Annotated in this window: 43 protein-coding genes and 2 pseudogenes; 20 read left to right on the plus strand and 25 right to left on the minus strand. The window is 70.7% G+C overall.

Annotated features, from left to right (window positions below; translation table 11 throughout):
• Nucleotides 1–159: 159 nt before the first annotated feature.
• Nucleotides 160–600 carry a methylmalonyl-CoA epimerase gene (mce, locus tag G3I77_RS17790; protein ID WP_142159402.1) on the minus strand — a complete coding sequence of 147 codons (441 nt, stop codon included), beginning with the start codon at nt 598–600 and terminating at the stop codon, nt 160–162.
• Between the two features lie 148 nt (nt 601–748).
• On the opposite strand from mce, the gene G3I77_RS17795 reads away from it, so the two are divergent.
• Both G3I77_RS17795 and meaB read left to right on the plus strand, forming a co-directional pair.
• Nucleotides 749–1,948, plus strand: a complete 1,200-nt coding sequence (locus G3I77_RS17795) for an acetyl-CoA C-acetyltransferase (protein ID WP_248504861.1) — start codon at nt 749–751, stop codon at nt 1,946–1,948.
• Nucleotides 1,949–1,982: 34 nt separating this feature from the next.
• On the plus strand, nt 1,983–2,939 hold the full coding sequence (gene meaB, locus G3I77_RS17800; RefSeq protein ID WP_248504863.1) for a methylmalonyl Co-A mutase-associated GTPase MeaB: 957 nt from the start codon (nt 1,983–1,985) through the stop codon (nt 2,937–2,939).
• A gap of 335 nt (nt 2,940–3,274) precedes the next feature.
• Here meaB and G3I77_RS17805 read toward each other — a convergent pair whose 3' ends face one another.
• The gene (locus tag G3I77_RS17805) at nt 3,275–3,937 is read right to left on the minus strand and encodes a PepSY domain-containing protein (protein ID WP_248504865.1); all 663 of its coding nucleotides are present in this window, start codon (nt 3,935–3,937) and stop codon (nt 3,275–3,277) included.
• Nucleotides 3,938–4,053: 116 nt separating this feature from the next.
• On the opposite strand from G3I77_RS17805, the gene G3I77_RS17810 reads away from it, so the two are divergent.
• Both G3I77_RS17810 and G3I77_RS17815 read left to right on the plus strand, forming a co-directional pair.
• Entirely contained in the window at nt 4,054–4,722 is a 669-nt protein-coding gene (locus tag G3I77_RS17810) for a response regulator transcription factor (RefSeq protein ID WP_248504868.1), read from the plus strand.
• Nucleotides 4,719–6,128, plus strand: a complete 1,410-nt coding sequence (locus G3I77_RS17815) for an ATP-binding protein (RefSeq protein ID WP_248504869.1) — start codon at nt 4,719–4,721, stop codon at nt 6,126–6,128. Before G3I77_RS17810 ends, G3I77_RS17815 begins: the two co-directional genes overlap by 4 nt.
• Nucleotides 6,129–6,137: 9 nt before the next feature.
• Here the strand turns inward: G3I77_RS17815 and G3I77_RS17820 are convergent, their stop codons facing one another.
• From G3I77_RS17820 to G3I77_RS17835, 4 genes are all read right to left on the minus strand, one after another.
• On the minus strand, nt 6,138–6,614 hold the full coding sequence (locus G3I77_RS17820; protein ID WP_184590382.1) for a MarR family winged helix-turn-helix transcriptional regulator: 477 nt from the start codon (nt 6,612–6,614) through the stop codon (nt 6,138–6,140).
• A gap of 116 nt (nt 6,615–6,730) precedes the next feature.
• Nucleotides 6,731–7,531: an AIM24 family protein gene (locus G3I77_RS17825; protein ID WP_248504871.1), complete on the minus strand. Its 801-nt coding sequence runs from the start codon at nt 7,529–7,531 to the stop codon at nt 6,731–6,733.
• Nucleotides 7,528–8,178, minus strand: a complete 651-nt coding sequence (locus tag G3I77_RS17830; protein WP_248504873.1) for an AIM24 family protein — start codon at nt 8,176–8,178, stop codon at nt 7,528–7,530. Before G3I77_RS17830 ends, G3I77_RS17825 begins: the two co-directional genes overlap by 4 nt.
• 1 nt (nt 8,179) lies before the next feature.
• On the minus strand, nt 8,180–8,812 hold the full coding sequence (locus G3I77_RS17835; RefSeq protein WP_102911820.1) for an AIM24 family protein: 633 nt from the start codon (nt 8,810–8,812) through the stop codon (nt 8,180–8,182).
• Nucleotides 8,813–9,040: 228 nt separating this feature from the next.
• Here G3I77_RS17835 and G3I77_RS17840 point away from each other — a divergent pair, with 228 nt between their 5' ends.
• The 5 genes from G3I77_RS17840 (at nt 9,041) to G3I77_RS17860 (ending at nt 12,508) form a co-directional block, all read left to right on the plus strand.
• The gene (locus tag G3I77_RS17840) at nt 9,041–9,385 is read left to right on the plus strand and encodes a DUF3817 domain-containing protein (protein WP_248504875.1); all 345 of its coding nucleotides are present in this window, start codon (nt 9,041–9,043) and stop codon (nt 9,383–9,385) included.
• Complete coding sequence (locus G3I77_RS17845) at nt 9,382–9,675, plus strand: MTH1187 family thiamine-binding protein (RefSeq protein ID WP_030854324.1); 294 nt, start codon at nt 9,382–9,384, stop codon at nt 9,673–9,675. The genes G3I77_RS17840 and G3I77_RS17845 overlap by 4 nt, the downstream gene beginning before the upstream one ends.
• A 122-nt stretch (nt 9,676–9,797) precedes the next feature.
• On the plus strand, nt 9,798–10,307 hold the full coding sequence (locus G3I77_RS17850; protein WP_248504876.1) for a MarR family transcriptional regulator: 510 nt from the start codon (nt 9,798–9,800) through the stop codon (nt 10,305–10,307).
• Between the two features lie 43 nt (nt 10,308–10,350).
• Entirely contained in the window at nt 10,351–10,689 is a 339-nt protein-coding gene (locus G3I77_RS17855) for a DUF3817 domain-containing protein (protein WP_248504878.1), read from the plus strand.
• Between the two features lie 118 nt (nt 10,690–10,807).
• On the plus strand, nt 10,808–12,508 hold the full coding sequence (locus tag G3I77_RS17860; protein WP_248504880.1) for a methylmalonyl-CoA mutase: 1,701 nt from the start codon (nt 10,808–10,810) through the stop codon (nt 12,506–12,508).
• A gap of 30 nt (nt 12,509–12,538) precedes the next feature.
• On the opposite strand, the gene G3I77_RS17865 is transcribed toward G3I77_RS17860, so the two are convergent.
• Nucleotides 12,539–13,150: a TetR/AcrR family transcriptional regulator gene (locus tag G3I77_RS17865; protein WP_248504881.1), complete on the minus strand. Its 612-nt coding sequence runs from the start codon at nt 13,148–13,150 to the stop codon at nt 12,539–12,541.
• A gap of 235 nt (nt 13,151–13,385) precedes the next feature.
• Between G3I77_RS17865 and G3I77_RS17870 the strand changes: the two genes are divergently transcribed.
• The 4 genes from G3I77_RS17870 to G3I77_RS17885 all read left to right on the plus strand — a co-directional run bounded on the left by G3I77_RS17870 (nt 13,386) and on the right by G3I77_RS17885 (nt 17,665).
• Nucleotides 13,386–14,360: a tetratricopeptide repeat protein gene (locus G3I77_RS17870; RefSeq protein WP_248504882.1), complete on the plus strand. Its 975-nt coding sequence runs from the start codon at nt 13,386–13,388 to the stop codon at nt 14,358–14,360.
• Between the two features lie 621 nt (nt 14,361–14,981).
• The gene (locus G3I77_RS17875) at nt 14,982–15,614 is read left to right on the plus strand and encodes a DUF6230 family protein (RefSeq protein WP_248504883.1); all 633 of its coding nucleotides are present in this window, start codon (nt 14,982–14,984) and stop codon (nt 15,612–15,614) included.
• Between the two features lie 118 nt (nt 15,615–15,732).
• The gene (locus tag G3I77_RS17880; protein WP_248504884.1) at nt 15,733–16,296 is read left to right on the plus strand and encodes a DUF6114 domain-containing protein; all 564 of its coding nucleotides are present in this window, start codon (nt 15,733–15,735) and stop codon (nt 16,294–16,296) included.
• Nucleotides 16,286–17,665: a hypothetical protein gene (locus G3I77_RS17885; RefSeq protein ID WP_248504885.1), complete on the plus strand. Its 1,380-nt coding sequence runs from the start codon at nt 16,286–16,288 to the stop codon at nt 17,663–17,665. The genes G3I77_RS17880 and G3I77_RS17885 overlap by 11 nt, the downstream gene beginning before the upstream one ends.
• Nucleotides 17,666–17,781: 116 nt before the next feature.
• Here G3I77_RS17885 and pyk read toward each other — a convergent pair whose 3' ends face one another.
• From pyk to pta, 3 genes are all read right to left on the minus strand, one after another.
• A complete protein-coding gene (gene pyk / locus G3I77_RS17890; protein ID WP_248504887.1) occupies nt 17,782–19,209 on the minus strand; it encodes a pyruvate kinase in 1,428 nt (475 codons plus the stop codon).
• A 74-nt stretch (nt 19,210–19,283) separates the two neighbouring features.
• Nucleotides 19,284–20,498, minus strand: coding sequence for an acetate kinase (locus tag G3I77_RS17895; protein ID WP_248504889.1), 1,215 nt, complete (start codon nt 20,496–20,498; stop codon nt 19,284–19,286).
• A complete protein-coding gene (gene pta, locus G3I77_RS17900) occupies nt 20,495–22,597 on the minus strand; it encodes a phosphate acetyltransferase (protein ID WP_248504891.1) in 2,103 nt (700 codons plus the stop codon). Before pta ends, G3I77_RS17895 begins: the two co-directional genes overlap by 4 nt.
• A 227-nt stretch (nt 22,598–22,824) precedes the next feature.
• Between pta and G3I77_RS17905 the strand changes: the two genes are divergently transcribed.
• Complete coding sequence (locus tag G3I77_RS17905) at nt 22,825–23,850, plus strand: ATP-dependent 6-phosphofructokinase (protein ID WP_248504893.1); 1,026 nt, start codon at nt 22,825–22,827, stop codon at nt 23,848–23,850.
• Here G3I77_RS17905 and G3I77_RS17910 read toward each other — a convergent pair.
• On the minus strand, nt 23,847–24,611 hold the full coding sequence (locus tag G3I77_RS17910; protein ID WP_374385532.1) for an XRE family transcriptional regulator: 765 nt from the start codon (nt 24,609–24,611) through the stop codon (nt 23,847–23,849). The two genes, G3I77_RS17905 and G3I77_RS17910, sit on opposite strands and share 4 nt — an antisense overlap.
• Before the next feature lie 177 nt (nt 24,612–24,788).
• Between G3I77_RS17910 and G3I77_RS17915 the strand changes: the two genes are divergently transcribed.
• Nucleotides 24,789–25,238, plus strand: a complete 450-nt coding sequence (locus G3I77_RS17915; protein ID WP_248504897.1) for a PPOX class F420-dependent oxidoreductase — start codon at nt 24,789–24,791, stop codon at nt 25,236–25,238.
• An 87-nt stretch (nt 25,239–25,325) separates the two neighbouring features.
• On the opposite strand, the gene G3I77_RS17920 is transcribed toward G3I77_RS17915, so the two are convergent.
• The 5 genes from G3I77_RS17920 to G3I77_RS17940 all read right to left on the minus strand — a co-directional run bounded on the left by G3I77_RS17920 (nt 25,326) and on the right by G3I77_RS17940 (nt 30,952).
• The gene (locus G3I77_RS17920; RefSeq protein ID WP_248504899.1) at nt 25,326–26,165 is read right to left on the minus strand and encodes a carbohydrate ABC transporter permease; all 840 of its coding nucleotides are present in this window, start codon (nt 26,163–26,165) and stop codon (nt 25,326–25,328) included.
• A gap of 5 nt (nt 26,166–26,170) precedes the next feature.
• Nucleotides 26,171–27,091 carry a carbohydrate ABC transporter permease gene (locus G3I77_RS17925; RefSeq protein ID WP_248504901.1) on the minus strand — a complete coding sequence of 307 codons (921 nt, stop codon included), beginning with the start codon at nt 27,089–27,091 and terminating at the stop codon, nt 26,171–26,173.
• Nucleotides 27,092–27,107: 16 nt separating this feature from the next.
• Complete coding sequence (locus G3I77_RS17930; RefSeq protein WP_248504911.1) at nt 27,108–28,475, minus strand: extracellular solute-binding protein; 1,368 nt, start codon at nt 28,473–28,475, stop codon at nt 27,108–27,110.
• Between the two features lie 120 nt (nt 28,476–28,595).
• Nucleotides 28,596–29,285 carry a response regulator gene (locus G3I77_RS17935; protein ID WP_248504913.1) on the minus strand — a complete coding sequence of 230 codons (690 nt, stop codon included), beginning with the start codon at nt 29,283–29,285 and terminating at the stop codon, nt 28,596–28,598.
• Nucleotides 29,282–30,952 carry a sensor histidine kinase gene (locus G3I77_RS17940; RefSeq protein WP_248504915.1) on the minus strand — a complete coding sequence of 557 codons (1,671 nt, stop codon included), beginning with the start codon at nt 30,950–30,952 and terminating at the stop codon, nt 29,282–29,284. Before G3I77_RS17940 ends, G3I77_RS17935 begins: the two co-directional genes overlap by 4 nt.
• 177 nt (nt 30,953–31,129) lie before the next feature.
• Between G3I77_RS17940 and G3I77_RS17945 the strand changes: the two genes are divergently transcribed.
• On the plus strand, nt 31,130–32,521 hold the full coding sequence (locus tag G3I77_RS17945; RefSeq protein WP_248504918.1) for a cation:dicarboxylate symporter family transporter: 1,392 nt from the start codon (nt 31,130–31,132) through the stop codon (nt 32,519–32,521).
• Between the two features lie 81 nt (nt 32,522–32,602).
• Here the strand turns inward: G3I77_RS17945 and G3I77_RS17950 are convergent, their stop codons facing one another.
• Nucleotides 32,603–33,217 (minus strand): TetR/AcrR family transcriptional regulator, encoded by a 615-nt coding sequence (locus G3I77_RS17950; protein ID WP_248504919.1) that lies wholly within the window; start codon nt 33,215–33,217, stop codon nt 32,603–32,605.
• 110 nt (nt 33,218–33,327) lie between these two features.
• On the opposite strand from G3I77_RS17950, the gene G3I77_RS17955 reads away from it, so the two are divergent.
• The gene (locus G3I77_RS17955; protein WP_248504921.1) at nt 33,328–35,001 is read left to right on the plus strand and encodes a DHA2 family efflux MFS transporter permease subunit; all 1,674 of its coding nucleotides are present in this window, start codon (nt 33,328–33,330) and stop codon (nt 34,999–35,001) included.
• 153 nt (nt 35,002–35,154) lie between these two features.
• On the opposite strand, the gene G3I77_RS17960 is transcribed toward G3I77_RS17955, so the two are convergent.
• Together G3I77_RS17960 and G3I77_RS17965 are read right to left on the minus strand one after the other, a co-directional pair.
• Entirely contained in the window at nt 35,155–36,054 is a 900-nt protein-coding gene (locus tag G3I77_RS17960; protein ID WP_248504923.1) for an aldo/keto reductase, read from the minus strand.
• 1 nt (nt 36,055) lies between these two features.
• Nucleotides 36,056–36,970: an NAD-dependent epimerase/dehydratase family protein gene (locus tag G3I77_RS17965; RefSeq protein ID WP_374385542.1), complete on the minus strand. Its 915-nt coding sequence runs from the start codon at nt 36,968–36,970 to the stop codon at nt 36,056–36,058.
• A 45-nt stretch (nt 36,971–37,015) separates the two neighbouring features.
• On the opposite strand from G3I77_RS17965, the gene G3I77_RS17970 reads away from it, so the two are divergent.
• From G3I77_RS17970 to G3I77_RS17980, 3 genes and pseudogenes are all read left to right on the plus strand, one after another.
• Nucleotides 37,016–37,525: an Lrp/AsnC family transcriptional regulator gene (locus tag G3I77_RS17970; protein ID WP_248504926.1), complete on the plus strand. Its 510-nt coding sequence runs from the start codon at nt 37,016–37,018 to the stop codon at nt 37,523–37,525.
• Between the two features lie 66 nt (nt 37,526–37,591).
• Nucleotides 37,592–37,744 (plus strand): annotated as a pseudogene (locus tag G3I77_RS17975) (thioredoxin family protein); the annotation flags it as partial.
• Between the two features lie 178 nt (nt 37,745–37,922).
• Nucleotides 37,923–40,154: an AAA family ATPase gene (locus G3I77_RS17980; protein WP_248504927.1), complete on the plus strand. Its 2,232-nt coding sequence runs from the start codon at nt 37,923–37,925 to the stop codon at nt 40,152–40,154.
• 45 nt (nt 40,155–40,199) lie between these two features.
• On the opposite strand, the gene G3I77_RS17985 is transcribed toward G3I77_RS17980, so the two are convergent.
• The 6 genes and pseudogenes from G3I77_RS17985 to G3I77_RS18010 all read right to left on the minus strand — a co-directional run.
• Nucleotides 40,200–40,610, minus strand: coding sequence for a hypothetical protein (locus tag G3I77_RS17985; protein WP_248504928.1), 411 nt, complete (start codon nt 40,608–40,610; stop codon nt 40,200–40,202).
• Nucleotides 40,607–41,071 (minus strand): hypothetical protein, encoded by a 465-nt coding sequence (locus G3I77_RS17990; RefSeq protein WP_248504981.1) that lies wholly within the window; start codon nt 41,069–41,071, stop codon nt 40,607–40,609. The genes G3I77_RS17985 and G3I77_RS17990 overlap by 4 nt, the downstream gene beginning before the upstream one ends.
• 128 nt (nt 41,072–41,199) lie before the next feature.
• On the minus strand, nt 41,200–44,115 hold the full coding sequence (gene glgB / locus G3I77_RS17995) for a 1,4-alpha-glucan branching enzyme (protein WP_248504929.1): 2,916 nt from the start codon (nt 44,113–44,115) through the stop codon (nt 41,200–41,202).
• 32 nt (nt 44,116–44,147) lie between these two features.
• Entirely contained in the window at nt 44,148–45,590 is a 1,443-nt protein-coding gene (locus tag G3I77_RS18000) for a maltokinase (protein WP_248504930.1), read from the minus strand.
• A 191-nt stretch (nt 45,591–45,781) separates the two neighbouring features.
• Nucleotides 45,782–47,500, minus strand: coding sequence for a maltose alpha-D-glucosyltransferase (gene treS, locus G3I77_RS18005; RefSeq protein ID WP_248504931.1), 1,719 nt, complete (start codon nt 47,498–47,500; stop codon nt 45,782–45,784).
• A pseudogene (locus G3I77_RS18010) lies at nt 47,497–48,011 on the minus strand (DUF3459 domain-containing protein); the annotation flags it as partial. The pseudogene G3I77_RS18010 and the gene treS, both read right to left, overlap by 4 nt.

Genomic DNA, 48,011 nt, shown 5'->3' on the forward strand with positions numbered 1-48,011 from the left:
GGGAATGGTGTCAGATCATCGGCGGAGCAGAGGCTGCTGCCCCGACGCTCGTCCCCCGAAACCCGGACCCCGGTGGTCCTGCCGTCGCACGGCGGGACCGCGGTCACCCTGGACTGAGCGGCGACCGCCCCCAACCCTACCGGCCCCTGTGTACGAGGGTCAGTGCTCAGGTGACTCAACAGGCGCCGAAGTGACCAGTTCTGTCAGTACGCCATGACAGTCCTTGGGGTGCAGGAAGGTGATCCGTGACCCCATGGAACCGCGTCGCGGCTCTTCGTACAGCACGCGTACGCCCTTGCCCTTGATCTCCTCGGCGTCACCGTCGACATCTGCCGTACCGAAAGCGATGTGATGGACGCCCTCCCCGTTCTTCGCGAGCCACTTCGCGACGGTGGAGTCCTCGCGGGTGGGCTCCAGGAGCTGTAGGTAGGAGGCGCCGCCGTCGGACGTATCGTTGATCTTGAGCATGGCCTCGCGCACGCCCTGCTCCTCGTTGACCTCGGAGTGGAACACCTCGAAGCCGTAGGTGGCACGGTAGAACTCGACGGTCTTGTCGAGATCGAAACAGGCGATTCCGATGTGGTCGATTCGCGTCAGCATGGATTCAGTGCAGCGCCCCGGAGGTGGTTACGCAACGTGCGCGCGATCACACCGACAGCCCGATGACGGGGTGGAGTACCGGTCAGTACATTCGAAGTAAACCCTCGTTCACTCCTCGGCTGTGCAGCCGGTAAGGGGATCGCAGCTCATGTCTTCTGCTACGACCAGCTCGGTGATCGTCTCGGGGGCGCGTACGCCCATGGGGCGGTTGCTCGGTTCACTGAAGTCCTTCTCCGGAGCCGACCTCGGCGGCTTCGCGATCAAGGCCGCCCTCGACCGTGCGGGGATCGGCGGCGACCAGGTGCAGTACGTGATCATGGGGCAGGTGCTCCAGGCCGGGGCGGGGCAGATCCCGGCCCGCCAGGCCGCGGTCAAGGCCGGCATCCCGATGAACGTGCCGGCGCTGACCGTCAACAAGGTGTGTCTGTCCGGCCTCGACGCCATCGCGCTCGCGGACCAGCTCATCCGCGCGGGTGAGTTCGACGTGGTCGTCGCCGGTGGCCAGGAGTCCATGACCAACGCCCCGCACCTGCTGCCGAAGTCCCGCGAGGGCTTCAAGTACGGCGCGGTCGAGATGCTCGACGCCATGGCCTACGACGGTCTGACCGACTCCTTCGAGGGCGTCGCCATGGGCGAGTCCACGGAGCGGCACAACAGCCGCCTCGGCATCGCGCGGCCCGAGCAGGACGAGATCGCCGCGCTGTCGCACCAGCGGGCCGCCGCGGCCCAGAAGAACGGTCTGTTCGAGGCGGAGATCACGCCCGTCGAGATCCCGCAGCGCAAGGGCGACCCGGTGCTGTTCAGCAAGGACGAGGGGATCCGCGGCGACACCACCGCGGAGTCCCTGGGCAAGCTGCGTCCTGCGTTCGCCAAGGACGGCACGATCACGGCCGGTTCCGCCTCGCAGATCTCCGACGGTGCCGCCGCCGTCGTCGTGATGAGCAAGGCCAAGGCGCAGGAGCTCGGCCTGGAGTGGATCGCCGAGATCGGGGCGCACGGCAACGTGGCCGGGCCGGACAACTCGCTCCAGTCGCAGCCGTCCAACGCGATCCTGCACGCGCTGAAGAAGGAGGGCCTGGAGGTCTCCGACCTCGACCTCATCGAGATCAACGAGGCGTTCGCGGCCGTGGCCGTGCAGTCCATGAAGGACCTCGGGGTGTCCACCGAAAAGGTGAATGTCAACGGTGGCGCCATTGCCCTGGGTCACCCGATCGGGATGTCCGGTGCGCGTCTGGTGCTGCATCTCGCGCTGGAGCTGAAGCGGCGCGGCGGCGGCGTGGGCGCGGCCGCGCTGTGCGGTGGCGGTGGGCAGGGTGACGCGCTGATCGTGCGCGTGCCCAAGGCCTGAGTTTCGGTACGTCCCTTATCTGAACGGAGCTGTGATGCAGGACGTCTCCACGCTGGTGGCCCAGGCCAGGGAGGGGCGGCCGCGGGCCGTGGCCCGGCTGATCTCCCTGGTGGAGGGGGCGTCCCCGCAGCTGCGGGAGGTCATGGCGGCGCTCGCGCCCCTGACGGGCGGGGCGTACGTGGTGGGTCTGACCGGGTCGCCCGGGGTCGGCAAGTCCACGTCGACCTCGGCACTGGTCTCCGCGTACCGCAAGCAGGACAAGCGGGTCGGCGTGCTCGCCGTCGACCCGTCGTCCCCGTTCTCGGGCGGTGCGCTGCTCGGGGACCGGGTGCGGATGTCGGAGCACGCGTCCGACCCGGGTGTGTACATCCGCTCGATGGCGACGCGCGGGCATCTGGGCGGGCTGGCCTGGGCGGCCCCGCAGGCGATCCGCGTCCTGGACGCCGCCGGCTGCGACGTGATCCTGGTCGAGACGGTGGGGGTGGGGCAGTCCGAGGTGGAGATCGCCTCGCAGGCGGACACGTCCGTCGTGCTGCTCGCGCCGGGGATGGGCGACGGGATCCAGGCGGCCAAGGCCGGGATCCTGGAGATCGGCGACGTGTACGTCGTGAACAAGGCGGACCGGGACGGGGCGGATGCGACGGCTCGCGAGCTGAACCACATGCTGGGCCTGGGGGAGTCCCGGGGGCCGGGCGACTGGCGCCCGCCGATCGTGAAGACGGTCGCCGCGCGGGGCGAGGGTGTCGACGAGGTCGTCGAGGCCCTGGAGAAGCACCGGGCCTGGATGGAGGAGCGTGGGGTGCTCGCGGAGCGGCGTCTGTCCCGGGCCTCGCGAGAAGTCGAGACGATCGCGGTGACGGCGCTGCGGGAGCGGATCGGGGACCTGCACGGTGACCGCCGCCTCGGGGCGCTGGCGGAGCGGATCATCGCGGGTGAACTGGATCCTTACCGGGCGGCCGACGAGCTGGTGGCCGGGCTGACGGAGGGCTGAGGCGCTGCGCCTGTTCGCCGGTGGGGGGGCGGGGCCGCGCCGGGGGGTGTCCGTCCTCGGAACGGCGCGATGGGGTCTCACGCCGACTGACTCTCCGTTGACGCGCCAACCGCTGCGGGCGGACACCCCCCGACACGGCCCCTTCTCGCCGTACGCGGGCGCGGGTGCGTCCCGTCCCAGCTGCGGGCATGCGTGCCGCCAGGGGCGGCACGGGTGGGCGCAGCGGCACCTCGCGACGCAGGGTTGCGGTCCCACCCGCCCCAGCCACCCCGCTGCGCGGCGACGCCCCGGCGTCCGCGCGGACGCCGGGGCGAGTGAAGAGGGGCAGCTGCTGATCAGTCCTGGTCGTCCGCGTCGTCGTCCCGGGCGTCGGCGCGGTCCGCCGTGACCTTGCCCGTGGTGAGGTCGACCTTCCAGTCCTGCTCGGCGGCGCCGGACGTGCGGGTCTCGGCCTCCCAGGCCTTGCCCCTGCCGTCCTCGTCCAGGTCGACGGACGTCACCACGCCCTTGCCGGCGGCAGCCTTCGCGGCCTCCTCGGCCGTCACCGAGGAGCCCTTCAGGGCCGCCCGGACCTGGGCCGTGTCGTCCTCGTCGTCGGTGTGCGAGCCAAGAACCCTGCCGTTGGACGGGTCGACGCTCACGCTGTGCCAGGTGTTGTCGCCGGAGAGGACGTCGACCTTCCAGATCACCTTGGCGCTGTCGTCCTCGTCGTCCAGCTCGGCGGAGACGGCCGTGCCGGACGTGTGCTTCAGCGCGGAGGCGATGGCCTCGGACGCGGTCACGTCGGCGGAAGCGGCCCGCGCGTCGTCCCGGCTGTTGTCGTCGTCGCGGTCGTCGCGGTCGTCCTGGTCGTTACGGTCGTCGTCCGCCGACAGCCGCGTGTTCGCCGCCTGCCGCGCCGAGCCACCGTCGTCTCCCGTGGTCGCGAGAGCCGTGGCCGTACCGCCTCCGATCAGAGCGGCGGCGGTCACAGCGGCGATCACGATGTTGCGCTTCATGCGGATTCCTCCCGAGTCGTTTCGTTTTCGACGTCTTCGACTCTGGCTGACCGAGGCTGAGAGGAAGCTGAAGGCCCCTGAAGCGATCTTCAGGTTGGCTTTGCCACTCTTTACCCATGCGCCTGTTGATCGTGGAGGACGAGAAGCGGCTGGCCCTGTCGCTCGCCAGGGGCCTGACGGCCGAGGGGTACGCCGTGGACGTCGTCCACGACGGACGGGAGGGGCTCCACCAGGCCTCGGAGGGCACGTACGACCTGGTCATCCTCGACATCATGCTGCCCGGCCTCAACGGCTACCGGGTCTGCGCCGCCCTGCGCGCCGCCGGGCACGAGGTGCCGATCCTCATGCTGACCGCCAAGGACGGCGAGTACGACGAGGCCGAGGGGCTCGACACCGGCGCGGACGACTATCTGACCAAGCCGTTCTCGTACGTCGTGCTGGTCGCCCGGGTCAAGGCGCTGCTGCGGCGGCGCGGCCAGGGGGCGGGAGCCTCGCCCGTGCATGTGCACGGGGACCTGAAGGTGGACACCGCGGCCCGGCGGGTGTTCCTGGGTGACGACGAGATCGCCCTCACCGCCAAGGAGTTCTCGGTGCTGGAGCAGCTCGTGGTGCGGGCCGGCGAGGTGGTGTCCAAGTCCGAGATCCTGGAGCACGTCTGGGACTTCGCGTACGAGGGTGATCCGAACATCGTCGAGGTGTACGTCAGCACGCTGCGGCGCAAGCTGCGCGCCGGGCTGATCCGGACCGTGCGCGGGGCCGGCTACCGGCTGGATACGTCGCCGTGAGGCGGCTGTTCGGGTCCGTCCGGGCGCGGGCCACGCTGGGGGCGACACTCGTGGTCGCGGTGGCGCTCGTCGCGGCCGGGGCCGCCGTGCTGCTGTCCCTGCGGTCCAACCTGATCGGTGAGGCCGGTACGCAGGCGGAGCGCTCCGCGCGGGCGGTCGCCTCCGAGCTCGCCGCCGGAACGCCGTACGACAAGCTCTCGGGGCTGGACGGCGACGACGGGCCGGTGCAGGTCCTGGACGAGGACGATCGGCTGGTCGCGGCCAGTGAGGATCTGGAGCGGATCAGCGGCACGGACAGCAGCCAGGTGAAGCCGCAGCCGGCCGCGGCCCCGAGCGCGGACGACGATGACGACGCCGACGACGCGGGCGAGGCCCTCGAACCCGGTGAGATCTCCGGGGAGAGCGTCACCCGCAACGGGTCGGCGACGATCGACGGCGAGACGGAGGACTACCGGTTCGCCGCCGTCGAGGTGGAGACCCAGGACCGGGGACACCTCAAGGTCTACGCCGGTTCCCCGCTGGCCGCCGAGCACGGTGCCGTGCGGACCGCGCTGACGGTGATGCTGATCGGGTTCCCGCTGCTGCTCGGTGTCGTCGCGGCCGTGACCTGGCTGGTCACCCGGCGGGCCCTGCGGCCCGTGGAAGGCATCCGGCGCGAGATGGCCGCGATCACCCACTCCGAGGACCTCGCGCGGCGCGTCCCGGAGCCGGACACGCACGACGAGATCGCCCGGCTCGCCAGCACCACCAACGAGACGCTCGCGGCGCTGGAGACGTCCGTGGAGCGGCAGCGGCGGTTCGTCGCCGACGCCTCCCACGAGCTGCGCAGCCCCATCGCCTCGCTGCGGACGCAGCTGGAGGTGGCCGCCGCGCACCCCGATCTGCTGGACCTGGACGGGGCCGTGGAGGACACCGTCCGGCTGCAACGGCTGGCGGCCGATCTGCTGTTGCTCGCCCGGCTGGACGCGGGGGAGCGGCCCAGTGACGCGAAGGTCGACCTCGCGGGGCTCGCCCGGGAGGAGGCCGAGGGGCGGGCCGGTGTCACCGTGGACGCCGAGCCGGTGGAGGTGGCCGGCTCACGGGGGCAGTTGGGGCGGGTGCTCGCCAATCTGCTCGACAACGCCCAGCGGCATGCGCGGTCGGCCGTCACGGTGAGCGTGCGGCGCGAGGGGGACCGGGCCGTGGTCGGGGTGGCCGACGACGGTGACGGGGTGCCCGAGGGCGACCGGGAGCGGATCTTCGAACGGTTCGTCCGGCTGGACGCCGCCCGCAGCCGGGACGACGGCGGAGCCGGGTTGGGGCTCGCCATCGCCCGGGACGTCGCCGTCCGGCACAGGGGCACGCTCACGGCCGGACGGGGGCCCGCAGGCGGAGCCCTGTTCGAACTCCGCCTGCCGCTCGCCTAGCGGGGCTGGTTACGGGCGCCCGCGCTGTCCGCGCAGGTGCTCCGCGATGGGCTTGAGGGCCTTGTCGAGCTCGGTCAGGGCCTCGGGGGACAGCAGGTCGATGAAGTGCCTGCGCACGGACGCCACATGGTGGGGCGCGACCTTCTGCATCGTCGCCATGCCGTGGTCGGTGAGGACCGCGTAGAGCCCCCGGCGGTCCGACTCGCAGTTCTCCCGACGGACCAGGTTCGCGTTCTCCATACGCGTGATCTGGTGCGAGAGGCGGCTCTTGGACTGGAGGGTGGCGGAGGCGAGGTCGCTCATCCGCATCCTCTGGTCCTCGGACTCGGAGAGATTCACCAGGATCTCGTAGTCGTTCATTGTCAGGCCGAACGGCTGCAGGTCCTTCTCGAGCTGGTACGTCAACAGCCTGTTGACCTCCAGGTGGGTGCGCCAGGCGCACTGCTCCGCATCGGTCAGCCAGCGGGTGGCCGTCTCGGTCTCCATGAATGAAGTCTACCTAAAAGGTTGAAAGGCGAACTAGTGAGGGGTGGCGTGTGGCATCGCACGCCTGGCGAACAGCAGTGCGCAGGCGTTCGATGTCACACTCCGCAGACTACCGCTCACAGCCCGAAGCGACGCTGGAGGTCCCCCAGCTGTCCGGGAAGACGCGGTACCCCGGACTGCCCGGCCTGGGGGCTGTGCGCCCCGCCGCCGGGCACGCCGGCCTGGTGCGGAACGGTCCCCGTGACCTGCTCGGCCATCAGGGTCTCGGACGACTGGAGCAACACCGTCCCGGCGCCGACGAACTCGAACTGGTGCTCCTCGCCGGAGGCCCCGCCGAGGCCCGTCAGTGCACGTAGACCGCCCATCACGCCGGTCATGTACCCGTGGTCGTAGTGGTGGCACGGGGAGGGGCAGTCGGCCCAGCCGACCAGGGCCTGGGGGTCGACCCGGATCGGGGGTTCCATGAACACCACCGGCCCGTTCGACGCGGCCACGAACTTTCCGGTTCCGATCAGGGTCAGAAAACCCGGCACGATTGATTGCTTCAGTGACAGAGTTGGCTGAAAAGCGAGGAGGTTGCCCGAGCGAATGGTCAGGTTGCCGTCCTCGAGGTCGTACGAATTGACGTCGAAGGCCCGGTCGGCGAGGAGCATCTTGCCCGAGCCCTCCGCCACGACCCAGTCGCTCGCGTGCAGTGGCGAATGAAAGGACGTGCGGACGAGACGGTCCAGCCGGCCGTGTCCGACGCCGTTGAAGTCGATCGAGCCGTAGTAGGCGATCATCTTCCCCTTCTGCAGGAACCACTGGCTCCCCTTGAGCTCCACGCAGAAGGTGTACGCGTTGACGCTGTCGTCGGGCGGCAGCGTCGCCGGGTCGAAGACCACGGGGCCGGCGCCCGGGGTTCCGTAGGTGCTCACAGCTTCTCCTCCGACGCCTGGACGTACACCGCACCGCTGCCGCTGAGCTCCAGCTGGAACGCCTCGCCCGAGCCGCGGCCCACCATGTCCCGCCAGCCCAGGGCCGTGGACAGCTTGTTGCGGACGTCGCCGTGGTGGGCGACGTAGGCCTGCGGGTCCACATGGACCGGCCGCTGCGGGCTGATCGGGATCTCGATGACGCCGCCGTGGGCCATGACCGCGACGGCCCCGTGGCCCTTCAGCGTCGTCGTGAACAGCCCCTGGCCGCTGACCTGGCCCCGCACCATGCCCATGACGCCGCCCTGTGAGCCCAGGAACATCGTGCCCTGCTGGAGCGAGCCCTCGAAGGCCAGGAGGCGGTCCGCCTCCACGCACAGCGTGTCGCCGGAGAGCCGGATCACCTGGATGTGGTGCCCGCCGTGCCCGAAGAGGACCGTGCCGTTACCCTCGACGGTCATCAGGGGCGTGTCCTCGTCGGCGACCCGGCGGCCGATCATCGACATGATCCCGCCCTGGCCGCCCGCCGTGTTGGGCGTGAAGGACACCTCGCCCTTGTACGCGAGCATCGCGCCGCGCTGACTGAACAGCCGCTGCCCCGGCGTGACCGTCGCCTCGACCATCTTTCCGTTGATCTCCCGGAAGGCCATGTCACACGTCTCCCGCGATCGTGTTCCGCTCGCTCGGCTGCACGTACACCAGCCCGTCCCCCTCGAACCGCATCTGGAAGGCCTCGCCGCCGCCCTCACCGAGCAATGTGCGGAACGTCACACCCGACTGGAAGGACTGCCGGAGATTGCCCTGGTGCGCCACGTACGCCCCCGGGTCGACGGTCAGCGGGTACTGCGCGCTCACCCGCAGCACCACCGCCGGGCCGTCCGACATGATCGCCGCCTGGCCGTGGCCCTCGACGGTCGTCGTGAACAGCCCGTTGCCCTGGGAGGCACCGCGCAGGCCCGTGAACTCCGTCCCCGTGCGCAGCCCGCCGTCGGTCGCGAGCAGGTTGCTCGACTCGACGTAGAGCTTGTCGCCCTGGACGCTGACCAGGTTGATCTCGGACGCGCGGTCCGCGAACCAGCAGGTCCCGCGCCCCTTCACCTCCATCAACGTCATCTGCTCACCGGTCAGCCGCCGGGTCACCATGCCCCGGATGCCCTCGCCGCCGCCGCTGAGCTTCTTGAACGCCATCTCCCCGTCGTACGCGACCATCGAGCCGTTCTTCGCCTTCACGGCGTCTCCGGTCATGTCGACGGCGAGCACCTTGCTGCTCTGAAGTCGGAACATCGCCACGACTGGAAGGTAGCCGCAGGCCGGGCCCCGCGGACAGGGCCCGTGGGTGGAGAACGACCCTGATCGCACCCCTAGGGGCGGTGAGGCGGACCCCGGGCCGGAGTGCCCCCGGCGGTTTGCCACAATGGGTCCGACGCTTGTGCGCGCGTTCACAAACCGTCGGACCCGTGCCAGTCGTCCAGATCGACCAGACCGCCGCGTTACTCCCACCGAAGGTGACCCGTGGACCTCAAGACCGCCACCGCCATCCGCCGCCTCCGCCTGGTCTCGGCCCCCGAGGCGATCTCCTTCCTGCTCCTGCTGGTCTGCTCGGTGCTGAAGCGGACCACGGACTTCAACGCCGTGCCGGTGATGGGAGCGGTACACGGTGCGCTCTTCGTCCTGTACGTGATCTTCTGGGCCGACGCCTGGAACCGGGCGAAGTGGCCGCTGAAGACCGCCGCGCTGTACTTCGTCCTCTCGGTGCTGCCCGCCGGCGGGTTCTTCGCCGAGCGCAGGCTGCGGCGTGAGGCCGAGAGCGCGGTCATCGCGTCCCGCGCGCGCCAGGAGGGCGTGGTGGGCGCGTGATCGTCGCCTTCTCCGTGACGCCGCTCGGGGTCGGTGAGGACGTGGGGGAGTACGTCGCCGACGCCGTGCGGGTGGTGCGTGAATCGGGGCTGCCGAACCGTACCGACGCGATGTTCACCTCCGTGGAAGGAGAGTGGGACGAGGTCATGGACGTCGTCCGGCGCGCGGTCGCCGCGGTCGAGCGGCGGGCCCCCCGGGTCTCCCTCGTCCTCAAGGCGGACATCCGCCCCGGAGTGACCGACGGCCTCACGTCCAAGGTGGAGACCGTGGAGCGGCACCTCGCCGAGTAGGCGCCGAAAGCAGCGGCATGGAGGTCTTCACCCCGCCCTCGGAAAGGGGAGACGTTGATGCCGCACGCCCGAAGGGCGAGACAGGGCTGACCAGCATGTGACCGGCCGGTAGGGTCGGGTTCGTGCCGAAGCCGCTCAGTCTCTCCTTCGATCCGATCGCGCGCGCCGACGAACGCTGGAAGCAGCGCTGGGGAAACGTGCCGTCCATGGCCGCGATCACCTCGATCATGCGCGCCCAGCAGATCCTCCTCGCCGAGGTCGACGCGGTGGTCAGGCCGTACGGGCTGACGTTCGCGCGCTACGAGGCGCTGGTGCTGCTCACCTTCTCCAAGTCCGGCGAGCTGCCGATGTCCAAGATCGGTGAGCGGCTGATGGTGCACCCCACGTCCGTGACGAACACCGTGGACCGGCTGGTGAGGTCGGGTCTGGTCGCCAAGCGGCCCAACCCGAACGACGGCCGCGGCACCCTCGCCAGCATCACCGACAAGGGCCGCGAGGTCGTCGAGGCGGCCACCCGCGACCTGATGGCGATGGACTTCGGGCTCGGGGCGTACGACGCCGAGGAGTGCGCGGAGATCTTCGCGATGCTGCGGCCGCTGCGCGTCTCGGCGGGCGACTTCGAGGAGGAGTGACCCGGGGCAAGATCTGCCGGAACGGGTCGTTACGCTCGACCGCATGAAAAAGAGCGTGCTGACCCGCTATCGCGTGATGGCCTACGTCACCGGCGTGCTGCTGGTCCTGCTGACCTTCGGCATGATCGGCAAGTATGTGCTCGACCTGAACGGCGCGGCCGACTTCACGCGCGTCGTCAGCATCGCGCACGGCTGGCTGTACGTCGTGTACCTGATCTTCGCCTTCGACCTGGGCTCCAAGGCGAAGTGGCCGGTGGCCAAGCAGCTGTGGGTGCTGCTCGCCGGGACGATCCCGACGGCCGCGTTCTTCGTCGAGCGCAGGATCAGCCACGAGCTGGAGGCCCGGATCGCCGAGGACGCGCCCGCGCCCGCCAAGGCGTAACCGCGCACAGGCGCCGTCACCGCCGTACGCGCGCGTACGGCGGTCGTTCTCACCCGTTCGCCAGGTCACTCCCGTCAGCCATCGACATTTACTAGGACGTCCAAGTAAATTCGAAGGTATGGACGCTGACGCCATCGAGGAGGGCCGCCGCCGCTGGCAGGCCCGGTACGACGCCGCGCGCAAGCGCGAGGCCGACTTCACCACGCTCTCCGGCGACCCCGTGGAGCCGGTGTACGGGCCGCGGCCCGGTGACACCTACGACGGGTTCGACCGGATCGGCTGGCCGGGGGAGTACCCCTTCACCCGCGGCCTGTACGCGACCGGCTACCGAGGGCGGACGTGGACCATCCGGCAGTTCGCCGGGTTCGGCAACGCCGAGCAGACCAACGAGCGCTACAAGATGATCCTCCGCAACGGCGGGGGCGGGCTCTCGGTCGCCTTCGACATGCCGACGCTCATGGGCCGTGACTCCGACGACCCGCGCTCGCTCGGCGAGGTCGGGCACTGCGGTGTCGCCATCGACTCGGCGGCCGACATGGAGGTCCTGTTCAAGGACATCCCGCTGGGTGACGTCACGACGTCGATGACCATCAGCGGCCCGGCCGTCCCCGTCTTCTGCATGTACCTGGTCGCCGCCGAACGGCAGGGCGTCGATCCGTCCGTCCTCAACGGCACGCTCCAGACGGACATCTTCAAGGAGTACATCGCCCAGAAGGAGTGGCTCTTCCAGCCCGAGCCGCATCTGCGGCTCATCGGCGACCTCATGGAGCACTGCGCGGCCGGCATTCCCGCGTACAAGCCGCTGTCCGTCTCCGGCTACCACATCCGCGAGGCCGGGTCGACGGCCGCCCAGGAGCTGGCGTACACGCTCGCGGACGGCTTCGGGTACGTCGAGCTGGGCCTGTCGCGCGGGCTGGACGTGGACGTCTTCGCCCCCGGGCTGTCCTTCTTCTTCGACGCGCACCTCGACTTCTTCGAGGAGATCGCCAAGTTCCGCGCGGCGCGGCGGATCTGGGCCCGCTGGATGCGTGACGTCTACGGCGCCACGTCCGAGAAGGCCCAGTGGCTGCGCTTCCACACGCAGACCGCGGGGGTCTCCCTCACCGCGCAGCAGCCGTACAACAACGTCGTACGGACGGCCGTGGAGGCGCTGGCGGCCGTGCTCGGCGGGACGAACTCGCTGCACACCAACGCGCTCGACGAGACGCTGGCGCTGCCGAGCGAGCAGGCGGCGGAGATCGCGCTGCGCACGCAGCAGGTGCTGATGGAGGAGACCGGGGTCGCCAACGTGGCCGACCCGCTGGGCGGTTCCTGGTACGTCGAGCAGCTGACCGACCGGATCGAGGCGGACGCCGAGAAGATCTTCGAGCAGATCAAGGAGCGCGGGCTGCGGGCGCACCCCGACGGGCAGCACCCCATCGGCCCGATCACCTCCGGGATCCTGCGCGGGATCGAGGACGGCTGGTTCACCGGGGAGATCGCCGAGTCGGCGTTCCGGTACCAGCAGGCGCTGGAGAAGGGCGACAAGAGGGTCGTCGGCGTGAACTGTCACGACGGGTCGGTGACCGGGGACCTGGAGATCCTGCGGGTCAGCCACGAGGTGGAGCGCGAGCAGGTCCGGGCTCTGGGCGGGCGGAAGACGGCCCGTGACGACGCGGCGGTTCGTACCGCGCTCGACGCCATGCTGGCCGCCGCCCGCGGCGGAGCCAACATGATCGAGCCGATGCTGGACGCGGTGCGCGCGGAGGCCACGCTCGGGGAGATCTGCGGCGTGCTGCGGGACGAGTGGGGGGTGTACACCGAGCCCGCCGGGTTCTGAGCCAGGGCCTGATTCGAACGAAAGGACCCCTTAGCTGCTCAACCCGTGCAGCAGCACCCTGGTGAAGCTGCGGACCCATTCCTCGTCCGCCGGTTCCGCGCTCACCAGGGTGCGGTGGACCACCGCTCCCGCCACGATGTCGAAGATCAGGTCCACCGTGCGGGCGGACGAGGCGGGGTCCGGCTCCGGGGGGAGTTCGCCCCGCACCTGGGCCCGTGCGCGGCCCTCCAGGACCAGGCGCTTCTGGCGGTCGACGACCGAGGCCCGGATGCGTTCCCGCAGGGCGTCGTCCCGGGTGGCTTCCGCCACCACCGCCATCAGGCCGCTCTTGGCCTCCGGGAGAGCCAGGATCGTGGCGAACTGGAGGACCACGCCCTCGATGTCGGCGGCCAGGGAGCCGCGGTCGGGGAGTTCCAGCTCGTCGAAGAGTTCCGCGACGGCGTCGACGACCAGTTCGTTCTTGCCCGCCCAGCGGCGGTAGAGCGTCGTCTTCGCAACCCCGGCGCGCGTCGCGACGTCTCCCAGGGTGAGCTTGGACCAGCCCAGTTCCACCAGAGCCTCGCGTGTCGCGGCCAGGATCGCGGCGTCCGCCGTGGCGCTGCGCGGACGGCCCGTGCGGCTGGCTGGGCTGCGGCTCTGCATCTCATGACCATAAACCGACGGTTCGTGTGCGGCCGTGAGGGAGATCACCGGGGGGTGGTGTCCCGGCGCCCCGGTGTGGCATTACGCTACGACTCGTAGCGAAAGCCCGTGATGGACGTACACGGGCCTCGGCACACACGGCGTGGGGTGGGGACCCGGCGCCGAAAGGCACCGGACCGGCCTGGCTTTCACACCGTTTTTCACACGCGCGCGCAGTACGGGGGAGGATAGACGCATGCAGCCACGGAACATGTCCATGAGCGGAGTCGTCGACCTCGCCGCGGTGAAGGCGGCCCAGGAGGCCAAGGCGAAGGCGGAGCAGGCGCGCGCGCAGTCAGCCCGGGAGGGCGGGGCGGGGGCGATCTCCCCGGCCGATCTCGTCATCGACGTCGACGAGGCGGGTTTCGAGAGGGACGTCCTGCAGCGTTCCGCCGAAGTGCCCGTCGTCATCGACTTCTGGGCCGAGTGGTGTGAGCCCTGCAAGCAGCTCAGCCCGGTCCTGGAGCGACTGGCCGTCGAGTACAACGGCCGCTTCCTGCTCGCCAAGATCGACGTCGACGCCAATCAGATGCTGATGCAGCAGTTCGGCATCCAGGGAATCCCCGCGGTCTTCGCGGTCGTCGCGGGGCAGGCGCTGCCGCTCTTCCAGGGGGCGGCGGGCGAGGCGCAGATCCGCCAGACCCTGGACCAGCTGGTGCAGGTCGGCGAGCAGCGCTTCGGCCTGACCGGTCTCACCGTCGACCCCGAGGCCCAGCCGGGCGGCGCCCCGGCGGCTCCCGAGCGCCCGGCCGGTCCGCATGACGGGCTCCTCGAGGCCGCCGTGCAGGCGCTGGACTCGGGCGACCTGTCCGGTGCCGTCCAGGCGTACCAGAACGTGCTGAACGAGGACCCGGGCAACGAGGAGGCCAAACTGGGTCTCGCCCAGGCCGAGTTGCTCCAGCGGGTGCAGGGCGTCGACCCGCAGCAGGTGCGCCGCGACGCGGCCGACAAGCCGGCCGACGTGCAGGCGCAGATCGCCGCCGCCGACCTGGATCTGGTGGGCGGCCATGTCGAGGACGCGTTCGGCCGGCTCATCGAGACCGTGCAGCGCACGGTGGGTGACGACCGGGAGACCGTGCGGATGCGGCTGCTGGAGCTGTTCGAGGTCGTCGGACCCGACGATCCCCGCGTGATCGCGGCGCGTCGGGCCCTGGCACGCGCCCTGTTCTGACCAGTCGTTAAACACGCGGGCATGTGGTGCCCGCGTGAAAAGTCTGCCGAGAGAGGGTCACTGCGGCCGCGCTTTACCAAAACTTGGTAATCGCGGCCGCTGTTACTACGAGTAAGTCATGGGCGTTGATCTGTCGGATTCTGTCCACCGATCAACAGCTTTGTGCCGCCGCCCGGCACCACCCTGTGTCGCCGACCGAGACCGATGGGTCGTTGTTCGGTTATCCGGCCGTTACTAGCCAGTAACGAACCCCCTTGTGCGGGCGGCGAGAATGCACCACGATCGGCCACGCTCGGTCCATTCCCGTAACCCGGCAGCCGGTTGGGTCGCGGGACAACCTGGGTCCCCACCGAGCAGAGCCGGCGGCAGTGGCGCCGGCTCTTGGGCAGGGGGGTCTTCGTCCATCCGGCGAAGCCTGTCCAGCAGGGTTGTGCGTGATGCGTGTCAGGCGCGACCAGTGGTTGTCGCTCGGGGGTGATCGCCGGTGATTCGGGCGCAGTTGCGCCGCCGAGTGCAGGCGCTCTCCTTCCCGAGGACGTAGCACTTCTCCCATCCCTGCCCGGCTGAGCCGCACATCGTGGCGAGCCAGGACAGGAGATGTACGTCCGAGAAGGAGGAAATATGGAGTCCCAGGTGCGTGGCGGGACCAGATGGAAGCGGTTCGCTGTGGTCATGGTGCCCAGCGTCGCCGCCACGGCTGCGATAGGTGTCGCCCTCGCGCAGGGCGCTCTCGCCGCGTCGTTCAGTGTCTCCGGGCAGTCGTTCAAGGTCACGACCGACCAGCTCGTCGGTACGGGCTTCTCGCAGTACGGCGCCCTCGATGAGGGATACACGATGGACGGCAAGAAGGCCGTCCACCCGGTCGCCGTCTCGTCGTTCAAGCAGGCGACGATCAAGAACCTGTGCCAGTCGGTCGTCACCCCGAACATTCCGGTGCTCGGGAACGTCAGCCTGATCCTGCGTGCGGGTCAGGGTGCGAAGCCGGTGGAGGCGCAGAACCTCTACATCGACGTCGCCGACCTCAGTGCCGATGCGACGTTCGAGAACATCGACATCGGTGTGGCCGCCAAGGACGCCACCAAGGGTCCGGCCATGCGGAAGGGCGAGTCGGCCAACCCGTACGGCTTCGCCCAGCAGGCGGACAAGGCGACCCTGACCGACGTGAAGCAGACGGCGTGGGCGACCACTGCCGGAACCTTCAAGCTCAGCGGCCTGAAGATGTCGCTGTCGACGGGTGTCAAGGAGTGCTACTAAGCACTCGCTGACGGGCGGGGGAGCCGGTGGCGCCCCCGCCCGTCCACCTTCCGGCCGCGCCTTCACGCGGGGCCCACATCACCACCACAGCAACGCTGTACCAGGGAGCTGTTTTTCCATGAGCGCCGAGACTCCTGCCGCCACCGGCCAGTTCATCGTCCGGAGGCAGCAGTTCCGCGCCTGGCGGGGTGAGCGGCCGTTCTGGGCCGGGCTGTTCGTCCTCCTCAGTGGACTGCCCATCGCCTACTTCCCGTACGCGAACCTCCAGATCGGCCACCTGACGCTGGCGATGGCGACCACCGCGGGTGCCGGATCCCTGATCATCGGCGTGCTGCTCGTCGTACTGGGCGTCAGCCTCTGGTTCCAGAAGCACGTCCGCGTCTTCGCGGGAGTCGCAGCGATCCTGCTGGCGCTGGTGTCCATCCCGGTGTCCAACCTCGGCGGCTTCCTCATCGGCTTCCTTCTCGCCCTCGTGGGCGGGGCGATGGCCGTGGCCTGGGCGCCGGGCGCACGTCCCGCGGGAGAGCCCGCCGCCATGGCCAGCACGGGCACGGGCGGGGCTCCCGAGGCCGCGGACCACGAGACCGCGGTGCCGCGGCCCGTGGACGGGGCGGACGAGCCGAACGATCTGTCAGGAACGAACCCGGCCAACGGGGCGAACGGGAGGCACAGTGCCGGCTGACGAGGTGACCCACGGGGCTGATGTGGAGGCGTCCCGTGTGAGAACCGGGCCGCGCCACGCGGCACCCAAGAAGCCGCTGTTCACCAGGTTCAACAGGCCGACCGGCAAGGCGATAGCCATGGCGGCGATGCCGACGGCCGTGCTCATGGGCATGGGCTTCACGTCGACGCTCGCCATCGCCGACAGCGACAACCCGGTCGCGCCGACGTCGAAGAGCCTGACGGCCGACGAGTACAAGGACTGTGTGGCGGCCCTGGAGGACTCCGACAAGGATTCCAAGGGCGACGAGTCCGCCTCGCCCACGCCGTCCCCCTCGGCGAGCGACGGCGCGACGGACGGGAAGGACGATCAGGGCGACACGGCCCCGAAGCCGTCCCCCTCGGGTGGTACGGACGCGGACAACGGCGGTTCCTCCTCGTCGGATTCAGGTGCCGACGACGAGGCCGAGCCGAAGCCGACCCCGTCCACGAGCGCGCCCGCCACGGGCGGCGACGACGCGTCCGCCACTCCGTCCCCCTCGCCGTCCGAGAGCGGCGGCAACATCCTGGAGGACATCGGCGACGCGATCGGCGGCATCTTCAACGGCGGAAACGGCGGGAACACGGACGGGGCGAGCCCCAGTCCGACCCCGTCCGCCTCCGCGTCGACGAGCACCGAGGAGCCGGCCGAGGACGCCTCCGACGCCGTGAAGGACACGACCGACAAGGTCACCGGCACGGTCGAGGACACCGCCAAGGACACCACCGACAAGGCGTCCGAGACGGCCGAGGACACCGGCAAGACGGTGGAGGACACCACCGAGGCCGTCGAGAAGGCGGCCGAGGAGACGGCGGAGAAGGCGCAGGAGGCCACCGCCTCGCCGAGCCCCTCCCCGAGCGCCACCACGGACCCCGACGACTGCCCGGCGGCCACCGAAGCCGAGGGCGGCGTCGACAACAAGGTGCCGCTGCCCGACGACCCGTGGTTCCTCAACGCCAGCTCGCTGACGCTGAAGGGCGCCGACTACAAGGGCATCGTCGAGGTGCGGACCGCCGACGGCACCGTCAAGAAGGTGCTGAAGTACGTCATATCCGGCGGCACCGACATCGGCGACCTGCACCAGACCGTCAAGGACAAGCAGTCCGGCAAGACCTACCACGTGCAGGCGGCCAAGGGCTCGACGTCCACGATCACCGGTGGCGACACCGTGATGTACACGGAGAGCATCTCCGGCAATCTGCTCGGGCTGATCCCGATCACGTTCGACCCGGAGCACCCGCCGCCGCTGAACATCCCGCTGATCTACTTCACCAACGTGAAGGTCCAGCAGGCCGGCCAGTTCGGCGGGACCCTGCACGTGCCCGGGCTGCACAACTTCGTCACCGACTGAGCGCCCCTCAGAGCCCGTTCGGGAGCCGCACACACGGAGGGCGCCCCCTGGAGAACCCAGGGGGCGCCCTCCGTACCGTTCGCGGGCCTTCACGGCCCCTCACGGCTCTTCGCCGATCAGCCCTTGGCCTCGCCCAGGTGGTGGACCCGCACCATGTTGGTGGTGCCGGGCACGCCGGGGGGCGAACCGGCGGTGATGACCACGATGTCGCCGTCGTTGAAGCGGTTCAGCTTCACCAGCTCCTGCTCCACCAGGTCGACCATCTCGTCGGTGCTGTTGACGAACGGCACCACGTGCGGCTCCACGCCCCAGCTCAGCGCCATCTGGTTACGGGTGCCCTCGTCGGTGGTGAAGGCGATGATCGGCTGCTGCGCGCGATAGCGGGACAGGCGGCGGGCGGTGTCGCCGGACTGCGTGAAGGCCACCAGGCCCCGGCCGCCGAGGAAGTCGGCGATCTCGCAGGCCGCGCGGGCCACCGAACCGCCCTGCGTCCGCGGCTTCTTGCCCGGGACGAGCGGCTGGAGCCCCTTGGACATCAGCTCCTGCTCGGCCGCGTTGACGATCTTCGACATCGTCTTGACGGTCTCGACCGGGTACGCGCCCACGCTCGACTCGGCGGACAGCATGACCGCGTCGGCGCCGTCCAGGATCGCGTTGGCCACGTCGGAGGCCTCGGCGCGGGTCGGACGGGAGTTGGTGATCATCGACTCCATCATCTGGGTCGCCACGATCACCGGCTTGGCGTTGCGCCGGCACAGCTCGATCAGGCGCTTCTGCACCATGGGGACCTTCTCGAGCGGGTACTCGACGGCCAGGTCACCGCGGGCGACCATCACACCGTCGAACGCCATCACGACGTCCTCCATGTTCTGCACCGCCTGCGGCTTCTCCACCTTGGCGATGACCGGGACGCGGCGGCCCTCCTCGTCCATGATGCGGTGCACGTCCGCGACGTCCTTGGCGTCCCGGACGAACGACAGCGCGACCAGGTCGCAGCCCATGCGGAGCGCGAAGCGGAGGTCGTCGATGTCCTTCTCGGACAGGGCCGGCACGTTGACGGCCGCGCCGGGCAGGTTGATGCCCTTGTGGTCGGAGATGACGCCGCCCTCGATGACGATCGTCTTGACCCGGTGGCCCGCGACCTCGGTGACCTTCAGCTCGACGTTGCCGTCGTTGATGAGGATCTGGTCGCCGTGGGAGACGTCCCCGGGCAGGCCCTTGTAGGTCGTCCCGCAGATCGTCTTGTCGCCCGGGACGTCTTCGGTGGTGATGGTGAACTCGTCACCGCGCACCAGCTCCACGGGACCCTCGGCGAAGGTCTCCAGACGGATCTTCGGGCCCTGGAGGTCGGCGAGGACACCGATGGCCCGGCCGGTCTCCTTGGCGGCGGCACGGACCCGGTCGTACCGGCCCTGGTGCTCGGCGTGCGAGCCGTGGCTGAAGTTGAAGCGGGCCACGTTCATGCCGGCTTCGATCAACGCGACAAGCTGATCGTGGGAGTCGACCGCGGGGCCGAGAGTACAGACGATTTTCGAACGGCGCATGGGGGCGATCCTATCGGTTTGTTTCGCAACGGAATATTCCGTCTGGCGGAAAATACAAAAGGGCGGGATGCCGCTCAGGTGTGATTCCCCGAACCAATTACCAGCGCGTAGGTCTGTGTCGCGATCTCCAATTCCTCGTCAGTGGGCACCACCGCCACCGCGACCCGGGCGCCCTCGGGCGAGATCAGCCGCGCCTCGTCGCCGCGCACGGCGTTGCGCTCGCCGTCCACCGCCAGGCCCAGCTCCTCCAGACCCGCCAGGGCGGCCGCCCGCACGGGAGCCGCGTTCTCCCCGACACCGGCGGTGAAGGCCACCGCGTCCACCCGCCCGAGCACGGCGTAATAGGCGCCGATGTACTTCTTCAGCCGGTGAATGTAGATGTCGAACGCCAGCTCCGCCTGCTCGTCGCCCGCGTCGACGCGGCGGCGGATCTCCCTCATGTCGTTGTCGCCGCACAGACCGATCAGACCGCTCTTCTTGTTGAGAAGAGTGTCGATCTCGTCGGCGGACATTCCACCAACACGCATCAAATGGAAGATGACGGCCGGGTCCATGTCTCCGGAGCGCGTACCCATCACGAGCCCCTCCAAAGGCGTCAGTCCCATGGAGGTGTCCACGCAACGACCGCCCCTGACGGCCGAGGCCGACGCCCCGTTGCCCAGGTGCAGCACGATCACGTTGGTCTCGGAGGGGTCCTTGCCCAGCAGCTCGGCGGTGGCGCGGGAGACGTAGGCGTGCGAGGTGCCGTGGAAGCCGTAGCGCCGGATGCGGTGCTCGTCGGCCGTCTGCACGTCGATCGCGTAGCGGGCGGCCGACTCCGGCATCGTCGTGTGGAACGCGGTGTCGAAGACGGCGACCTGCGGCAGGTCGGGCCGCAGCGCCCGGGCCGTGCGGATCCCGGTGAGGTTGGCCGGGTTGTGCAGCGGGGCGACCGGGATGAGCCGCTCGATCTCGGCGAGCACGGCGTCGTCGATCACGGTCGGCTCGGTGAAGGACTTGCCGCCGTGCACCACCCGGTGCCCGATCGCGGCCAGTTCGGGCGAGTCCAGCCCGAGGCCGTCCTTGGCGAGCTCCTCGGCCACGGCCTTCAGGGCGGCGTCGTGGTCGGCGATCGCCCCGCCGCGCTCCCGGCTCCCACCGCCGGCCGGGGTGTGCTTCAGCCGGGAGGACTGCTCGCCGATGCGCTCGACCAGGCCCACCGCCAGCCGGCTGCTGTCGCGCATGTCGAGCAGCTGGTACTTCACCGACGAGGAGCCGGAGTTGAGGACGAGGACACGGGTGGGGCTCACTGGGCGGTCGCCTTCTCGCTCGGGGACGGGGCGGGGGTCTGGGCCTGGATCGCCGTGATGGCGACGGTGTTGACGATGTCCTGGACGAGGGCGCCCCGGGACAGGTCGTTGACCGGCTTGCGCAGACCCTGGAGCACCGGGCCGACGGCGATCGCGCCGGCCGAGCGCTGCACGGCCTTGTAGGTGTTGTTGCCGGTGTTCAGGTCGGGGAAGATCAGCACGCTCGCCTGCCCGGCGACCTCGGAGCCGGGCAGCTTGGTCGCCGCGACGGACGGCTCCACGGCGGCGTCGTACTGGATCGGGCCCTCGATCTTGAGGTCGGGCCGGCGCGTGCGGACGAGCTCGGTGGCCTCGCGCACCTTGTCGACGTCGGCGCCCGAGCCCGAGGTGCCGGTGGAGTACGACAGCATCGCGATCCGCGGCTCCACACCGAACTGCCCGGCCGTGGCCGCCGCCTGGATGGCGATGTCGGCGAGCTGCACGGCGTTCGGGTCCGGGTTGACCGCGCAGTCGCCGTAGACGAGGACCTTGTCGGCCAGGCACATGAAGAACACCGACGAGACGATGTCGGCGTCCGGCTTGGTCTTGATGATCTCGAAGGCCGGGCGGATGGTCGCGGCCGTGGAGTGCACCGAGCCCGACACCATGCCGTCGGCGAGGCCCTCCTGGACCATCAGCGTGCCGAAGTAGTTCACGTCGGAGACGACGTCGTAGGCCAGCTCCACGGTGACGCCCCGGTGGGCGCGCAGGGCGGCGTACTGCTCGGCGAAGGCGTCCCGCAGGTCGGAGGTGGCCGGGTCGATCAGCTGGGACTCGCCGAGGTCCACGCCGAGGTCGGCGGCCTTCTTGCGGATCTGGTCGACCGGGCCGAGCAGGGTCAGCTCGCACACGCCCCGGCGCAGCAGCACCTCGGCGGCGTGCAGCACGCGCTCCTCGGTGCCCTCGGGCAGGACGACCCGGCGCAGGTCGGAGCGGGCCTGCTCCAGCAGCTTGTGCTCGAACATCATCGGCGTGACGCGGTCGCTGCTGGGAGCGGAGACGCGGCGCGCGAGGTCGGCGGTGTCGGCGTATCGCTCGAACAGGCCGAGGGCCCGCTCGGCCTTGCGCGGGGTGGCCGCGTTGAGCTTGCCCTCCAGGGAGAACAGCTGCTCGGCGGTGGGGAAGCTGGTGCCGGCCACCGACAGCACGGGAGTGCCGGGGGCGAGGCGGTCGGCGAGGGTGAGGATGTCGGTGCCGGGCACCTCGTCCAGGGTGAGCAGCACGCCCGCTATCGGCGGGGTGCCGGCGCTGTGCGCGGCGAGCGCGCCGACGACCAGGTCGGCCCGGTCGCCCGGGGTGATGACGAGGCAGCCCGGGGTCAGGGCGCCCAGGAAGGTCGGCAGCATCGCGCCGCCGAAGACGAAGCCGAGCACGTCCCGGGCCAGGCCCGAGTCGTCGCCGAGCACCACCTTGGCGCCGAGGGTGTGGCCGATCTGCGAGACGGTCGGGGCGGACAGCGCGGGCTCGTCGGGCAGGACGTAACAGGGCACGGGCAGCCGGGAGTCGAGCTGGCCGGCGATCTCGTCGCGGTCCTCGCGGGCCACCCGGTTGGCGACCATGGCCAGGACGTCGCAGCCCAGGGTGTCGTAGGCGCGGTAGGCGTTGCGGGTCTCGGCGAGCACGGACTCGACGGTCTGCTTGCGGCCGCCGACGACCGGGATCACGGACGCGCCGAACTCGTTCGCCAGCCGGGCGTTGAGTGACAACTCGTCCGGGAGCTGGGTGCCGGCGTAGTCGGTACCGAGGACCAGGACGACGTCGTAGTCCCGGGCGACCAGGTGGAAGCGGTCGACGAGGGTGGACACCAGCTCGTCGGTGCCGGCCTCGGCCTGGAGGGCGGACGCCTCGTGGTAGTCCATGCCGTAGACGGTCGCCGGGTCCTGGGTGAGCCGGTAGCGGGCGCGCAGCAGCTCGAAGAGGCGGTCGGGGCCGTCGTGGACCAGGGGCCGGAACACACCGACCCGGTCGACCTGCCGGGTGAGGAGCTCCATGACCCCCAGTTCCACGACTTGGCGTCCGTCGCCGCGGTCGATGCCGGTCACGTACACGCTGCGGGTCACGCGCGCTCTCCGTTTCGTCTCGGTGCCGTCTTGTGTCGTCTTGCCGTGAGGGGGCAGATCAAGCCAGGGCACAAAAATCGCCCACCGAGGTGAGCAGAACCCTCTTGACAATACCTCTGCCGCTAGATAAGGCGCCCGTCAGAGTAGGGGTGCCGCACCGGGCTGTGGAGCGTGAAACAATCGGCAGTGGCTCACCGGTATCAACAGCGAGCAGGAGACACAGCACGATGCGTATCGGAGTTCTCACCGCAGGCGGCGACTGCCCCGGCCTGAACGCCGTGATCCGGTCGGTCGTGCACCGGGCGGTCGACAACTACGGCGACGAGGTCATCGGCTTCGAGGACGGCTACTCGGGCCTGCTCGACGGCCGCTACCGCGCCCTCGACCTGAACGCCGTCAGCGGCATCCTGGCCCGCGGCGGCACCATCCTCGGATCGTCCCGGCTGGAGCGCGACCGGCTCCGCGAGGCCTGCGAGAACGCCTCCGACATGATCCACGAGTTCGGCATCGACGCGCTCATCCCGATCGGCGGCGAGGGCACGCTGACGGCCGCGCGCATGCTGAGCGACGCGGGCCTGCCCGTCGTGGGCGTCCCGAAGACGATCGACAACGACATCTCCTCCACGGACCGCACCTTCGGCTTCGACACCGCCGTGGGCGTCGCCACCGAGGCGATGGACCGCCTGAAGACCACCGCCGAGTCCCACCAGCGGGTGATGGTGGTGGAGGTCATGGGACGCCACGCGGGCTGGATCGCCCTGGAGTCCGGCATGGCGGCCGGTGCGCACGGCATCTGCCTGCCGGAGCGGCCGTTCGACCCGGCCGACCTCGTGAAGATGGTCGAGGAACGCTTCGCCCGCGGGAAGAAGTTCGCGGTGGTCTGCGTCGCCGAGGGCGCCCACCCCGCCGACGGCAGCATGGACTACGGCAAGGGCGCCATAGACAAATTCGGCCACGAGCGCTTCCAGGGCATCGGCACCGCCCTCGCCCTCGAGCTGGAGCGACGGCTCGGCAAGGAAGCCAAGCCGGTCATTCTCGGCCACGTCCAGCGCGGCGGCTCACCGACCGCCTACGACCGGGTGCTCGCCACGCGGTTCGGCTGGCACGCGGTGGAGGCCGCGCACCAGGGGCAGTTCGGCCGGATGACCGCCCTGCGCGGGACGGACATCGTGATGGTGCCGCTCGCGGAGGCCGTGACCGAGCTGAAGACGGTACCGAAGGACCGGATGGACGAGGCCGAGTCGGTCTTCTAGCCGGCCTCCAGGTCGGTGTCGTCCTGGAGCTTCGTCCAGAAGTGCTCCACGATCCGGTCGAGGAAGTCCTGGCCGGCGCCGCCCGCGTCACCGCTGCCGCCGCCCCAGCTCAGGGTGGCGGCCATGTGGCCCTGGTAGTCCTCGTGCAGGCCCCGCAGAGCCTCCTCAAGGAACCGCCGGTCCAGGGGCACGAGTTTGGCCACCGGGCGCACATGGGCCTGCCAGCGGGTGGTGGCGGCGCTGCGCAGCAGGTCGCCGAGTCTGGCGTCGCGGCCCGTGACGGTGACGAAGTCGGGCAGGCCGAGCCCGAGCAGATCGGCGAGGGCGGCGGACTGGCGGTCCGTGCCGCGCCAGGTGTCGGTCTCCTCCATGCGCAGGTACGCGTGCACGTCGTGCCCCACGGCCCGGGCCACGTCCTCCGGGGCGAGGCAGCGGGCGATGCGGTGTTCGCGCAGGGTGCGCGGTCTGCCGATGAGTTCGGCGGGCGAGCACCACAGCACGCCCGCGAGCGCGGTGAGTTCGGAGTTGGTCGGGGCGGCGGCCCCGCGTTCCCAGGCCATCACGTGGTCCGGGGTGATGTGGGGATGCCCGTACGAGACGCGCATGCCGTGGGCGACGTGCTCGGGTGCCATGCCGAGGGCCGCGCGCAGCCGGCGGGCGGCGGGGGCGTTGAAGGGCGGGGTCGTGGGGGCGGACTGCGCAGGGGGAGAAGAGGGAGGGAACTGGCCAGGTCGGGCTGAAGGTCGACGCACGGCCCACAAGCTAGGGCGGCCGGGGCGGGCTGACTACGGTCTGTTCGGCCAGGATCACGGATTGTAGGAAGCTACGGCTACCGGCGGGTTCGACCGGGGCTGAAGATCGTCTGTCGAGCGGGATGCGGGCGGGGCGAGGATGGCGCCGGGTCCGGTGATCGCGGGCCCGGAAAGGCAGTGACTCAGATGAACGGCAAGCTCAACGGGCATATTCGCGAGCGTCTTCTCGCGCCGAACTTCTGGCACCTCGCGACGGTGGGGGCGGACGGGGCGCCTCAGGTGTCGCCCATGTGGGCGGACATCGAAGGGGAGTACGTCATGGTCAACACCTCGGTGGGGCGGGTGAAGGAGGAGAATCTGCGGCGCAATCCGTACGTTTCGCTGTCGCATCACGACCCCGCGAACCCGTACGACCGCGCCGAGATCCGCGGGAAGGTCGTGCGGTTCGTGGAGGGGGAGGCCGCGGAGCGGGCGATGGACCGGCTGGCGCGCAAGTACCTCGGCGAGGACCGCTACCCGTGGCTGCTGCCGGGTGAGCGCCGGGTGATGCTGCTGATCGAGCCGACGCGGGTGCGGAGGCTGGACGGAGTCGAGCCGTTCCGGGCGGGTGTGCTGCCCGAGGAGGCGGCAGGCTGAACCACGGGCGCGGCCCCTGGTGGGCAGCGCGCCCGGAATCCCAGGGGCGGGCCGGTTCGGTTCCCCTTGGCTCAGCGGCTACTCCGCTCAGCCCTTGACCGCCCCTCCGAGCGCGAAGCCCCCTCCCAAGCGCCTGGAGATCAGTACGTACAGCAGGATCACCGGCGTCGAATAGACGATGGAGAACGCCGCCAGCTGGCCGTACGCCACCATGCCCCGGTTGCCGAAGAAGTCGTTGATGCTGACCGACGCCGGCATCTGGTCGGGGGTGAGCAGGAGCATGAAGGGGACGAAGAAGTTGCCCCACATCATGACGAAGGAGAAGACCGTCACCACGGCCACGCCCGGGCCCATCAGGGGCAGCACGATGCGGATCAGGGACTGGAACGCCGATGCTCCGTCGGTCCAGGCGGCCTCCTCCAGTTCCTTCGGTACGCCGTCCATGAAGTTCTTCATCAGCCAGATGGCGAACGGCAGTTGAGACGCGGCGAAGAAGAAGATCGTGCCCTGCATGGTGTCGATCAGGTCCACCTGGACGAAGAGCGCGTAGACCGGAACCATGATCGCGGTGATGGGCAGGCTCGTGGCGAAGAGGATCGTCAGCAGGAACGGGCGGTTGAGGCGGGAGCGGAAACGGGAGAGCGGGTAGGCGGCCAGGGCCGCGCAGACCACCGTCAGCAGGGTCGCGCCGCCGCACAGGATCAGGCTGTTGAGGAGGGGGGTGAAGGTGATCTCGGGGGTGAGGATCGCGTCGAAGTTGTCGAGGGTCAGGCCGTCGGGGGCTTTCACCCTCAGGCCCGCGTGGGGGTCAAGGGCCGAGAGGACCACCCAGGCCAGGGGGAGGACGAACGCGGCGGCGACCACCAGGAGGCCCGCGTCGGCTGCCAGGCGGCGCGTCGTGCGGCGGGAGGCGAGGGTGAGGGCCATGCGCGTCAGACCTCCGTCCGCAGCAGGCGCAGGTAGACGAGGGAGAAGAGCGAGCCGACCAGCAGCAGGAGCAGGGCGACCGCCGTGCCGTAGCCGATCAGGCTGTTCTGGAAGGCCTGTTCGTACATGAACAGGGGCAGGGTCTGGCTCCTGCCGCCCGGGCCGCCTCTCGTCATCACCCAGATCAGACCGAAGACCGAGAGGGTCTGGAGGGTGTTGAGCATCAGGTTGGTGCCGATGGAGCGGCGGATCATCGGGAGGGTGATGTGCCAGAGGCGGCGCCGGCCGCTCGCCCCGTCGACCTCCGCCGCCTCGGTGATCTCCTTGGGGATCTCGTTCAGCGCCGCCGAGTAGACCAGCATCGAGAAGGCCGTACCGCGCCAGACGTTGGCGAAGGACACCGCCAGGATCGGAAGGGTGAACAGCCAGTTCTGGGAGGGCAGGTGCAGCCAGTCCAGGATGGCGTTCAGGGTGCCTTCGCGGCGGAAGAAGGCGTAGAGGAGGAAGCCCGCGACGACCTCCGGCAGGACCCACGCCGTGACCACGATGCCGCCGGTGAGCGTGCGGACCGGTTTCGACGCGCGCTGCATCAGTGCCGCCAGGGCCAGGCCGAGCGTGTTCTGTCCGATGAGGGAGGAGAGGACGGTGAACACCAGCGTCAGCCATACGGCGTTCAGGAACGCCTCGTCGCCGAAGGCCCGGGTGAAGTTGTCGAAGCCGACGAACGACTCCTGGGCCTGGCCGGTGAGCTGGAGGTCGGTGAAGGCGATGGAGACGCAGTAGGCGATCGGACCGGCCAGGAAGAGGAGCAGGAGGACGACCGCGGGGGCCAGGGGCAGGACCCGCACCGGCAGGCGGGGGCCGCGTGCCGGGTGCGTGTCCTCGGGGGTCCTGGTCAGCCGGGGGTGGGGTGCGGTGGCGGTCATGCCGGGAAGCCCTCGCTCACCGCTCGACCACCTGGTTGTCCGTCGCGTCCTTGAGCGCGTCCGTGTAGGCGCTCGTGGCCTCCTCCACCGACGTGTCACCCGTGGTCACGCCCTCCATCGCCTCCTGGACGGCCGTGGAGACCTTGGGGTAGGCCGGGTAGGCGGGCCGGTAGTGGGTCGTCGACACCAGGTCGGTGAAGAACTTGATGCCGGGCTGGGCGTCGACGTAGGCGGGATCCTCGGCGACGTCCTCGCGGACCGCGATGCCCGAGTTGGCGACGTACCACTTCTGCGCGTTCGCCTTGGTCTGCATCGTCTTGATGAACTCGAAGGCCAGGTCCGGGTTTCCCGCCTTGGCCGGGATCGACCAGGTCCAGCCGCCGGACATGCTCACCTTGCCGGGTGCCTGGCCGTGCTGGGTGGGCATGGCCGCCAGGCCCAGTGTCCTCGACCACTCGGGCCACTCGTGGCCGCTGCCGGGCAGCCAGTCCTGGGGGAGCCAGGAGCCGTCCAGGGCGATGGCCAGCTTGCCCTGCGGCAGCCACTCGCCGCGGACCCGGGTCATGACGTTCGGGTCCAGGGCGTCCGAGACGTCCGGGCCGAGCTTCTCCTTGTAGACCGTCTCGACGAAGGAGAGGGCGTCCTCGAAGCCCTTGCCGCCGGCGACCCACTTCTTGGAGCCCTTGTCGTAGAGGGGGTCCGTGCCGGCGTCGCCCGTGCCGTACAGCAGCATCTCGAAGGTCTGCATGGTGGCCGCCTCGCCGACCGGTTTGCCGGTGTAGGCGTTCAGCGGGATGACGCCGGGGACCTTCTTCTTGATGGTGCGGGCCGCGCCGAGGACGTCGTTCCAGGTCTTCGGCTGCCAGTCGGCGGGGAGTCCGGCCTTCTCGAAGATGTCCGTGTTGAACCACAGTCCGCGGGTGTCGGTGCCGTCGGGGACGCCGTACGTCTTGCCGTCCTCGCCCCTGGCCGCCGCCTTCGCCGTGTCGATGAACCGGTTCCAGTCCTGCCACGTGGCGAGGTACGGGTCGAGGGGCTTCAGATATCCGCTGGTGATGTCCGAGTTGATGAGGAACGTGTCCTCGTAGACCAGGTCGGGGGCGGTCTTGGGGGAGCGGAGCATCTGCTGGAGCTTGGTGTAGTACTCCGAGTCCGGGGCCTTGAGCGGGACGAGCTCGACCTTCTTGCCGGGGTGGGCCTTCTCGAACTGCTTCTTGATGTCCGCGAGATAGGTGTCCATCACCTTGACGGAGTTGTCCGTGGACTGTTTGAAGGAGACCTTCACGGTGTCCGGGTCGCTGCCGGAACCCCCGCCGCAGGCGGTGAGGGCGGTCGAGGCGAGAACCAGGGCGACGAGGGGTGTGAGGGCGGCGGTGGGGCGCACGGGCACGACCTCCTACGGGCGCACTTCGTTGTGGCCGGGACGGCTGCGTCGTGAACCTAAGTTGAGTGGTCTAGTCAGGTCAATGCGCGTGCGGAGGTTTGCTCGGCATCTGAGGGGCCGTCACTGGCCCGTCACCCAGCTGTACTGCAACTCCGGCCGCCCCACCGTGCCGTACTGCGGGCGGCGCGCCGCGCGGCCCGCGTCGACCAGATGCTCCAGGTAACGGCGGGCCGTGATGCGGGAGATGCCCACGGTCTCCGCGACCCCGGCGGCCGTGAGGCCCTCCGCACTGTCGCGCAGGGCCACCGTCACCCGCTCCAGCGTCGGCGCGCTCAGCCCCTTGGGCAGCGCGGCCGGGCCCGGTGCGCGCAGGGCCGCGAGCGCCCGGTCCACCTCGTCCTGGCCGCTCGCCTCGCCGACCGCCGCGTGAAACTCGGCGTAGCGCACGAGCCGGTCGCGCAGGGTCGCGAACGTGAACGGCTTCAGGACGTACTGCACGACCCCGAGCGAGACGCCCTCGCGTACGACGGCCAGGTCGCGCGCCGACGTCACCGCTATCACGTCCGCGTGGTGACCGGCCGCCCTGAGGGACCGGGCCAGATGCAGGCCGTGCACGTCCGGCAGGTGCAGGTCGAGCAGGAGGAGGTCCACCGGGGTGCGGTCCAGGGCCCGGCGGGCCTCCGCACCCGTGTGCGCCTTGCCCACGGCCACGAACCCCGGCACCCGGCCGACGTACAGGACGTGCGCGTCGGCGGCGACCGGGTCGTCCTCCACGACCAGGACCCGGATGGCCTTCTCGCTGCTCGTCATGCGTCGCCTCCAGCGCCTCTGGCCGCCGGGGCCCCGGAGGGTACGCCCCCGGCCGCCGTCTCCGGCTGCCGCAGCGGCAGCCGTACCTCGAACTCCGCCCCGCCGCCGTCGGCCCCCGCCACGGTCAGGGAGCCCTCGTGCCGCTGGGCCGCCTGCCGTACCAGCGCCAGCCCCAGGCCGCGGCCGCCCGGGCCCGCCGGCTTCGTCGAGAAGCCGCGCTGGAAGACCGCCTCGGCGTGCTCGGGGTCCACGCCCGGGCCCGTGTCCGAGACCCGCAGTACCAGCTCCGGGGCGTCGCCGGCGTTCCGGGTGTACGCCGCCACCGTCACCCGGGCCCGTACGCTGCCCTGCGCCGCGTCCACGGCGTTGTCGATCAGGTTGCCGAGGATGGTCACCAGGTCCCGCGCCGGGAGGGTGTCGGGCAGCAGGCCGTCGTCCAGGCTGCTGTCCTCCGACACCATCAGCTCCACGCCCCGCTCGTTCGCCTGGGCCGTCTTGCCCAGCAGCAGGGCCGCCAGCACGGGCTCGCTCACCGCCGCCACGACCTGGTCGGTCAGGGCCTGCGCCAGCTCCAGCTCGGCCGTCGCGAACTCCACCGCTTCCTCCGCCCGGCCCAGCTCGATCAGCGAGACGACCGTGTGCAGCCGGTTCGCCGCCTCGTGTGCCTGTGAGCGCAGCGCCTGGGTGAAGCCCCGCTCGGAGTCCAACTCGCCCATCAGCGACTGGAGTTCGGTGACATCGCGCAGGGTGACGACGGTACCGCGCCGCTCACCGCCCGACACCGGCGAGGTGTTGATCACCAGGACCCGGGACTCCGACAGATGCACCTCGTCCACCCGCGGCTCCGACGCCAGCAGGGCACCCGTCAGCGGGGCCGGCAGCCCCAGCTCCGCCACCGAGCTGCCCACCACGTCCCCGGTCACGCCGAGCAACTCCCGCCCTCCGTCGTTGATCAGCGCCACACGGTACTGCCCGTCCAGCATCAGCAGCCCCTCGCGTACGGCGTGCAGGGCGGCCTGATGGTAGTCGTGCATCCGGCTGAGCTCGGTCGCGTTCATGCCGTGGGTGTGGCGGCGCAGCCGGGCGTTGATGACGTACGTGCCGACCGCGCCCAGCAGCAGCGCGCCGGCCGCGACGCCGAGCAGGGCCGTCAGCTGGCCCTGGACCCGCTGGGTGATCTGCTCGACCCGGATCCCCGCGCTGACCAGGCCCACCACCTTCCGGCCGTCCTGGATGGGGGTGACCGCGCGCATCGACGGGCCGAGGGTGCCGGTGTAGGTCTCGGTGAAGGTCTGGCCCTTCAGGGCCTTCTCGGTGTGGCCCCGGAAGGTCTGGCCGATCTGCTTCGGGTCGGGGTGCGTCCAGCGGATGCCCCGCGGATCCATGATCGTGATGAAGTCGACCTCGGTGTCCCGCATCACCTTCAGCGCGTACGGCTGGAGCTCGGCCGACGGGTCGGCGGTGCGGGTCGCCGCCAGCACGGACGGGGAGTCCGCGACGGACCGGGCCACCGCCCTGGCCTGGCGCGCCGCGGCCTCCTCGGCCTGGCTGCGGTCGCTGACGTAGGTGAACAGCGCATATCCGGCCACGACGACCGCTATCAGGACGGCCTGCATGGCGAAGAGCTGGCCCGCCAGGCTGCGGGGACCGGGGACGGAGAAGCGCATGTCGTCAGTCTGCCTCGTGGCTGATTGTGAACTAAATGAACGGAAGGGTGACCGCGCTCACAGAGAAGGACATAGTCACGGCATTCCCCATAACGCATCTCCGGGAGCCCCGCTCCCTTTCCCCCGGACGTGAGCCGCACGCCGGTGATGCCGACGACGACGTCAAGGAGGGCCGCCGTGACCAGCGCAGCCGATACGGCACCTGCCGCACGCAAACCCAAGCGGGACCGCACGCACTATCTCTACATCGCGGTGATCATCGCGGTCGCCGCCGGTATCGCGGTGGGTCTGGCCGCACCCGACTTCGCCGTCGGGCTGAAGCCCATCGGCACGGGTTTCGTGGCCCTGATCAAGATGATGATCTCGCCGATCATCTTCTGCACGATCGTGCTGGGCATCGGCTCGGTGCGCAAGGCCGCCAAGGTCGGAGCCGTCGGCGGTATCGCCCTGGGCTACTTCATGGTGATGTCGGTGGTGGCGCTGGGCATCGGCCTGGTCGTCGGCAACATCCTGGAGCCGGGCACCGGCCTCGCGGTCACCGACGCGGTCAAGGAGGCGGGTCACGCGCAGGTCGACGCCGAGGCCAAGGACACCACGGAGTTCCTGCTCGGCATCATCCCGACCACGATCGTCTCCGCCTTCACCAACGAGTCGGTCCTGCAGACCCTGCTGATCGCCCTGCTCGCCGGCTTCGCGCTGCAGGGCATGGGCTCGGCCGGCCAGCCGATCCTGCGCGGTATCGAGCACATCCAGCGGCTCGTCTTCCGCATCCTCGCGATGGTGATGTGGGCCGCCCCGATCGGTGCCTTCGGTGCCATCGCCGCCGTCACCGGCTCCGCCGGCCTGGACGCGCTCAAGAGCCTCGCCGTGCTGATGCTCGGCTTCTACGTGACCTGCTTCCTCTTCGTCTTCATCGTGCTCGGCATCCTGCTGCGCGTGATCTCCGGCCTGAACATCCTCACGCTGTTCAAGTACCTCGGCCGTGAGTTCCTGCTGATCCTGTCCACGTCCTCGTCCGAGTCCGCCCTGCCGCGGCTCATCGCGAAGATGGAGCACCTGGGCGTCAGCAAGCCGGTGGTCGGTATCACCGTCCCGACCGGCTACTCCTTCAACCTCGACGGCACCATGATCTACATGACCATGGCCTCGCTGTTCATCGCCGACGCCCTGGGCACCCCGATGTCCATCGGCGAGCAGATCCCGCTGCTGCTCTTCCTGCTGGTCGCCTCCAAGGGCGCCGCGGGTGTCACCGGTGCCGGCCTCGCGACCCTGGCCGGTGGTCTGCAGTCGCACAAGCCGGCCATGGTCGACGGCATCGGCCTGATCGTCGGCATCGACCGCTTCATGAGCGAGGCCCGCGCCCTGACGAACTTCGCCGGCAACGCCGTGGCCACCGTGCTGATCGGCACCTGGACGAAGGAGATCGACAAGGACCGCGTGAACCAGGTCCTCGCCGGTCAGCTGCCCTTCGACGAGAAGACGCTGCTGGACGACGCCCATGGAGGCCCGGCCGAGGAGCACGTCGAGCTGCCCGAGCAGGGCGGCGAGAAGGAGCTGGCCAAGGCCTGACGGCCGAGCCGCCCCCCGCAAGACTCCGGGCGGCTGGGTGTCCCCCCGTCGCTCAGCCGCCCGGTCCGGATTCCAGCACGGTCAAGCGTTCAGCTTCGCCACCAGTTCGGTGGCCTTCGAGGCGGGCACGCCCGCCGCGGTCAGCACAGAGACCGCGGCGCAGCGGCCCGCCTCCTGCGCTGCCAGCAGGCCGTCGTTCACCGCCTCCATCACCGCGAACAGCATCTGCTCGTGCACATACGCCAGGGCCGGAGCCGGCAGGGGTGAGCTGAAGACGTTCTCGTCCAGCCCGCGCTGCAGCAGCCCGATGCTCTCCTGCCGGACCGGGGCGAGCCGCTCCCGGATGCCCTGCATGGTGACCGTGCGCTGGGCGAGCGCGACCAGCAGCCGGTAGCGGTCGGCGATCGCCCACACCGCCAGCACCGAGCGTGCCACCGCCTCCGCCGGATCCCGCACGTCCTCGCGGCCCGCCGCGTGCGCGGCCGACAGCGCCTCCACGGCCTCGTCGACGAGCGTGCTGATCAGCGTCTCGCGGTTCGGGAAGTGCCCGTACACCGTCCGCCTTACGACGCCCGCGGCGCGTGCGATCTGGTCCATGGACGCGTCGGGGTCGCGCAGCAGCTCGGCGAGGGCGACGTCGAGAAGGCGGCGGCGGTTGGCGTCGGCGCGGCTGGTACCCGTGGTCATGGACGTCATTGTGCCCCTTCCCCCATCGAGTTGCACAGTACTGTGCAACGACGTAGATTGCACAGCGTTGTGTAAATGCACACTCATGTGCAACTCAAGCCGGGAAGGCAACCCCCGCCATGCGACTCGTCATGAACGAACCGACCGAGAGGACGGACCGCCCCTACGCACGCCGCTGGTGGGCGCTCCTCGTGCTCTGCCTCAGCCTGCTGATCATCGTGATGGCCAACACCGCCCTCACCGTCGCCGCGCCCGCCATGACCGAGGACCTCGGCCTGACCAGCGCCGACCTGCAGTGGGTGATCGACGGCTACACCGTCCCGTACGCCGCGCTGATGCTGCTGCTCGGCGCGATAGGCGACAAGTACAGCCGCCGGGGCGCGCTCGTCCTCGGGCTGGTCGTGTTCGCGGGCGGCTCCGTCTTCGGCTACCTCGCCGACAGCTCCACGACGGTCATCGCCGCACGGGCCGTGATGGGCGCCGGCGCCGCGATGATCATGCCCGCCACGCTGTCCCTGCTCGCCGCGACCTTCCCGCGCGCCGAACGCGCCAAGGCCATCACCCTGTGGACCGCCACGGCCGGGCTGGCCATCGCGGCCGGACCGCTGGTCGCCGGGGCGCTGCTGGAGGACCACGGCTGGTCGTCGACGTTCCTCATCAACGTCCCCGTCGCGATCCTGGCCCTCGTCGGCGCCTTCGTCCTCGTACCGCCGTCCAAGGCCGCGGACCGCGGGCGCATCGACTACGGAGGCGGACTGCTGTCGGTGGTGTGGATCGCCGCACTGGTCTACATGATCATCGAGGGGCCGCACTTCGGCTGGGGCGTCAAGGCCGTCACGGCGGCGGTCGTCGCCGGAGCCGGGCTCGTCGCCTTCGTCCTGTGGGAGCTGCGCCACCCCCGCCCGCTCCTCGACGTCCGCCGCTTCACGAACCGCGGCTTCGCCGGCTCCAACCTCGCCGTCGCCCTGTTCTTCCTGGCGGTCTTCGGCGCCTTCTACTACCTGACACAGCACCTCCAGTTCGTCCTCGGCTACGACGCCCTGGACACGGGCCTGCGCATGCTGCCGCTGGCGGGCGCCGTGTTCGTGGGGTCGGCCCTCACCGGCTTCCTCACGCCCCGGGTCGGCATGAAGTGGACCGTCACGGCCGGCATGGTCGGCGGCACGGCGGCCCTGGCGCTGCTCACCCAGGTCGACTCCGCCGCGTCGTACGGCGACTTCGTCGCGCCCCTGGTCGTCCTCGGTCTCTCGATCGGGCTCGCCCTCTCGCCCTGCACGGACGCGATCATGGGGGCGTTCCCGGAGTCGGAGCTGGGCGTCGGCGGCGCGGTGAACGACACGTCGCTGGAGCTCGGCGGTTCGCTGGGCATCGCCATTCTGGGCTCGCTGCTGGCGACGTCGTACTCCGGCCACCTGTCGGACGCGACGGCCGGCAGCAAGCTCCCCGCCGCCTCCCTGTCCACGGCGCAGGACTCCGTCGGAGCCGGGTACGCCGTCGCCCAAGGCATCGGCGACAAGGCCCGGCAGCTCGCCGAGCAGGCCGCGCACACGAGCGACCCCCAGCAGGCGGAGCGACTTCGGGCACAGGCCGAGCAACTCGGCGGCGGCGCCCGGCGGATGGCCGACGCGGTCGGGTCCTCGTTCTCCGACGCGGTCGCGCACACCAGCCTGATCGGGGCCGTCATCCTGGGCGTCGGCACAGTGGTGGTGGCGCTGCTGCTGCCCGGCAAGGTGAAGACGGTGCACGAGCCCGCCGAGCAGAGCAGGGAACTGGAGTCCGCCGGGGCCCGCTAGGGGCTGTCGCGAGCGTGGCGCCCGCCCCGCGACGCCCGGCACGCCCGCTCGCCACGCCGGGCGGACGACGCGACGTCGCGGACACCCCCTGGGTCCCGCCGCGAGCGTGGCGTCGCCGCCCGGGTGCGGCCGGCGTCAGGTTCGTGGCCGGCGCTACGCCCGGACCGGCCCGGCTGCCTCGTCCAGCCGGGCCCTTTCCCGCGCGGTGAGCAGCAGGTCCGCCGCGGCCGCCGAGTCCCTGATCGTCTGCGGCCGGCTCGCCCCCGGGATCGGGACGACCACCGGGGACCGGGCCAGCAGCCAGGCCAGTCCGACCTGTTGGGGACTGACCCCGCGCTCCGCCGCCACCGCGTGGAAGGCCGCGAAGCGCTGCTCCCCCTCCGTACGCGACGGCCCGTCCAGGGAGCTGCGGGCCAGCCCGCCCAGCGGGCTCCACGGCAGGAACGCCAGCCCCAGTTCCGCGCACAGCCGCAGCTCCCGCTCGCCGTCCCGGACGGCGGGGGAGTACCGGTTCTGCACCGACACCAGACGGTCGCCCAGGATCTCGTGCGCCCGGCGGATCTGGTCCGCGTCCACGTTGGACACACCGGCCAGCCGGATCGTGCCCGCGTCGAGCAGCTCGCGCAGCGCGCCGACCGACTCCTCGAAGGGCACCGCGGGGTCGGGCTTGTGCAACTGGTAGAGGCCGATCGCCGCCACGCCCAGCCGCTTGCGGGAGGCCTCGGCGGCGGTCTTGAGGTGGCGCGGGGAGCCGTTCACCGTCCAGTCGCCGCCCGCCGGGCGGCCGCGGCCGCCCTTCGTCGCCACCAGGACGCCGGAGGTGTCACCGCCGTAGGCGGCCAGCGCGCGGGCCACCAGGCGTTCGTTGTGGCCGGACTCCGCGCCCGGCAGATGGTACGAGTCGGCCGTGTCCAGCAGGGTCACGCCCGCGTCGAGCGCGGCGTGCACGGTGGCCAGGGCACGCTCCTCGTCCGGCCGGCCCTCGATGGACAGCGGCATCGCACCGAGCCCGACCGCGCTCACCCGCAGGCCGCCGAGTGTCCTGTACCGCATGTCAGTCGCCCTTCCCGAGCGTCTCGGCGACGGCCCGCGGCAGCCACTGCCGGGCGTCGGTGAAGGTGAAGCCGAGCCGGGCGGCCCGGGCGTTGTCCATGCCGTAGGCGCGGCGGAAGGAGAACGGCGAGACCTCGCCGACGTCCACGGGCCGGAACTCGGCCCGGCCGCCCGGGACATGGGCGGCCACCGCCGCGCACAGCTCCTCGGTGCTCAGCACCCCGGAGGACGCGGCGTTGACCGGCCCGGTGAAGTCCTCGCCCGCCGCCCAGGCCAGGAAGCGGGCGATCTCCTCGACGTACCCATAGGTGGCCGGCCGGTTAGCCGCCGGCACGGCGATCGGCTCGCCGGTGCGTATCCGCTCGGCGTAGTGGGCCAGCCTGCCCGTGAAGTCGTCGCCCCCGCCCAGCACATGGGCCACCCGCACCGCCGTGTACGGGAACGCCGCGCCGCCGGCCGCGAGGACCGCCTCGGCCTGCCGCTTGCCCTCCCCGTAGTGGGCCTCCAGGAACGCGGGGTCGTCCCAGGACTGATCGAGGTCGACCGCGACGGCGGACGGGTCGACGGCCTCCTCGCGCACCAGGGCGGGGGAGTCCTCGTACTCGTACACCTCGACCGTCGAGGTCATCACATAGCGCCGGGTACGGCCGGCGAAGACACGGCGGGCGATCGCGGCCTGGCGCGGGGTGTAGCAGACCTGGTCGACGACGACGTCGAAGACGCGCGAGCCGAGCGCGCCGGTCAGCGACGCTTCGTCGTCCCGGTCGGCGCGCAACTGCTCCACCCCGGCGGGCGGCGGGGAGGACCCCCGGTTCAGCACGGTGACGCGATGGCCTTCGGCGAGCAGCCGTGCGATCAGACGCTTTCCGACGTAACGGTTCCCGCCGATGACCAGTACTTCCAGGGCCTTTTCCATGGCCATAATTCTCCCGGCGTACATCCACGCTCTGAAGGGGGAACCATGGGAGTTCAGGCCGCCGCGCCGAAAGAACCACGGCATCTGCGCACCGCCGCCGACGAAACATCGGTGGCCTTCGACACGCTGGACCGGCAGATCCTCCAGCTGCTCCAGACCGACGGCCGGATCAAACTCAGCGAGCTGGGCCGCCGGGTCAGACTCAGCCCCGCGGCCGTCACCGAGCGGGTGCGGCGGCTGGAGGCGGCGGGCGTGATCAGCGGCTACGGCGCCCACGTCGTGCCGGCCCGGCTCGGCTACGGCATCCAGGCGTTCATCCGCGTCGACCCGCACGGCGGCTACAACCTCAAGCACCCGAGGACCCTGGAGCTGATCGAGCGGCCCGAGATCACCGAGGTGCACCACGTGGTCGGGGAGGACTGCTGGATCCTCAAGGTCGCCGTCCGCGACACCGTCCACCTGGAGGAGGTCCTGGAGAACGTGTCAGCCCTGGGCCGCACCACGACCTCGATCGTGCTGACCTCGCCGGTGGAGCGGAAACCGCTGTTGCCTTGACGCCGAGGTCAAGGATGGAGTGCCTGCGGGCCGGGCACCCCGAGGGCGACTCGTGCCCGGCGTTAGTTCAACGCCGACTGGTGCCCGCCGTGCCGGCAGATGGTCCCGGTGCTCAAGGCCCTCGCCTCCGAGGAGGGCGACCGGCTGAAGGTCGTGCAGCTGGACGTCGACTCCAACCCGGAGACGACCGACGCCTACGAGGTGCTCTCCATGCCGACGTGCTGTGACACTGCCCCCGACACAAGGAAATCCCCCGAGCAATTGCGCTCGGGGGATTTCCTTGCGTATATTTGTTTGTTCGTGACTTCAAGTCGACAGAAGTCACGGTGAAGTTCAGTGAGCACAGTATATCCGGGCGGGAGCGGAATTGTCAAACACCGAATTTCCGGACGATGAATTGCGACAGGAACAGGAATTCATCGACGGGTTGTACGCGCGCGTGGACGCGCTGCGCGGCGACGCCGAGACCTCCGTCACGGACGCGCTCGCGCAGGGCAACACCCCCATGCAGGCCAGACTCGAGCGGGACATCCTCGTGGCCGAGCGCTCCGGGCTGCTCGCCGCGCTGAACGCGGTGGACGGCTCCCTGTGCTTCGGCCGGATCGACCTCACCTCGGGCATCACCCACCGCATCGGCCGCATCGGCCTGCGCACCGACGACGCCGAGCGCACCCCGGTCCTGATCGACTGGCGCGCCGATGTCGCCCGCCCCTTCTACCTGGCCACCGGCCACACCCCGATGGGGCTGAGGCGCCGGCGGCACATCGCCACCGACGGACGGCAGGTCACCCACCTGCACGACGAGATCCTCGACCTCGGCGACGAGACCCGCACCGGCCACGAGGACCCGACGGGCGACGCCGTGCTGCTCGCCGCCCTCAACTCCGCGCGCACCGGCCGCATGAGCGACATCGTGCAGACCATCCAGGCCGACCAGGACCGCATCATCCGCGCCCCGCACCGCGGCGTCATGGTGGTGGAGGGCGGCCCGGGCACCGGCAAGACGGCCGTCGCCCTGCACCGCGCCGCCTATCTGCTCTACGAGCACCGGGAACTGCTCGCCAAGCGGGCCGTGCTGATCGTCGGGCCCAACCCGGCGTTCCTCGGCTACATCGGCGAGGTGCTGCCCTCCCTCGGCGAGACGGGCGTGCTCCTGGCGACCGTCGGCGAGCTGTTCCCCGGGGTGAAGGCGACCGCGACCGACACGCCCGAGGCCGCCGCCGTGAAGGGCCGTGCAGGGATGGCCGACGTGCTCGCCGAGGTCGTGCGCAGCCGGCAGGCGCTGCCCGACCCGGTGATCGCCATCGAGCACGACCGCGAGGTCCTCATGCTCGACGACGGCCTGGTCAACGTCGCCCGCGAGCGCACCCGCGCCGCGAAGCTGCCGCACAACGCGGCCCGCGAGCACTTCGAGGGGCACATCCTCAACGCCCTCACCGACCTGTACGCCGAGCGGATCGGCACCGACCCCTTCGACGGGTCCAGCCTGCTCGACCCCAGCGACGTCACCCAGATCCGCGACGACCTCGCCGAGAACCCCGAGGTCTGGTCGGCCATCGACCAGTTGTGGCCGCTGCTGACCCCGCAGCGGCTCGTCGCCGACTTCCTCGCCGCGCCGGAGGAGTTCCTCCCCGCCGAGGACGCCGACGCCGTACGCCGCCCGGTGACCCGGCGCTGGACGGTCGCGGACGTGCCGCTGCTCGACGAGGCCGCCGAACTCCTCGGCGACGACGACCGGCTCGCCCGCGAGCGCGCCGAGCGCGAGCGGGAGCGGCAGATCGCCTACGCGCAGGGCGTGCTGGACGTGTCGTACGCGTCCCGGACCTACGAGTTCGAGGACAAGGAGGAGGGCGACCCCGAGAGCTCCGAGGTGCTGTCCGCCCACGACATCATCGACGCCGAGCGGTTCGCCGAACGGCACGAGGAGGACGACCACCGCAGTGCCGCCGAGCGCGCCGCCGCCGACCGCACCTGGGCGTTCGGGCACATCATCGTCGACGAGGCGCAGGAGCTGTCGCCGATGGCGTGGCGGCTGCTGATGCGGCGCAGCCCGACCCGCTCGATGACCCTGGTCGGCGACCCGGCGCAGACGGCGGAGGCGGCCGGGGTCGGTTCCTGGTCGGGCATCCTCGCGCCGTACGTCGAGGACCGCTGGGAGCACACCCGCCTGGGCGTCAACTACCGCACCCCGGCCGAGATCATGGACGTCGCGGCCGCCGTGGTGCGCGCCGAGCACCCGGAGTTCGAGCCGCCCAGCTCGGTCCGCTCCACGGGCGAACGCCCCTGGGCACGCGCCACCGACGACCTTCCGGGCGCCGTCGCCAAGGCGGTCGGGGAGCTCACCCCGGCCGAAGGCAGGCTCGCGGTGATCGCGCCGCGCGACCTCCACCGCTCCATCGCGGCCCGGCTGGACGGCGTGACGGCGGGCGCCGAACCCGACCTCACCCAGACGGTGGTCCTGCTCGACCCGCGCCAGGCCAAGGGCCTGGAGTTCGACTCCGTCCTCGTGGCCGAGCCCGGCCGGTACGGCACCAGCGACCTGTACGTGGCCCTGACCCGGGCCACCCAGCGGCTGGGCGTGCTGCACACCGGCGAACTGCCGAAGGCCCTGGCGGACGCCTTCGCGTAGCGGAGCGGCCCCGCACCGGCCCGGCAAAGGGCGGGTGCGGGGCCGCTACCACAGCAGCGCCCTCGGATCCCGCAGGGCGTGCCACAGTCCGGCCGCGAGCGGTACGACCGTCATGGCGAAGAAGACCCAGAACAGGAACTCGGCCCCGGGCGCGAGGTCGTAGACGGTGCCGTCCTCCCACACGCAGTAGGCCCGCGGCGGAAACGGGGCGGAGACTCCCGACACCTCCCCGCTCCCCAGAATGCCCTCGCGCATCGGCTCCCCGGGGCAGGGGGCGGTCTCCGGGAACAGGAAGGCGTCGTCCGCCGTCATGATCACCACCCAGGTGACGGCGCAGAGCGGCACCGACCAGAAGACCGCGGTCCGCATCCACAGCGGCAGCAGTGGATGCACCAGCAGCCCCCGCAGCGCGACCCACCCGACCACGAGCCCGACGAACACCGGGAGCAGGGTCATGAAGCCGCCGCGGCCTTCCGGGCGCGCAGTTCGTCCGCGTAGCCCGTGCCGATGAAGAGCAGGGCGGCGGCCAGGGCGAGGGACGCGCTCGCCCCGTTCATCCACTGATAGGCGGATTCACTGGAGTAGACGGAGCCGTCCTCGCGCACGCAGTCGAAGCGCAGCGGCAGATACGAGGACCGGTGATGGGACAGGCCCTGCCTGGTCTCCAGGTCGAAGCCGTCGCGGCAGGCCGGGGCCGGGACCGAGTCCGCGCCGTCGCCGAAGGCCGACTCCGACACCAGCACGGTGAAGAACCCCAGGGAGTAGACGGCCGCGGCCGCCCAAGCGGCCATCGCCGCCGCACGGCGCATCAGATGCACCGGCCACGGCTCGGGCCGCCCGGGAAACGCCATCGCGACGACCCCCGCCCCGGCGACGAGCGCGCCGACGGCGCAGGCCACCGAGACGCCGAAGCCCATCAGCACGGCAGGACCTGTGAGATGAGCGGGGTGGCATCCATGCGGCCACCCCACCAGGGCCGGACCGGGCGGGCTGTGGCGGAGGCCACTCCTCCGGTCACAGCCGTGTCACAGGCGCCCCGGCCTCTCTACGCCGGCCGCAGCCACACCGTCGCCAGTGGTGGCAGGGTCAGCCGGATGCTGGCCGGGCGGCCGTGCCAGGACTGGGGTTCCGGTTTGACCGGGTCGGGGTTGGTGACGTCGCTGCCGCCGTAGCGGGCCGCGTCGGTGTTGACGGCCTCGTGCCAGGCGGGGACGTCATCGGGAACGCCCAGGCGGTAGTCCTGGCGGGTCACCGGCGCGAAGTTGGACACCGCCAGCACCGGGACGCCCTCCGGGTCCAGCCGCAGGAACGCGAGGACGTTGTCGTCCGCGGCGTCCCCGACGATCCACTCGAAACCGGCCGGGTCCGTGTCCAGGCGCCACAGCGCGGGGGTCGCCCGGTAGACGGTGTTCAGGTCGCGGACCAGGTCACGCACGCCCCGGTGGTCGGGCTCCGCCCCGTAGCCCGGGTCCAGCAGCCACCAGTCGGGGCCGTGCGCCTCGGACCACTCCGCCCCTTGCGCGAACTCCTGTCCCATGAACAGCAGTTGCTTGCCCGGGTGGGCCCACATGTAGCCGAGGTAGGCCCGGTGGCCCGCCCGCTGCTGCCACCAGTCGCCGGGCATCTTCGACACCAGGGACCGCTTGCCGTGCACGACCTCGTCGTGGGAGATCGGCAGGACGTAGTTCTCGCTGTACGCGTACACCATCGAGAACGTCATCTCGTGGTGGTGGTACTTGCGGTGCACCGGCTCGTGGCCCATGTACTGCAACGTGTCGTGCATCCAGCCCATGTTCCACTTCAGCCCGAAGCCGAGCCCGCCGAAGCCGCTCGGGCCCTTGTGGTGGGTGGCGCGGGTGACGCCGTCCCAGGCGGTGGACTCCTCGGCGATCGTGACCACGCCGGGCACCCTGCGGTACACCGTCGCGTTCATCTCCTGCAGGAACGCCACCGCGTCCAGGTTCTCCCGGCCGCCGTGCTCGTTCGGCGTCCACTGGCCCGGCTCGCGCGAGTAGTCCAGGTAGAGCATGGAGGCGACGGCGTCCACCCGCAGGCCGTCGATGTGGAACTCCTCGCACCAGTACAGGGCGTTCGCGACCAGGAAGTTGCGCACCTCCCGCCGCCCGAAGTCGAACTCCAGCGTGCCCCAGTCGGGGTGCGCGGCCCGCAGCGGATCCTCGTGCTCGTACAGGGGCTTGCCGTCGAACTCGGCCAGCGCCCAGTCGTCGCGCGGGAAGTGCGCCGGCACCCAGTCCATGAGGACGCCGATACCGGCCTGGTGCAGCGAGTCGACCAGATGCCGGAAGTCGTCCGGCGTGCCCAGCCGGGCCGTCGGCGCGTAGAAGCCGGTCACCTGATAGCCCCAGGAGCCGCCGAACGGATGCTCCGCGACCGGCATCAGCTCGACGTGCGTGAAGCCCAGGTTCTTCACATACCCGGGGAGCTGCTCCGCCAGCTGGCGGTACGTCAGTCCCGGGCGCCAGGACGGCAGGTGGATCTCGTAGACCGAGAACGGCGCCTCGTGCGCAGGGGCCTCGGCACGCCGGGTCAGCCACTCGGCGTCGCCCCACTCGTACTCCGAGGAGGTGATGACCGACGAGGTCGCGGGCGGCACCTCCGTGCGGCGGGCCATGGGGTCGGCGCGCATCGTCTTCGAGCCGTCGGGGCGCGTGATCTCGAACTTGTACAGCTCGCCTTCGCCGACGTCCGGCAGGAACAGCTCCCACACCCCGGACGAGCCCAGCGACCGCATCACGTGCCCGGTGCCGTCCCAGAAGTTGAAGGTGCCGGCCACCCGCACACCGCGCGCGTTCGGCGCCCACACCGCGAACCGGGTGCCGGTCACGCCCTCGTGGGTCATCGGGTGCGCACCGAGCGCCGTCCACAGCTCCTCGTGCCGGCCCTCGCCGATCAGGTGCAGGTCGAGGTCGCCCAGCGTGGGCAGGAAGCGGTACGCGTCCTCGGTCTCCAGGACCGTCCCCTCGTACTCCACGACCAGCCGGTACGCCGGGACCTCCCGCAGCGGCAGCAGTCCGGAGAAGAACCCCTCCCCGTCGTTGTGCAGCTCGGCCCGAAGGTCCCCGGCGACGACGGTCACCGACAGGGCGTACGGCCGGAACGCCCGGAAGGCGATGCCGCCGGGCACGGGGTGGGCACCGAGGACGGAGTGCGGGGCGTGGTGCGTGCCGCCGAGCAGCCGCTCCCGGTCCACCGCGTCGACGGCGGGCGAGACGGCGACCTCCCTCGCCGACGGAACGGCCTGGGCGGCAGCGGCCTTCCCGGCGGGGGCCTTCGGGGCGGGGGTCTTCCGTGCCGGGGCCTTCTTGACCGCGCTCTTCTTCGCCACGGCCCCGCCCGCGGGCGCCTTGCCGGCGGTGGCCGTCCCCGCGGGGGTCTTGGCGACCGTGCTCTTGGCGGGGGTGGCCTTCTTCGCGGCGGCCTTCTTGGCGGGGGCCTTGGCGGCGGTGGTTTTGGCGGTGGTGCTCTTGGCGGCAGCCTTCTTCGCGGGGGTCTTCGCCGCAGGGGACTTCGCGGTCGTCGCCTTGCCGGCGACGGTGTCCGCAGCCGTGGACTTCGCGGCAGCGGCCTTCACGGCAGTGGTCTTGGCCGCCGTCGCCTTGACCGTCGTGGCCTTCTTGGCAGCCGTCTTCTTCACGGCCGTCTTCTTCGCGGCGGCCTTCTTCGCCGTCGCCGTCCCGGCCGCGGGCTGCTCGACCGCCGTCTGCTTGGCGGCGGCCTTCGTCGCCGCCTTCTTGGCCACGGTCTTGCCGACGGTGGACTTGCCGGCGGCGGCCTTCTTGGCGGTCGCCTTCGCCGGGGCCGCCTTCTTCGCCGCTGCCTGTTTGGGCACCGCCGTCTTCTTCGCGGCGCTCTTCTGCTGGGCGGCCGTGGGCTGCTCGGGGATCTTCTCCCCGGCGGTCCCCTTGGGACGCGAACCGCTGGACTCAGGGCGGGGGGTCACGGGCGGAGCCTCCAGGGCGAGGGGTGGGTCGGTCAGGTCAGGTGGCCGGTCGAGGCGAGCCGGTCTATGGCGGCCAGGGGCACCGGCAGCCAGTCGGGGCGGTGCCGGGCCTCGTACACCACCTCGTAGATCGCCTTGTCCGTCTCGTAGGCGCGCAGCAGCACCGGGTCGGTGCGCGGATCTAGGCCGGACGCCTCCGCGTAGCCGGAGCAGTACGCGGAGCGGCAGGTCTCGGCCCAGTCCGGCTGGGGCGGGTCGACCGAGCGTGCCGCGTAGTCGAAGGACCGCAGCATCCCGGCGACGTCCCGCACGGCCGGCTGCGGCATGCGCCGCTCGGCCAGCGGCCGGGCCGGCTCGCCCTCGAAGTCGATCAGCCACCACTCGCCGGACGGCGAGCGCAGGCACTGCCCCAGGTGCAGATCGCCGTGCACCCGCTGCGCGGTCCAGGTGCGGCCCTCGGCGGCCAGATCGCCCAGCGCCGTGAACGCCGACCGCAGCCCGCCGGCGTACGGCCGCAGCGCGGGCACCGCCTGGACGGCCGCGTCCAGCCGCTCGATCATGCCGTCGACCATGAGCTGGAGCTGCATGTGACCGAGGGTGACGGTCGGCAGCGCGCGGGCCAGCGCGGTGTGCACCTCGGCGGTGGCCCGCCCCAGTGCCCGCGCCTCGGCGCCGAAGTCCTCGCCCTTGGCCAGCTCGCGCAGCGCCAGCTCCCAGCCGTCGGAGGCGCCCTGCAGGAACGGCTGGAGCACCCCCAGGACGTACGGCTGGCCGGCCGGGTCCGCCGAACCCGCCGAGACGACCGGGTCCGCCGTGGGGGCGATGTCCGCGACCATCCAGGCCGTCGGCGCGGGCACCCGTGGGCAGCCCTCGCGGGCCAGCGCGAGCGGCAGCTCCAGATCGGGGTTGACCCCGGGCACGATCCGGCGCAGCAGCTTCAGGATGAACGTATCTCCATAGATGATCGACGAGTTGGACTGCTCGGCGGTCACCACGCGCGGCACCAGGCCGGAGCGGATGTCCTGGGCGAGGTCCCGTTCGAAGCGGAGCCTTCCGACGCGGGCCCGGGTGCGCAGCGCCTCCAGGAGCAGCTCGGCGGGCCTGGTGTCGTGCAGCGCGTCGTAGACCGTCCGGCCGGCCAGCGGTCCCGTCGGCACATGTCCGATCAGCGCGGGCGCCAGCCGAGGCGGCAGCGCCTCGCGCACGCCTATCAGCAGCTGGTAGCAGTCACCGGGGTGACCGGGCGCCCCATGGGACGGCACGACGGGCTGATGGGCGCGGACGAGCAGGTGGTACAGGCCCAGCTTGGACGTGGCCGGGAGCAGCTCGGTGGCCTCGACCAGCGTGAACCCGGTGACCGGCCGCCCCTTGCCCGCGAACCAGCGCTGCCGCGGCAGCCATTCCCGCAGCAGCGGATCCAGGGAGGCAAGAAGGCCGGGCGGGGTGGTGACGGTGCGTGTGACGGCTTCCGACATGGCGTCGCGTCCTTTCACCCTTTTTTGGTGCGCCTCCGGGCGCCTGCAGCCGACCCCGGACGGCGCCCCTCCGGCTCACGCGGGTGGGCGGGTGTTACTGATGCGTGCCCCGGGCGGGGCGGAGGAAACGCCCCGCCGCCGGGGTTTGCGGCCCGTCCCGCGGATCAGGCCTCAACAGGCCCTTTCAGGCCTCACATGCTCTCTTTGCGGAGCCTGAACCAGTAGAACCCGTGGCCCCCGAGGGTCAGCAGATATGGCAGCTCGCCGATGGCCGGGAAGCGGACCCCGCCGAACAGCTCCACCGGGTGCCGCCCCTCGAAGGCGCTCAGGTCCAGCTCCGTGGGCTGTGCGAAACGGGAGAAGTTGTTCACACACAGCACCAGGTCGTCCCCTCCTTCCCCGGATACGGGGGCCTCCCGCAGGAAGGCCAGCACCGCCGGGTTCGTCGACGGCAGCTCGGTGTACGAGCCGAGTCCGAAGGCCGGGTTCTGCTTGCGGATCTCGATCATGCGGCGGGTCCAGTGCAGCAGGGACGACGGCGAGGCCATGGACGCCTCGACGCTCGTGACCTGGTAGCCGTAGACCGGGTCCATGATCGTGGGCAGGAACAGCCGCCCCGGATCGCACGAGGAGAACCCCGCGTTGCGGTCGGGCGTCCACTGCATGGGTGTCCGGACGGCGTCCCGGTCGCCGAGCCAGATGTTGTCGCCCATGCCGATCTCGTCGCCGTAGTACAGGATCGGCGAGCCCGGCAGCGACAGCAGCAGGGCCGTGAACAGCTCGATCTGGTTGCGGTCGTTGTCCAGCAGCGGAGCGAGCCTGCGGCGGATGCCGATGTTGGCGCGCATGCGGGGGTCCTTGGCGTACTCGGCCCACATGTAGTCGCGCTCTTCGTCGGTGACCATCTCGAGCGTCAGCTCGTCATGGTTGCGCAGGAAGATGCCCCACTGGCAGTTCGACGGGATCGCCGGGGTCTTGGCCAGGATCTCGGAGACCGGGTAGCGGGATTCCCGTCGTACGGCCATGAAGATGCGCGGCATGACCGGGAAGTGGAAGGCCATGTGGCACTCGTCGCCGCCGCTCGGGTAGTCGCCGAAGTAGTCGACGACGTCCTCGGGCCACTGGTTGGCCTCCGCCAGCAGCACCGTGTCCGGGTACTGCGCGTCGATCTCCTTGCGCACCCGCTTGAGGAAGTCGTGCGTCTCCGGGAGGTTCTCGCAGTTCGTGCCCTCCTGCTGGTACAGGTAGGGCACCGCGTCCAGCCGGAATCCGTCGATGCCCAGGTCCAGCCAGAACTTCAGGGCGGAGATCATCTCCTCCTGCACGGCCGGGTTCTCGTAGTTGAGGTCCGGCTGGTGGGAGAAGAACCGGTGCCAGTAGTACTGCTTGCGGACCGGGTCGAAGGTCCAGTTGGAGGCCTCGGTGTCGACGAAGATGATGCGGGCTTCCGGGAACTGCTTGTCGTCGTCGGCCCACACGTAGTAGTCGCCGTAGGGCCCGTCGGGGTCCTTGCGCGACTCCTGGAACCACGGGTGCTGGTCGCTGGTGTGGTTCATGACGAAGTCGATGATCACGCGCATGCCGCGCTGGTGGGCGGCGTCGACGAACTCCACGAAGTCGGCCAGGTCGCCGAACTCCGGCAGTACGGCGGTGTAGTCGGAGACGTCGTAGCCGCCGTCGCGCAGGGGGGACTTGAAGAACGGCGGCAGCCACAGGCAGTCGACGCCGAGCCACTGGAGGTAGTCCAGCTTCGCGGTCAGGCCCTTGAGGTCGCCCACGCCGTCGCCGTTGCTGTCCTGGAACGAGCGGACGAGTACCTCGTAGAAGACGGCGCGCTTGAACCACTCCGGGTCACGGTCCCTGGCGGGAGTGTCCTCGAAGGTGTCCGGAACGGGTTCGTTGACGATCATGTTGTGGGTGACCCTCCGATCTCCGGGGTGGACGGTCGCAGAACCTTGAAGACGTGCGCGGGCCTGTGGCCCGGTTCGAGGCGCACATAGTTGGTCCTGCCCCAGTGGTAGGTCTCGCCGGTGAGCTCGTCGCGCACCGGCACCGACTCGTGCCAGTCCAGGCCGAGTTGCGGCATGTCCAACGAGACCGTGGCCTCCTGGGTGTGGTGCGGGTCGAGGTTGGCGACCACCAGAACCGTGTTCGAACCCTTCCGCTTCGAGTAGGCGATCACCGCTTCCTGGTCGGCGTGGTGGAAGTGCAGGTCGCGCAGCTGCTGGAGGGCCGGGTTCTCGCGCCGGACGGTGTTGAGCCTGGTGAGCAGCGGGGTGATGGTGCGGCCCTCGCGTTCGGCCGCTGCCCAGTCGCGGTGCCTGAGCTGGTACTTCTCCGAGTCCAGGTACTCCTCGCCGCCCTCCTTCAGCGGGGTGTTCTCACACAGCTCGTAGCCGGAGTAGATGCCCCACGTCGGGG

The organism is Streptomyces sp. D2-8, from assembly GCF_023184515.1.
GTDB lineage: Bacteria > Actinomycetota > Actinomycetes > Streptomycetales > Streptomycetaceae > Streptomyces.

Excerpts from the sequence above, each read along its gene's own strand:
- pyk (WP_248504887.1), bottom strand. The coding sequence starts at position 19,209 with ATGCGCCGTTCGAAAATCGTCTGTACTCTCGGCCCCGCGGTCGACTCC.
- G3I77_RS17795 (WP_248504861.1), top strand. The coding sequence starts at position 749 with ATGTCTTCTGCTACGACCAGCTCGGTGATCGTCTCGGGGGCGCGTACG.
- G3I77_RS17990 (WP_248504981.1), bottom strand. The coding sequence starts at position 41,071 with ATGGGCTTCGGCGTCTCGGTGGCCTGCGCCGTCGGCGCGCTCGTCGCC.
- G3I77_RS17820 (WP_184590382.1), bottom strand. The coding sequence starts at position 6,614 with ATGGAGACCGAGACGGCCACCCGCTGGCTGACCGATGCGGAGCAGTGC.
- treS (WP_248504931.1), bottom strand. The coding sequence starts at position 47,500 with ATGATCGTCAACGAACCCGTTCCGGACACCTTCGAGGACACTCCCGCC.
- G3I77_RS17855 (WP_248504878.1), top strand. The coding sequence starts at position 10,351 with ATGAAAAAGAGCGTGCTGACCCGCTATCGCGTGATGGCCTACGTCACC.
- G3I77_RS17835 (WP_102911820.1), bottom strand. The coding sequence starts at position 8,812 with ATGTTCCGACTTCAGAGCAGCAAGGTGCTCGCCGTCGACATGACCGGA.
- G3I77_RS17880 (WP_248504884.1), top strand. The coding sequence starts at position 15,733 with ATGAGCGCCGAGACTCCTGCCGCCACCGGCCAGTTCATCGTCCGGAGG.
- G3I77_RS17865 (WP_248504881.1), bottom strand. The coding sequence starts at position 13,150 with ATGCAGAGCCGCAGCCCAGCCAGCCGCACGGGCCGTCCGCGCAGCGCC.
- G3I77_RS17970 (WP_248504926.1), top strand. The coding sequence starts at position 37,016 with ATGGGAGTTCAGGCCGCCGCGCCGAAAGAACCACGGCATCTGCGCACC.
- G3I77_RS17905 (WP_248504893.1), top strand. The coding sequence starts at position 22,825 with ATGCGTATCGGAGTTCTCACCGCAGGCGGCGACTGCCCCGGCCTGAAC.
- G3I77_RS17810 (WP_248504868.1), top strand. The coding sequence starts at position 4,054 with ATGCGCCTGTTGATCGTGGAGGACGAGAAGCGGCTGGCCCTGTCGCTC.
- G3I77_RS17925 (WP_248504901.1), bottom strand. The coding sequence starts at position 27,091 with ATGACCGCCACCGCACCCCACCCCCGGCTGACCAGGACCCCCGAGGAC.
- G3I77_RS17805 (WP_248504865.1), bottom strand. The coding sequence starts at position 3,937 with ATGAAGCGCAACATCGTGATCGCCGCTGTGACCGCCGCCGCTCTGATC.
- G3I77_RS17960 (WP_248504923.1), bottom strand. The coding sequence starts at position 36,054 with ATGCGGTACAGGACACTCGGCGGCCTGCGGGTGAGCGCGGTCGGGCTC.
- G3I77_RS17875 (WP_248504883.1), top strand. The coding sequence starts at position 14,982 with ATGGAGTCCCAGGTGCGTGGCGGGACCAGATGGAAGCGGTTCGCTGTG.
- G3I77_RS17950 (WP_248504919.1), bottom strand. The coding sequence starts at position 33,217 with ATGACGTCCATGACCACGGGTACCAGCCGCGCCGACGCCAACCGCCGC.
- mce (WP_142159402.1), bottom strand. The coding sequence starts at position 600 with ATGCTGACGCGAATCGACCACATCGGAATCGCCTGTTTCGATCTCGAC.
- G3I77_RS17870 (WP_248504882.1), top strand. The coding sequence starts at position 13,386 with ATGCAGCCACGGAACATGTCCATGAGCGGAGTCGTCGACCTCGCCGCG.
- G3I77_RS17920 (WP_248504899.1), bottom strand. The coding sequence starts at position 26,165 with ATGGCCCTCACCCTCGCCTCCCGCCGCACGACGCGCCGCCTGGCAGCC.
- G3I77_RS17940 (WP_248504915.1), bottom strand. The coding sequence starts at position 30,952 with ATGCGCTTCTCCGTCCCCGGTCCCCGCAGCCTGGCGGGCCAGCTCTTC.
- G3I77_RS17830 (WP_248504873.1), bottom strand. The coding sequence starts at position 8,178 with ATGGCCTTCCGGGAGATCAACGGAAAGATGGTCGAGGCGACGGTCACG.
- G3I77_RS17965 (WP_374385542.1), bottom strand. The coding sequence starts at position 36,970 with ATGGAAAAGGCCCTGGAAGTACTGGTCATCGGCGGGAACCGTTACGTC.
- G3I77_RS18000 (WP_248504930.1), bottom strand. The coding sequence starts at position 45,590 with ATGTCGGAAGCCGTCACACGCACCGTCACCACCCCGCCCGGCCTTCTT.
- G3I77_RS17955 (WP_248504921.1), top strand. The coding sequence starts at position 33,328 with ATGCGACTCGTCATGAACGAACCGACCGAGAGGACGGACCGCCCCTAC.
- G3I77_RS17935 (WP_248504913.1), bottom strand. The coding sequence starts at position 29,285 with ATGACGAGCAGCGAGAAGGCCATCCGGGTCCTGGTCGTGGAGGACGAC.
- meaB (WP_248504863.1), top strand. The coding sequence starts at position 1,983 with ATGCAGGACGTCTCCACGCTGGTGGCCCAGGCCAGGGAGGGGCGGCCG.
- G3I77_RS17915 (WP_248504897.1), top strand. The coding sequence starts at position 24,789 with ATGAACGGCAAGCTCAACGGGCATATTCGCGAGCGTCTTCTCGCGCCG.
- G3I77_RS17860 (WP_248504880.1), top strand. The coding sequence starts at position 10,808 with ATGGACGCTGACGCCATCGAGGAGGGCCGCCGCCGCTGGCAGGCCCGG.
- G3I77_RS17985 (WP_248504928.1), bottom strand. The coding sequence starts at position 40,610 with ATGACCCTGCTCCCGGTGTTCGTCGGGCTCGTGGTCGGGTGGGTCGCG.